Raw genomic sequence first — 57,671 nt, forward strand, 5'->3', positions numbered from 1 at the left:
CGATGATGTCAGTTGGCCCGTCGTCGCGACGCGGTTGGCGTGCGCGAGCTCCAGTTGTGTCTCACGGTATCGCCGCTCGCTGTCGCGTGCTTCTGCCTCCGCGAGCTTGCGCTCAGTCAAATCAAGCACGAAGGCGACACCATGATCTTGCTGTTCGTCGAACGCGGCCGAGCCGATCAGCACAGGCACCCGGCTGCCGTCCTTTCGCAAGTACTCCTTTTCATAAGGTTGAACTGCGCCAGTCGTGTCAATGCCCACCAGGGAGCGCGCGGCGCTGGCCGGCCATTCTGGCGGCGTCAAATCAGCCAAGCGCATGTTGCCCGCTGCGATATCCTCTCGGTCGAATCCTATCATCTTGAGAAACGCGTCGTTGGCTTCGATGATTTCACCCTTCCGACTCGATATGAAGATCCCGATAATGTTCGCATCGACCAGTCGCCTGATTTTCGCCTCGCGCTCTGCGACGTCGTGGTACAATCGGGCGTTTTCTAGCGCGATTGCCGCCTGTGAGGCGAGCAGCTTCAGCACCGCGATCCGCCCCGGCGTGAACACATGCGACGCCAGACTGTTTTCGAGGTACAGTACGCCGATCAGCTCAGCCTGTTTCAGCAACGGCAAACAAAGAAGCGACCGTGCCTGTTTGCGGCTAATATATTCATCTTGCGAAAATGCGTTCTGCCCGCGGGCGTCATCCAGTATCACTTGGCCCTCAGTGCGGATAACCTGTTCAAGGACCAGCACGGGCAATTCAGACGCCACTACCGGTGTCCCGAGAAGACGGACCCTGACACCATCGCGGCCGCTACTCGCGACCGCCTCGATCCGATTTTCGTTGCCGTGCGGAAGAATCAGAAGGCCACGGTCGGCCCCGGCATGCTCGACCGCAATAGCCATCAGCGTCTCGATTAACCTCTCAAGGACGATTTCGCCCGCCACGGCTTCCGACATCTTGATGACCGTTGCCAGATCCAACCGCTCGACAGACGTCTCGATGGTGGGCTTTGCCGCCAATGATGCCGATTGTCGGATCCGCGGGTGGGTCCTGTCGAGCTGAGCGACCTTAGCCCAAGCGCCCCAGCGGACGTAACAGTCGCGCGCTTCGTCCAAAAACGCATCTGCCACCTTTTCGAGACCGCGAAGGCGGTAGAATCGAGCTGCCAATTCGTTGGCGAGCGCGCGGTCCTGGAGAAAATCGCGCTCCGCCGCCAAGCGGATTGCCTTCTCGTACAGCCGCATGGCCTCGATGTCCCGTCCTTCGAGGCGCGCCCATTCCGCCGAAACCAAGGCGTGCTTATGCGCGAATGTCGCCGGGCAGCTCTCCGCCCATCGCTGAAATGACTCCAGGTGTCCAATGAGGTCCTCGCGAAGCTCCGCTCGTCTCTCCGGCGAAGACGCCGGAAAGACCGCGGCGATGGCAAGTGAATGATAAAAGCAGTAATCAATCGACTGAAGATTGAAACGAGCCGACCAGAGAACTGGCTTCGCCTTGGCGGCAAACTCAAGAGCTCTCTCCGCGTTGCCCAGGAAGGAGTGCCGCTGCAACTGCAGGATCCAATGAAAGCAGGCAACGATTGGAACGCCGCCTCGAAGCACCCGCGCTTCCAGCGCCGCCTCGTCGAGGGGAGCGCCGCTTCCCGCTGCTCCGCGAAGACTCTGGACGAAACCCTGAATGCTCAAGATGACCAACTGACCAAATTTATATTTGCGGACGAAATCCAGGGCATCTACCGACTCGAGCCACACTTGGTCGAGAGGATCGCCGCGCGCCATCAGATCGGTGACGCGGTGTTGACGGTTCCAGCAGGCGTAGACCATCTCGCCGGTCTCCGCGACAGCTCGAGCCGCGGCCTCAAGGCAGGTCAGAGCATCTTCAATTGGACGCGTCCACAGGACCGCCATTTGCATGAGGAAATGTGCGCCCGCTTTTTGTGCGGTAAACCCGTATCGTTCGGCGACTGCGACCGCCAACCGCGCAAATGCCTCCCCGTCTGCGAAGCGATGGAACACCGGACCAAGAGCTACGGAGATCCCAGCGTAGTTGATCGCAGAGTATCCGCTTATTCCGTGCCGACAGCTCAGCTTGACCATCCTTAAACAATTCATCTGGAACAGTTCGCCGTTGGCGTGATAGGCCAATTCGCCCATCGAGCTGCAGAGCTTCATAACGGCCAGCATCTCCGGATCATCCATTATCGGCAGGTCGATCAGGCGCTCGATCGGGCGCCCGCCGAGGGCCTGGCGCATCTCCTCATATTCTACTCGTACTTGTCCCGGGGTTGGCGAGTCCGGCAGGTCAACGCCGAACGTTCTAAGGCATTCGAGCGCCAAGTGGATCGCCGGGGCGTAGTTGCCTTGCCTCAACTGAAGCATGATACTCAGACGACAGATCTCGGCATGATCGATCTTGGACCGTGCCTTGATGAGTAGCACTTCCACGAGTCCGGTGGCCTGCTCCACGTTCGAGCCCAAGATCTCGCACTCCGCTCGTTCCAGGAACAGGCTCAACATCAAACCATAGGATCTTTGCCAGCCGTCCTCCGACAAAATGGCGATGCCTGCTGCGAGGTAGGTCGACGCCGCAGCATAGGCGGTCGAGGCTTTCGCCTTGCGACCTGCAACAAAATTGAGTTCGGCCGCGCGCACCTTCTCGGGCCATTCGAAAATCAGCGCCGAGCCCAGGTTGAGCTGGTTGACGAGGTCGTAGATCTTCTCCGCGACCCTATCCGTTGCGGTCTCCGCGACAAGGAGGCGCGCGATCCGCAGATGGAGTTCGGCGCGACCTTCTGTCGGAATTAGTGCATAGGCGGCCTCCTGGACCCGATCATGAAAGAGCCGGTAGCTTCCTTCGCGTGGGACAGCCACGCCGGCACGGACCGCATCGCGAAAGCTTGCATGCATCGCTTCGACCGATTCGCTTCGCAGCTCGGCCAAGGTCGCAAAGTCAGCGTGACTGCCGAGGCAAGCGAGTAGCTTCAATGCATCCTGGGCCTCCGGAGCGAGACGTCTCAACCGGCCTATCATCAGGTCCACGGGATTGTCGCTGAACCTCTTATCAACGATAGCGTCCAAATCCCATGTCCACGACCGCGAGTTCGCATCGAACTCGATCAGCCGTTCTTCGACGAGGCTGGCGAGGAACTGTCCGGCAAAAAACGGATTGCCGCCACCGCTTTGCCTGTGCACTAGTTCGGCGAACGGTCGCATCTCGTTGGGCGCACGCCGCAACGTGTCGCACACCATTTGGTTGATGTCGTCGACCGATAGCGGGCCGAGGACGATCCGATCGACTTTCGCGTCGGCCTGGCGCAGATCCTTCAGCTTGAGCATCAGTGGATCTGCCGGGTCGACCTCGTTGTCGCGATAGGCGCCAATCAGCAACAGGTGACGCGTATCCGGATGGAGGAGGAGATATTCGATCAGCGTCAACGTCGCCGGATCGAGCCATTGCAGATCATCGACGAAAATGACGAGCGGGTGCTCCGCCCTCGCAAATACGCCGACGAACCGCTGGAACACGGTCTGAAATCGCAGTTGGGCGTCGACCGGCGAGAGGATTGCCACAGTCGGCTGTGGGCCGATCAGTCGAACGAGGTTGGGAATGAGATCGGTCAGCAGACGGCCATGGTTTCCGACAGCTTCCTTGATCGCGTCTCGCCAGCGGGCGACGTTGCCCGTGTGGTCGCTCAGCAGTTGTTGAATCAGACCCTGAAACGCTTGAGCCAATGTCGAGTGGGGGGTGTCCCTGAGGCGCAGGTCGAATTTTCCCGAAATGAAGATGCCGCGAGGCAGCACGATGACCTTGTGCAGCTCGTTGACGACCGACGACTTGCCGATGCCAGAGTAGCCGGAGACCAGAACGAGCTCCGAACCGCCATGCTTCACGACACGATCGAAGGCAGCGAGCAGGGTGGCGATCTCGCTCTCGCGTCCGTACAGCTTCTCCGGGATCATCAGCCGGTCCGACGCATCCTGCAGACCGAGCGGGAACGGGCCGATCCGCCCGAACGACTCCCAAGCGGTGAGGCACTTGCGGAGATCCGCCTCGACTCCTGCTGCGGTCTGGTAGCGCTCCTCGGCGGTCTTCGCGAGAAGCCTCATGACGATCATCGAGAGTTGAGCCGGCAGCGCGCTTGCAAGCTCGTGCGGCGCGACAGGCTCTCGCGCGATGTGACAGTGGATCAACTCGATCGGATCAGCGGCGGTAAAAGGCAAGGCGCCGGTCAACAGCTCGTAAAAGGTGACCCCCAACGCGTAGAGGTCGCTTCGGGAGTCAACCGAGCGGTTCATCCGGCCAGTCTGCTCCGGCGCCATGTAGGCAAGTGTCCCGGTGATAGTCTCCGGCGGCTCTGGCGCCTGGCGCTCACGCGGCAAGCGTGATGCGATCCCGAACCCCGTCAACCACACGCCGCTGCCTTCCGATTCCGCCAGTATATTTGCCGGCTTGATGTCCTTATGGACGAGGCCACGCTCATGCACATGGCGCAGCACGCCGGTGAGCGGGATCGCGATGCGGAGAAAATGCGATACGTCCAGTGGCCGGCCAAGCAATTGATCGAGCGGCGCTCCGCCGGGATCCTCAAGCACCAGCGTCATACGGCCGCTATCGTATGTAAGCGCAACAGGTCGGGCTGCCCACTCGCGGTCAAGTTCGGACTTGAGCGCATATTCGTGCTCAAGTCGCTCGACGCAACCGGGCGAAGTTTCTTCTGCAGCAAAAAGCAGGATCGGAGTTAGGCCGCTGCCAGAGCCCCGCGATAGCGCGATGCTGCCTTCCCGCAGCGACGAGAATACATAGCCCGAGAGCCCGATCATGACGGCTCCTGATGGAAGCAGGTTAAGGCTTGCTCGGTAATCACTCGCGTTGCGGCCTGCACACTCGCGCGGTCACCAATTCGTGACACGCCTATCGGAAGCTTCAGCCATTTCGTTACCTCCATGACTGTTCCGGCTGGAGCGTTTTCCGGGTGGGGCTTTCACCTACTTGAAAGCGCCGCCCTGTTGACTGCCCATTCTCACCTGCCGCCGCAACGCATTTGCACCAGCTTTAGATGGGTAGGCGGCTCCCTGCTTGAAGGAGCGTGCTACGACTTGTCGGCTTCTGCACATTCAATTGCTAACAGCGCAACTCTTTGCGATTCCAGGTAGCCAGCGATGTATTCTCCATGCCGGCGGAGGACTACGTCGCCTTCGGCATGCTCCTCCAATTTTTCGAGTGCATATGCTCGCGTCGTGTCTAGCAACCGATACTGTGTCTGCGTTTCATCGGTCCGAGTTGCTATTAATGACTTCTCAACAAGGCCGGCGATCGCGTTGAATATTTCTCCGGTGCCTGCGCCGAGTTCGCCTACAACAGACCGCGCGTCCTCAAGCGTGAAATCACCGACGAAGGGGGCAATGCGTCGGAGAACCACCCTCTCTTCGTCGGAAAGCAGATTGTAGCTCCAATCCAATGTTGCCTTAAGGGTCCGGTGTCTGGGGGCAGCGGTCCGATGGCTTAGCCTCAGCAGTTCCAGCCGAGACACCAGGCGGGCAACCGTGTTCTTGATGCCGAGCACGGCCACCTGACCCGCCGCCAACTCGATTGCCAACGGCAAGCCATCCAGCTTTCGACACATGTCCACGACGAACGGCGCCTCTCCGTCGCTGAGAACGACGCTTCCCGCCCTCGCCGCCACACGCCGCATGAACAACTGCACTGCCGAATATCCAAGCGCGGCATTTGCCGTCTGCTCCGAGCCATCCGGTGGAACATCAAGGGGAAGAACCCGGCAACAATGCTCGCCCTCGACCTTCAGCGATTCGCGACTCGTAGTCAGGAGATAGACCTGTTCTGCTTCCTGGTACAGCTGCTCGGCAAGCAACGCGACCGTCTCGATCACGTGCTCGCAGCTATCGAGAATGATAAGGAGCTTTTGCGAACGAATGAGGTCAACCAGCTCCAGGCAAGGATCGTTCGACTTGAGTGTAAGTCCCAGGGACGTCGCGACAGCTCCGGCAACATGCCCCGGATCGGTAAGGCTCTCCAGGTCGACAAAATGGACTTTCCCGCCAAACTCCTCGACAGTGGCGCGGCCAACAGCCAAGGCAATGGTTGTCTTGCCAACACCCCCGGCGCCGAGCAGAGTTACGAACCGCTCATTTCGAAGCTTCTCGCTAACCTCGCTGACGACCGTTTCGCGCCCAATCATCATGATCGGTCGCATGGGGAGCCCGCTTTGGGGGGAGAACTTGGCGTTCCTGCTTTCCGTACCACCAGCCGGCGGGACGACGGTGCCGACGAACGAATAGCCCCGTCCCTTGATGTTTGCGATGTATCGATTGCCGAATTGCCCGTCGCCAAGCGCCTTGCGGATTGCGGCCACGTGGACCCGGAGGCTTCCCTCCTCAACAGTTACCTCCGACCAGACGTGATCCATCAGCTCCTGCTTCGCGATGACCTCACCAGGGCGGTCGGCAAGGTAGGTCAAAATGTCCAACGCCCGATCCCCGAGGGGAAGCACTCGACCGTCGCGCCGAAGCGTCCTCTCGCCAATCGACAGTTCAAAAGGGCCGAACCTCAGCTTCTTATGAACTATGGAGCCGTGCATACATGTCAGCCAAATGTTGGATCTCCCCATGCTTATCGTCGGTGGGCAAACGCCGCAATTGTGCACGGGTAAAGCTCGCCCCAACGAAGCTCGTAGTCTCTCCCTTACCCTTGGAAAGCACGAACTACACGTTGGTATAACTCAATCACCCTCAACACAGAGTTGGGCCGCCCCCGCGCCACCCGGCCACAACGATGAGCAGGAGCAGCGTTTGCCGGCACGGCCGTCCCGTGCTCCGCATATAGTCGCTGAAGCGCATCGCACGATGATCAGTCGACAGATAATGGACACGTCCAGCTCGCTCCCGCTGCGATATTGAGGTGAATGAGATACATCGCCGATGGCCAGCGGAGGCGACTGTCGCGTGCCTAGCAATCATTGATGCAACGTAGGCACGCTAACGCGAGCCTCTATTCCCTTTTGAGCGATCTAGCGCAGCTTGAATACAAGTCAGGAGGTCGCTCTCGTCGAACGGCTTGGGCAGATAGCAGATGACCCCAGCCTGAAGTGCGCGGGCACAACTATCATCACTCGGATACGCAGTTATCAGCACGGTGGGGATCTCTTTGCCCAATCGAGACAAATGGTCGTGCAAATCGAGGCCGCTCATCTTGGGCATGTTGAAGTCGACAACCAAGCAGCCGGTGCGGCTCAGTTCGGGCGAGCGCAAGAATTCCTCCCCCGACGAAAATGCCTTGGCGATCAATCCTACCGAACGCATTAAAACTTCGATTGCATTTCCAACCGCGCTGTCATCATCGACTATGGCAACTATTGGTCTGGTATTTGACACTTGGCACGACCGCTAACCGCGAGCAGTGTTGGGAGAAACGGATGTCGTCCATACACTCTTGCTCATCCAATCTAGGTGCAACCGCTACGTGCTTCGATTATACAATCGTATAGTAACTCGACCGGAAACTTTGTGGTCCATGGAGCACGCCGCCTCAAATGCATCTACCTTCATATCAATCTAGCCTTGATAGCTCCCAAAGCCCCCTCCAGCCTGGACCGGGCTGGAGGGGCAAGGAGAGGCCGCAGGAGTGATGGGCCTCGGGGGAGAAGAATTCACCGTAGTGGCAGGCTTTGGCGCTCACTATTGAACTAACGGAAAGATCGAGTACCAAATGGGAATCTGGGCACTATACGAAGGTTGCGCTCTGCCGCCGCCAGTCGGTTCAAGTTTGGTGGGCAGCTGGCTGCCTAACGCAGAACACTGGACCGACTTCAATCAGCCAGTTCGCCGAAGGCTGCAATCCGTCGGAGCCGAATTGGGCTGGTCGTTCCCTCTATCGCCCACGTCATAATCCCGCTATAATCTATGGTGGAGTGGCAAAGCTAATGCGCATGTCAACGAGGAACATGTGGTAGAGCAACAAGCCAAAGACCAACCGCCAACGGTGATGGTCATCGACGATGATCCGGGCGTGCGGGACTCACTAGGCAAGCTGCTTCAATCGGCCGGCTTTCGGATCAGCCTGCTCGGTTCGGTGAGCGAATTTCTCAAGGCAGATTGTCCAGAAGGACCCACTTGCTTGGTCCTTGACGTGCGGCTTCCCGGCCAGAGCGGACTCGAACTGCAGCGCGAACTAGCAGGTGCCAAAAGGCAGTTGCCCATCATCTTCATTACCGGACATGGTGACATTCCAATGTCGGTACAGGCGATGAAGGGGGGTGCGATCGAATTCCTGACAAAGCCATTCCGAGAGCAGGATTTGCTTGAAGCGATTCAGCTCGGTCACGCCCGTGATCGAGCGCAGCTTGAGCAGGAACAAGCTATGGCAGCGCTGAAAGCTCGTTTCGAGACCTTGACGCCGCGGGAGCGCGAGGTCATGGCCTTCGTGGTGACCGGGCGTTTAAACAAGCAGATCGCAGCCGACCTCGGCGTGAGCGAAATCACCGTAAAGGTTCATCGTGGCCAAGTAATGCGCAAGATGCGGGCATCGTCCTTGCCTGACCTGGCGCGCATGGCCGACCGATTGCAACTGACGCCGACAAAGCCGCATAGCCCAGGTCGCGTTGCCTAGCGCAGACGAATAAGCCTTCATCCTCCGCGATGTTAGCATCGCGTCTCACCACGGGTGATCAAGGTGCTTGCTGGACTCGACGTCTGCCACCCCATCGATCCGAAGCAGCATTCCACTCACGATGCGGCGGCCGGATCAACCGGCACAGTGAAACGAAAGATAGCGCCACGTGGCATGTTAGGCCTCGCCCACAATTGTCCGTTATGCGCTTCGATAATCGACCGGCAGATCGACAGTCCAAGCCCTAAACCGCTCGATTTGGTGCTGTAGAAAGCCTCGAACACGCGGTCGATATCCGCCGCCGTGAAGCCTGGACCTGAATCGCGCACCTCGACTGACACGCCATCCGGTTCGTGACGACTGCTGACCAGCAATTCCCTCTCCCCTTCACCGACGTCGCGCATCGCTTCGACTGCATTGATGATCAAGTTAAGCAGAATCTGTTGCAGCTGGACCCGATCTCCCCGGACACGCGGCAAGCCCTCCGCTAACTGCGTCCGCACCGAAACGCTATTGTTTGCGGCCTCCGCACGGGTGAGAGCAATAACTTCGAGGATGGCATCGTTGATCTCTACGGCGTCTTTTCGCGCGGGCGCCTTCTTAATGAGTGCGCGGATTCGCCCGACGACCTCGCCTGCGCGACTCCCCTCCCTCACAATAAGAGAGAGCGCGTCATCGACCTCCCGAAGGTTCGGTGACTCAGCGCTCAGGAAACGCCGAGCAGCTAACGCGTACGTGACTGCCGCTGTGATCGGCTGGTTCACTTCGTGGGTGATCGAGGCCGTCAACTGGCCCACCGTCGCGACGCGGTTGGCGTGCGCGAGCTCCAGTTGCACCTCGCGGAAGGCCTCTTCAGCGCGCTTGCGCTCGATGAACTGACCGATTTGGCTGCCGATGGTAGCCAGCATGTTCAGCAGCTCCTGATCGGGTTGCCTGATCTCGCGACTGAAAAACTCGATCACGCCCAGGACTTCCCCCCTGAGCAGGATAGGAAAGCCAAAGGCCGCGCGCAGTCCTTCCCGCTCAGCGATCGGTGCACGCGGAAAGTTTTCATCAGGAACGACATCGGCAATGTATTCGGGCTCAAGGCTGGACCATACCCTGCCCGGTAGTCCCGATCCCGGACCGAATGTGCACTCCCGGCTGACTCTTTCAAATTCCGGGACTTCTATCGACCCTTTATGCCAAAGCTCGACACAGCGCAGCGCCTCGGCCTCGCGGTCCACGCGCCAGAGCACGCCCACGTCCCATCCTAGACACTCGCCCATAGCCCACAGTATTCTCGGAGTGGCTTCTTCGATCGTGGCTACTTCCGTCAGAATCTGCGCGACCGTGTGCTGCACGCGGAGGCGTTCCTCGGCGCGCTTACGATCCTCGATGTCGAAGCCGATGCCGTACCACTTGATCACTTTTCCGTTCTCGTCACGAGCCGGCTCGCGGCGAACCCAATGCCATCGATATTGTCCATCGGCCCGCAGCAGCTGCTCTTCCTGCTCGAACGGCTCTTCGGTCTCGAGGCACCTCTGCCAATGGCTCGCACCGAGCCCGCGGTGATCCGGGTGAACCGGGATCATCTGCGTCGTGCCGCGCGCCTCCTCCTGCGAGATTCCGGTAAAACGCTGCCAGGCGAGATTCACGAAATCGCGCTCTCCGTTCGGCCAAAGGCTTGCGACCAGTGCCGGGATCTTGTCGATGGTCGCCTGCAATTCGCGCCGCGCTTCTGCAAGACGCGCTTCGCTCTCCCGCAAAGTTTCCTCGACCCGTTTGCGCTCCGTCACGTCGATCTGTGTAGCGACCACCTCGACCAGTTCCCCATCTGTTGAGAACACAGGTTGGCCGATTGATTCTAGGTGTTTCACGGTTCCATCGGGCAGTACGATTCTATACGCGGTCGAGTAACGCCTTTTCTCAGCCAACGCGAGCTCAACCTCTACGTTCAGCCGGTCACGGTCGTCAGGGTGAATTCGTTGCAGCACCGCTTTGCGGCTTGGAACACCCTGTGCCGGATCAAACCCCCAGATCCGGTAAATCTCTTCCGACCCATAGAAAACCGTCATGCCTTTGTAGGCCGTCACACCGCAATGGCTTAGCCTCTGTGCTTCCGCCAGATAGGCTTCGCTGCGGCGTAGTCGGTCTTCGTTTTTCTTGGCTTCATCGATGTCAACAGACAGGCCGTACCACTGGATGATGCGTCCTTGCTGATCGCGCAGAGGCTCGCCACGAGCATGGTGCCAACGAAACTCGCCGTCCGCCCGACGGAGACGGTGCACCACCTGGAAGTAAGTTCCGGTCTGAACCGCGTGAGAAATGGCCTTTGCAGTTTCTGGAAGGTCGTCCGGGTGCAGGAACGCCTCCCAACCACCCTCTTTGAAATCCTCAAATCGCCTACCAAGATAGTCCAAAAGGTGCTGATTGAGATGGGTTGGTTCGAAGGTGGGGCTGGCTGACCAAAGATGGCCTGGTACCGTTTCAATGATCTGACGAAGTTTGTATTCACTTTCCCGCAACGCTTGCTCGGCGCACTTGCGGTCCGTCAAATCGAGTACGAACGCGACGCCTTCGTTGCCGCCCTCTTCGAACAGTGCGCCTCCAATCAGTACGGGTACGCGGCGGCCATCTTTCCGGAAAAACTCCTTTTCGTACGGCTGAGCATTCGTATTTGAGCTCAGTTCTGCAAGGGCGCGCTTGTCGCGCTCGCGCCATTCCGGTGGGGTCAGATCCGTCCAGCGTACGCGACCTGAAACCAGATCGTTCCGGTCATGTCCTACGAGATGAAGAAACGCGTCATTGGCCTCGAGAACCCGACCTTCCAAACCAGTAATGAAAATTCCGATTATGTTGGAATCGACCAGGCGCCGAATCTTCGCTTCGCGGTCCCGCAGTGCCTCCTCGGCGCGTTTGCGTTCTGTTACGTCGGTCGCAGTGCCGATGAACTCGATAAGCTCTCCATTGCCGTCGAGAATCGGGTGCCCTGACGAAATGACGTGCTTGACCGTTCCGTCAGGCAGCAGAACTCTGTACTCGTCGAAACTGTCAACCTTTTCGTTGACCACCCTCAAGAATCTCGCGTCTGTCCTGTTGCGATCCTCCGGATGGACCCGCTGCCGAAAGTTCTTGCGGGTCGGTAAATCCTTCTGCGGATCCAGTCCGTAAATTCGGAACATTTCCTCGGAGCAATACAGCACCTTCTGGTTACGGGCGTCCCATGCCCAACTGCCGGTACGGGTCAGCTTCTGCGTTTCGGCCAGATAGCCTTCGCTCCGCAGTAGATTCGCGGTTCGCTCAACAACCCTCGCCTCGAGCTCCCGGCGGGTCTGGCGAAGCTCGTGCTCGGCCCGTCGTCGCACGGCGCTGACCCAGCTGACAGCCAAGGCGCAAACTATGCAAAAGGTTAAATAAATGAGATCGGCATAGCTAATTGGGCCGAAGGAAAAAGAGGAACGTAGGAAGAAGTAATTGAGACCGAGGACTGAGAGGACAATTGCGAGCACACCTGGCCCAGTTCCAGCGTACCAAACGGTCGCTGCGACGGCGAACAGGAACGGCGTTAAAATGGCTTCGAAGTGCCTAAGCACGAAGAAACCCAATCCGATTGCGATTGCGACAGACAGAACTGCAATGCCATAGCAGAGAAGCGTCCGTATGGGTGTTGGCGATGAAGGGGCCTGATTCGCCATGCTTGCCTCATTCGTGAGCCAGCCGACCGACAAGGCGCTATGCGCGAAAGTTGGTGACGGCATGAGGAGATAAGGCGTCGTATCGTGGGGGTGTTCGAAGCCTCTACTGATACGCCCAAGCCGACACTAACGTTTTCCAACTCTCCAAACCAAGAACTTTTTGCGGGCCGCTGACGAGGTCTTGCGCAACGCCGCGCCAGCTTGTGTGGAGCAGGCCGTCGAGGCCGAAGCGCAAGGAAGAATGCACCGACGAAGTGCGCCCGCTGGCATGCCCGACCTCATCGTGAGTGGCCCGCCTCGGACGTGCCCCGCATGGCAACACTCGCCGCTTCCGGGATAAGGCCGGTATAAGTCGGCGCGTGATCGTCTCAGCATCCATCACGATTGCTCGGGCCTGTGGGTGGGCAATGTGAATTGAAAGATGGCCCCGCAGGGCACGTTCGCCCTCGCCCACAATCGTCCACCGTGCACTTGGATGATAGAACGGCAGATGGCCAAACCTATGCCCATGCCTTGGACCTTGGTAGTGTAGAAGGCCTCGAACAGGCGGTCCACAGTCTCCAGATCCAGTCCCGGACCGGAATCTCGTACCGCCACCAGCGCGCCGTTATCCGATTTCTCGGTACAAATCAGCAATTCGCGTGATCCTTCACGCCTGCTGATCATTGCCTCGAAGGCGTTGATAATTAAATTGAGGGTTACTTGCTGCAGTTGCGCCGGATCTGCCTGGACGACAGGCGATGGCTCTGCGAACTGCGTCCGCACCGATATGCCGTTTTTCGTCGCCTCCCCACGCGTCAGCTCAAGCACGTCGCGGATCGCTCCGTTGATCTCCACACGCTCTCTCTTCGGCGGCGTCTCCTTGAAAAGCCCGCGGATCCGGTAGATCGCGTCGCTTGCTCGATAGGCCTCCGTCACGATGCAATCGAGGGCTTCTCGTACCTCGTCCAGGTCCGGCGGTCGACGATTCAGGAAGTGCCGAGCGGCCTGAGCGTTGGTGACTATTGCCGCAATGGGCTGAGTCACTTCAGGAGCGACCGAGGCCGTGAGCCGTCCTATCGTTGTGATGCGGTCCACATGCGCTAGATCGACCTGCGCCTCGTGCAAGGCGGCGTACATTCGCACTGGTGCGGCATCAAAGTCTTTCTTAGTATAGTCTGGCGCGGTGCCCACGTGTCGGATGTTGATCATAGTGCTCTCCTTCTTCGAAGCGGAGAAGACCGCGCGAAGACCTGTCCGGCGGCATAAGCATCTCCTGAATGATCACCCCGCTCTTGGAGGGGTTTGATCCGGCCCGGACGCCCTTGCTGTTTTTATGTGGAATTTGGCCTGTTGCCTCGAGAGACAGGTCGTGCTGAATCGTCCAAATCTGGTTACTTCGGGATCGGCAATTTGGACGCACTCTGCTAAAGCGGAAACAGCTCCGCAAATTGCCTTCGATGTGGAAGTATTAAGATACCGCATCGCATCGACAACGCCTTTTTTCGTTTCTGCGGTGCCGGCGTCGCTCGACGCAACTAGCGTGTTTCGCCCACGGCCGGAAATGAACGGCGCGCCGTCGCCAGGAGCGCGCCCATAGGAAGCCAGGTGCGGTGATGGGCCTCTCGGAACGGTCTGCAAGCTCGCTCGACACTATCGCAGGGCATGCCGAACGCGTTTGTTCGGTAGCCGAAGGGGCGACGCCTCCGCTGGGGATGCAAGCTGTATCAAACTCCTGGCAAAGATCGGCAAAAAAACACGGCCTCGATCCACTCGATAGCCAAGCTCCACGCATCCTCACGCCTACCGAATTGAAACATTTTCGCGAACCGCTGGATGAGCTCATCTTCACTGCCCAGCAGGAGATAGATGAATTGTATGAGGTGGTTCGTGAGGCTGCATACACCGTCTTGCTCTGTGACAGCTCGGGCGTAGCAGTCGCCCATCGTGGTGAAAATGCTCTAGCAAGCCAGTTCCAATATTGGGGAACCTGGCTCGGCGGGGTGTGGTCCGAGGAAGTGGAAGGCACAAACGGCATCGGCACCGTCATCGCCGAAGAGCGGTCCGTCACCGTTCACAGAAGCCAGCATTTCCGCTCCAGACACATTAACCTGAGCTGCTCTGGGGCGCCGGTGTTCGGGGTCGATGGGCGATTGATAGCAGTGCTGGATGTCTCTGCCATCGATCCTCGACTCTCCGAACGCGCGCACGCGCTGACTGGGGTGCTCGCAGTGCGATCGGCGCGCGCGATAGAGGAACGATATTTTCGTGAGCAGTTCCGTCGAGAGTGGATTGTCGCGGTAGCGCCGCCGGAAGCAGCCGCTTCAGGCATGCTGCTGGCGATTGACGGCAACCAACGCATCATCGGCGCAAACCGGGTGGCGCGCACCTCCCTTATGCTCGATGATCGCGGGCTCCAGGCTGGTACCAGTCTGTGGTCGATTTTCGGACGAAACATCGACCTATTCCGGCACCAGCACCGGGGCGATATCTCCGCGCGATTGCTGATCGCCGGCAGCGATGACAGTCGGCCCGCGCTTGTCACTCCGCCCGCCCCTGCCACGAGCCATCCAACGAACTCCAGCCTGCACACGCGTCCGCGCCAGATTGATATTTCAACGCTGCCGCGAACAACGCAGGCGTACGGCGGATTGTCGCCCGGCGCGATGCGTCGGGTGCGGGAATACGTGGAAGTGCATTTGGATGAAAATATCGATCTGTTGATGCTGGCTGGAGTCGCCGGACTATCAGTTCATCATTTTGCGCGCCAGTTTAAGCAATCTGCCGGGGTAACGCCGCATATCTACCTCACGCAAAAGCGCGTCGAACGCGCCCAGGAGATGTTGACTCGGACGGATCTCTCGTTGGCGGAAATTGCGTTCGCCGTGGGCTTTTTCGACCAAGGTCATCTGGCGCGTCATTTCCGACATATGCTCGGCACTACTCCTCGAGAGTTTCGGTGGTCGCAACGCTAGAAAGAATGGGTCTAGGATTCACACACTCCTCGAAGAACCATCAAATAAGTGAAATGCCAACAGCTGAGCGCGGCGACCGGATGAGCCGGCGCAAGGAAGGTGGCGCCGCGTGGCGTCACAAATTGCCTCGAAATGTCGCAGGAGGAAGAGATCCAACTCGATCGCGATTGCTGCGGACAGAAGTGGAGAATCGCCGGAATGGAGGTGGGCGATGACGAGTCCCCGCCTAATTCGTGAGCCAGCCGACCGACAAGGAGCTATGCGCGACAGTTGGTGACGGCATGAGAGCGGAAGTCGGCGTATCCTCGGGACACCCGCTGACCGAGATCTTCGCACAAACGGCGCGCGTGCTTCTGAAGCAGGGCGTCGAGGCCGAAGAGCAAAGAACAACGCACCGGCGAAGTGGTCGAGAAATCAACTGAGTTCCGGTGGTGGCACTTTTCGGCGCGGGATCCGACGGGGCTTCCGTTTTGACCCCAGCCCGGACATCTTCGGCTTCGACGGCCGTGAGAGTTATCGCGAACCACGGCTGGAGCTGTTATGCTATCCTCAGCGTCTAAGCTGAGGCTGCTCCGCATGACCGAGAGTATCCAGGCAGAAGGGATCGCTTCCGAGCTACAAGATCGGGTGACCGAACTCATCGAGCAACAGACAGCCATCTCGGAAGTGCTGCGTGCCATTGCGAGCTCGCCGCATGACTTGCAGCCCGTCTTCGACGCCATCCTCGACAGCGCCAAACGTTCTGTCGAGGAGACATGGGCAGCTTGCGTCGCTTCAAAGAAAGCGGCCTCCGTCTGGTGGCGGTGCGAGGGGACCCCTTTTTGGTTAGGTGCAGTCATCATTTCCAATGCTCGATAAGGAGAGTTTTCTGGGTCGATTAGCCACAACCAGATTACCCGCCCACATCCAGACTTGACAGCACTTGACGGCGACCATCGGGAGGATCTTTGGGTCACGGCGGCGAAGGCTCGTTATCGAACGGCCATGTTTCTGCCGCTGCTCAAAGACAATGAAATAGTCGGCGTAATTAGTCTTGGCCGCACACGGATACAACCGTTCACCGACAGACAGATTTGCCTATTCACGGACTTCGCTGCACAAGCCACCATTGCCTTCGAGAGCACCCGTCGCGAGCGGCAATATCGCGAGATGCAGGGCGAGCTGGCGCACGCCAACCGCGTCGCTACTATGGGCCAACTTACCACCTCGATTGTGCATGAAATCAAGCAGCCCATTACGACGGCACGCACATACGCTGCTGCTGCACTACGATTTTTAGACACAAACCCGCCCGATGTGGCGGAGGCGAGGATGGCGCTCACTTGCATTGTGAACGAAACCGGTCGAACCAACCAAGTCGTCGCCGGATCGGGTCTCTCATCAGAAAAGTGCCACCCCGAAAGGAGATCATCGACCTCAATTCAGCGCTACTGGAGGTACTCGCGCTAAGCCGCAGCGAGGCGATCAAGGCTGGCGTCACGGTGGACACGCAACTGGCGGACGAGTTGCCACGCATCCATTGCGATCAGGTGCAACTGCAACAAGTGATGTTGAACTTGATCGCCAATGCCATCCAGTCAATGAGTGGCGTTGAGGACGGCAACCGCGAAATAAATATCGCACCATGAGAATTGAGCCGGAGGGCGTGTGCGTTTCGGTGCGAGATACCGGTCATGGGCTGCGCCCGGAGAGCCTACCGCGCCTCTTTGAACCCTTCTACACGATGAAGCCCAATGGCATGGGCATCGGCCTTTCGATCTGCCGCTCGATCATCGAAGCCCATGGTGGGCGGCTGTGGGCGACTGGGTGCGAGCCGCGCGGAGCTCTCTTTCAGTTTACGATCCCCCTTGACTGAACGGCAGCACGGCCGCTCGCGCCAAGTTCGCATTCTTAGACGCTTCGCCGGAGTTGTGCTCCGGAAGAGTCCTGCGATCCTTGCAAGCCGTCATTGCGCAGCAACCTGATTTCCGATGTCGATCGGCCTCAAGAGCGGCTCATCGTCATCCACAAAGGTGAATGTGCCAGCCGTGTTGCGATAGCGCGTGGCTTGGTCGTGCAATCGTGAATAAAGTACAGCAACACTGACAAACTGGTCGTGCCCGAGATCGTCGTGCTTTGCGAGCCTCGAAATGTCGACGATTTGCACTTTTTCCTTCAGGGCAGCCTCCCGCACAATGGGATCGTCAACGTTGATATCGCCAGCACGCGCGATGCCACCGTCAAGAAAACTGGACACTCGAAGCGCACCATCCTCCTTGGAAACTAGAACCAGCAAAGGTGGTTTGAGCGGACCGATGGCTTCTACCTGAGCACGGAACGTCTCCGCGTTGATGTCGGGGGCCGCCAGCACGACACGGCCTAGCCGGGCGATCACTCGATCTTTGCCTGCGATACGAAGCTGGCGCAGAGCGTCAACGGTCAACATAGCACCCATGCTGTGGGCGACCACTACTATGTCGCTGACCTCGGAGCTGTTGCTTAACAGGGTTAGTAACGCCATCAGATAGTCGCGAGAATAGCCCGCCGATTGTTTGTCCATTTCATAGGCAGCTATCTGACCTTGCGATGGCCAGGAGAACAGGATCGGAATCCCGTCGATTTGGATGTCCGCCTGCAATTGAGCGAGCCGGAACAGCGACTCTTGGAAGTTGCTGTTAAACCCGTGCACGAAAACGAAGGCTTTGTGCTTTTTTCGCCGAGTATCGCCCTGCGGAGCAACGGCTTTACGAAATTCGGCTTCGCTCATCACGGACTGAGCCACCACAGCAAAGCTGCTCCGCGGATCCGGCGTAGCGGTCGGCATTTCGACATTGCCGGACTTGTGGGTGGGCGGCACCGAGACGACAAACTTTGCAAAGTTGAGCACACTGGCGCGGTTCGCGGTGAATACATTCCCCGACGAAGTCTCTCGCTCACGCGTGGTCGCCACATAAATCTGCAGCGCCTTCTCACCAGACGAGGCAGCCACGGGCGTCAGCACCTCTGGGCCGGGTCTCGCGGCGCAACTCACCAAAACGAGGGAGAATAGAACAGCGACCGCCCAATCTAGCCTGCGACAACGACTCCACATGGCAACTGACTCCCCGCCAAGTCCACACGCACTGGTCACTCGGTTTCTATTCCTTGAGCGCCGGCGCCCGACACCAGGCGCCCGGACTTACGCCAACGATCCGGTTGAACATGCGCGTGAAATGACCTCGATCGGTGAAGCCGCACGAAACGCTGATATATCCGCCACAGAGCGCAATACCCCGGTAACCACCGCGCGTGCGTTTTTCGACTCGCAATCGCTCGCCAACCCGCTGTCCATAGCCCTCAGCCGTCACTCCTTCCATCGGAGGTCATCCTGCTCCATGCCGCCCATTGCGTCGCTGTAACGCTTCCTCGCTGCCTACGCTAGTTTGAGGCAGGCATCATTCTCAAACAATGGAGCCGTTTTCTTCAAAGTTCAGCATTTGCATGCTCTTCCCCTGCCGACGCGCAGATTTGCCTCTTGGAATTCACGGGTCTGTTGCCGATGCGTCAGCCGAGCGCGCAGCGTGCCCGATGGTTGTGGACGGAAAAGGTACTGAAAGCCGACATCCGGCTTCCGTCAGAGTGGACTGATCCTTGACATCAATGCTGCTTGGAACGAGGCGGACGCACTTGTAGGTTGTTGGAGCCGGGCGGCTCGAGCATGACCTGCTTAAGGCTGGTGCCGGACAGAACCACGGTCACAAAGATCAACTTGCCAGCTTCGTTCATCACTCCGCCGCTGAGCGCCTTTCCTGACGCATTGTCCTCAGCTACGAAACAGCATCTGCAAGCCCTTGCCTGACAGATTGCATGGCGATTAGGTTGTGTCGATCTTCAGGTTTTACTCGCTCATGGATGACACTGTGGCGTTACCCGCAACCTGCCCCTGTTTCGGCGTCGATCGTATCTGCCGAGATGCGATCCTGCCAAAACGTCTGCACGCGATGCACGAACGAACCAGAGCCGCCATTAAAACTCACATCGACGATCGTCAGACCGGGGTGGGGACTGCCGGCTATCTTCAGCGCCTGGCGCAGTGATACCTCCGCGCCTCGGAACAACTCAAACTCACGGCTTATCGCCTCGTCGGCAAGTCCATTCCCGTCTGCGTCCTGCTCCTGAACCGCACTGATTTCGCCGCGCAACGTGCTGCCGGCATACGGGTGCGCAGATCAGCAACTATGATAGGCTGTGAATGATTGTTGCTTTGACATCCGGCCACTCATTTAGATCGACCAACAGCGGTTAAGACGAGGCACGCTGGCCAGCAGGATGGCGTCGTTCTCGCCGTGAGCCATCGGCGGACACAAATCCGCTTCGCAAACCTTTCAATCGATGGCGTTGCGGGGGACCCAGGTCATGAGCCAAGGTTATAGGCACCGACGCTGCCAACATCGCGCGAACAGACGGATGAACGGACCCCGTACCAACGATTCAATTCAATCAGACGAGTTCCTTCCAGTACTCGCTGACATCATACCTCCGTACCTCCTCTACGCAGGTGGTCTCCACGCCTTGTCGAGGAATTAAACGATTATAGAAGTCGGGAATGTCTTCGCGTTGATAAAGAATGCCGCAGGGGATGCGATCCTGAACCTCAGTAGCCAGCGCTTTCGCGCGCAGCAGATTCCTTGGGTCGTGACCATCGGCGTTTGCATCGAAGTATCGATCCAATAGATGTTCGTGTGTTGCGAAATGATTGTACGTCGGACAAGCTTGGAGCATCTCGACAAACGCGAAGCCGCGGTGCTGAATCGCGGCCTTCAGAATGCGGGTCATCAGTTTGATGTCACCACTAAAGCCACGGGCAACGAAGGTGGGATTGAGCGCGAAGATCAGGTCCATGCTCGCCAGCGTGTGCTCGGGAATCCCGTTGGGGCTGGTGTTCATTGGCTGCCCCTGTGGCGTGATCGAACTCGCCTGCCCTGTCGTCAGTCCGTAGTTTGTATTGTTGTGCAGGACGAACGTGATCGGATAATTGCTCCTCATGCCATGAATCAAATGCCCGATACCTTCCGAGAACGTCGCGCCATCCCCGCCGAACGCAATAACCGGAACCTTCATGTTTGCAAGCTTCGCGCCCGCCGCAAACGGGATGACGCGACCATGGAGCCCGTGGAACCGGTAGCCCTCAATTTTGTCTGAGCCGTTGCCGTGACAGCCGACATCGTAGCAAAGGCAAATCTGCCAAGGCTGCAAATTCAGTTGTACCAGCGCATGCTTCACGGCAGTCCATATGCCATAGTTGCCGCAGCCTTCGCACCAGATGCACTTGGTTTCCGAATAGTAGTCGGCAAGGGCGGCAGGGCGGATATGTGGAGCGATATTCATGATCGAGTGCCTGCGCAGTCTAAAGCGGAACGACTCTCTTTGCCTCCAGAAGCGTCCCCACATCGTTCCAACACGGAGGAAAGAAGCTCATCGTAGAAAAACGGTCGACCGTCGTACTTGAGAATTTTATCCGGGATATCCATGCCGCAATCCATTCTGATCAGCATGCCCAACTGCCCCTGATAGTTCTGCTCCACCAGGACAATTCGTTTCGCCCGCATTGCCACTTTTCGCAATTCCTCGGTGCGAAGTGGCCACAGATAGGTGTAATGCAAATACGCGATCTTCCGCGCTCGCAGCTCATCGCTGCACATGACGTCGTGAAATACGTCACCGGTACTTCCCCAGCCGATCGCGAGCAACTCGATCTGGTCGCCTACTTTCGTCCAATCGGCCATCGTTGCGCTACGACCTGCGACACTCAATTGAGGTGCGGGAAGCCTTGCTTTTAGTGTCTGAAGCTTCCGCAATCGCTTTTCCATTTGCAACTTGGCATTGAGGCTGGACTCGTTAACGGCACCCATCGAGTTGTGTTCGTCGCCCTGCGCGCAATAAGTCGCCGCCTCGCTGCCGGGAAGCCATCGCGACGAAATGCCGCCGTTGGCGTCCGGGTCAAATCGATCGGAAGTTTTCAAAAACTTCAGCTTTTCGGGGTCGACAACGAGCCGTCCGCGATCGATATCGGTCTTTTCCAGATCGTAAGGGTGTTGCGTGTATAGCGCCTCGGCGATCTGCCTGTCGGTGAGGACAATGACACTGATTTGATATTGCTCGGCCAGTTCGAATGCGACCGGCATCAACTCGAAGGCATCCTGGCTATTGCTGACCGAGATCACACAGCGCGTGAATTCGCCGGCCGAGCAGTGCGCGGCCTGCAGAAGGCCCCCTTGAGCCGTCCAGGTCGGCAGGCCGGTGGCTGGCCCAGGGCGTTGCGCCAGCACAAACACCGTCGGGTTCTCGATCATGGCATTCAGTGACAGTGTCTCGCTCATAAGATCAAACCCGACACCGGAGGTGGCGGTGAGCGCACGGGTTCCCATGTACATCGCCCCGCTCACGATCTGCGCGGCGGTAATTTCGTCTTCCGCCTGCTTGACAACCATATGAGTCTTGTTTTCGAACTCGGCGATGAATGACAGCAGCGGGCTGGAGGGTGTCATCGGATAGCCGGCATAGAGCCGCACCCCCGCATGAACCGCGCCGAGCCCCATCGCTTGACTACCGGTAATCAAAAGGTGGCCCGCGAACTCCTTGTCAGGCGGCGGCAGCGTGATGGTGATCCTCTCCTGCTCTGGGTTGACAAAGGAATATCCCTCATCGATACATCGCATGTTGAGTTCGAGAAGCGCTCTCTTGGTCGCAAACTTCTCACCGACGAGGGACTTGAGAGCTTCGAGATCCTGGTCCAGCATGCACCAGACAAAGGCGGTCAGCAGCACGTTCGACAGAATTGCCCCCGCGCCGAGGCGACTGAGCATGTCATCAACTGGGAAATAGATGACGCGAAGGCTTCGCTCCGCGATCAGCTTGTGATGATCCTCCGGAAACTGCCACCCGGGCGCCACGTGCAGCACGACCCCTCCGGGTTTCAAGTCCTCAATATTAAGCTCGAGACCGTGATGGTTAAGGGCGACAAGGACGTTCACCTTGGTTTCGGTGCTGCAGATGCGCTCATTCGAAACGTCGAGTTGATAACTCGCGTGTCCGCCTTTTATGAGGGATGGATATTCGCGGTAGCCAAAAACGCAATATCCGGATCGCTTGAGACCCTTCGCGATGATCGCGCCAATTGAGTTAATCCCCTGTCCGGAAGCACCTACGATTTTGAGAGAGATCCGGGACATGGTTTAATACCGATCTACCAGCTTCGACGCATCTACCAACTGTTTGCCCCAAACTCTTACTGCCTCCTCCTGGCCGTAGGGCTCGTCCACGATTCTTAGCGTTGGAACAATCAGCCGACCGTGATGGACCTCGATGTACTGCTGCAAATGATCCGCCGCTCGCGCCGTGTAAAAATATCGATGATCCCCGAGCCCGATACACGCACACGGTTTTCCAGCCAGATCCAGAGCCTTCGCCTTGTCATGGAGCAGCACCCACATGTGTGGATTCAATTGTCCCTCCATGCCCCCCGTATTCCAAGTCGAGGAGGCCAGCAGGAGAACATCTCCGCTCAGCAAATCCTCTGGATGCGTCTTCTCGGCCATCGTTTCCACGATATCCCAACCTGCTTTAATGCGCTTCAATGAAGAAATCAGCTCATCCACCACATACGCTGTGTGGCCGCTGGTCGAGGCAAAGACGATTTGGAGGACTTGGCGCTGAATGAACTGCGGGACGGCCTCGGCGGCGTCGGCAACGTTGTTCACGAGTTATCTCGCTTTCCGCCACTGACTGGCTTCATCTACTGAGCTTGCTGGTGGGACGGTCTGACGCGGACTCCGTCATCGTTCAGCCGCGACTGTGCCGCCAATACTTGTCGCGATATTGAATGAGAATGTCGTCGGTGGAAGGCTTCTGCTTCTAACCCGCTTCGGAAAGCGCACAACGGCCTCGGCTCTTGTTGAGAACGATCGCGAACCGGTTCGAGCGAGAAAACCTCCGGTTCAATCGCTGTCGGAACTTTAGCCCCGCGGTCCAGCAATCCTGAGCTTCCGGTCAGCGTTCAGTAGCGGCGCGACAATCGGCCGATTTGCCGTAGAAACGGTCCAATTCAGCCGGGCATCGCTATGACCGTCACCGCGGCTCTTCGTTAGAGGCGAAAAGACCGCTCGCCAATGGTCATGAACGTGTATCGCGCCAAAGATGGGGGATTTTCGCCCCGACTATGTGCCCCCCATCGCGTTGCCGCGCCTCGGCGGCCACAAGCTTGCGCCTCCGTTTTTTCGAATAGCAACGCCATTTCCAAACAAGCACGAGCGAAACAAAAACGCGGCTATGCGCCCGCTTATCGCCTGTTGTCGTCAAGAGAGGACAGCGAGATGCACAAGGCTAGGCTTGGCGCGATGGTCGCGATTCCACTCGCGCTCGTCGCGAGCGTGATCTATTCCGCCCGTTGTTCCGGATCGACGCCCCCAGTCGTCGGTGTCGTGCGCACGACCGAGGTGACGATGGAGCCGGAGGTGACCGGACAGCTCCAGTCGATTGCGGTCGAGGAGGGCGCCCACCTGCGCGAAGGCGATATTCTAGCGCGACTCTCCGCGGTGGAGTTTGGCACAGTCTGATCAGGCGCGGGCCGCGCTGGCATCAGTAACCGCTAACCGCAACAACATCTATGCCGGCGTCCGCCGCGAGCAGGTCGAGTCACTGAAAGCCGCCAACGCCAAGGCCAGCGCCCGCCTCGACTATGTGCAGGCCCAGCTCACCAGGAGCAGCACGCTGGCGCGCCAGAGCTTCGAGTCCCAGCAATCACTCGATCAGGCCGAGAACGACGTCGCCAGCGCGTGCGCCGACGTGACGGAAGCCCAGGCTAATTACGATGCCGCCGTGGCGGGACCGGGAAGCGCGCGCGATCGCCGACGCGCAGGTGCAGGCCGCGGCCGTTACTGTGCTCGAGCGCCATCTCAACAAGATGATGTTGCGGGCGCCGGCCGACGGCGTGGTCAGCGTCATCGCAGCCGAGGTCGGCGAAAACGTTCGTGCGGGTCAACCAATCCTGATGGTCGAGGCGGCGGGCAGGCAATGGCTCTCGTTCAATTTGCGCGAGGATCGGCTCAATCGCCTCTCGATCGGAAAAGCGGCGAGCGTGATGCGAAACGGCGCCGGTGTCGCGACCAAGGCGGTCATTACCGAGTTGCGGCCGCTCGGCGTCTTCGCCACCTGGCAAGCCGAGCGGGTGATTGGCGATCGCGACCGCAAAACGCGGCGTCTGGGGCTCGACCCGCCGGGAGAGGTGGCAGGCCTTAAGCCGGGCATGACTGTGTAAATTGAGCACTCGATTCCGCGGTCACAATGAACCTTCAGCAGCCGAATAAAGCTGCCTGCGGGCTTCTGATCAGCCTGGTTGCGGGGGATTTGGATCTGGGAGCATTCGAATTCGGCCTAGCCAGCGACGGCGGCGCTGCCATAAGTCGCACCGTGCGCTGCGCGCGGTTGCCGACGCTGAGAGCGCCCGCACCGAAAGCCGCGATCTGCAACAGTCCGCCGGCCATCAAATGAACCATCCGGTTCTGGTCGGCAAAGCGCGGCCTGTTTTTGTCAAACGGGAATTCGGTCAGATCCGAACCGTTCGGGACCGAACGCTAATACCATGGTGGCAGAACGCTATCGCCGAGATCAACTCCGGCGCGCCCTCGTCGAACGTGGCGCTGACGGCGCAGGTTCAGCTTTCGTCCACTTCGTTCCGCGAGTTACGGGTCAGTGTCGCCACGATTCAGCTGAACTTAAGATCACGCTGTCTCGCAATTTAATTGGGAGAAGTTGAACGTCCTGTTTATCAGCGACAGCGGGCATCACGGCGGCTGAAGCGCTCTTCAGCTTAGGGCCAGAAGCTAACGGTGCGAGAGATGGACGGACCTGTCCCCGAGCAAACGCTCAAGAACGCTCTTCCCGCTTGCGATCTGTTCGTCGAATTGCCTCACGGAGTAGTCCTCACCTCGCGGCTTATCCGAAGAATAGAACGCAATCCAAGCGGTAAGCCCGTCGCGACATGCCCGCGTCGAACATCCTCCGTTGAAACCGCAGTGAACCATATCGGGCCTTTTTCAACGGAATCGGCCAATAAGCGACATCGATTAAGGATCGCAGCTCAGTCAGCGGGGATTGTAAACTGAAAGAGAGCACCTTGCGGGTCGCACGGGGTCGCCCATAGCCGCCCACCATGGGCTTCGATAATCGAGCGGCAGATCGAGAGGCCCATGCCCATGCCCTCGGGCTTGGTCGTGTAGAATGGCTCGAATAGACGCGGAAGGCTCTCCGGGCTCAGCCCCGGGCCGGTGTCCCGCACCCCGACGCGCACGGCACCTTCGGACGGGACGGCTTCGATGCCGATCCGTAACTCGCGCGGGCCTTCCCCAACACCCCTCATCGCCTGAAAGGCATTGGCGGTTAAGTTCAGCATCACTTGTTGCAGTTGGACCCGATCGCCTTGGACACGCGGCAAACCCGCCGCAAAATGCGTCCGCACCAACACGCTATTGTTCGCGGCCTCTGCACGGGTGAGAGCAACAACCTCAAGGATGGCATCGTCAATCGCTACGGCGTCCATTCGTGCGGGCATTTTTTTAATGAGCGCACGAACTCGCTCGACGACCTCGCCTGCGCGATTCCCCTCCTTGGCAATCCGAAGGAGCGCGTCATCTACCTCATGAAGGTTTGGCGGCTCCGCGTTTAGGAAACGCCGAGCGGCTAACGCGTATGTGATTGCCGCTGTGATCGGCTGGTTCACTTCATGGGTGATCGTGGCCGTCAACTGGCCCATCGTCGTGACGCGGTGGGCATGTGCCAGCGCCATTTGGGCCTCGCGATATTGCCGCTCGCGACGCGTGCTCTCCAAGGCAATAGTGGCTTGCGCAGCGAAGTCCGTGAACAAGGAAATCTGTCGGTCGGTGAACGGCTGCACCTGTTTGCGGGCCAGACTAATTATCCCGACTATCTCATTGTCGTTGAGCAAGTGCACAATCAGGCCCGTTCGAAGACCTATTTTCACCGCCGTGATCCAATGATCATCCGGATGATCGCCTTCAAGAAGTGCTGGAATGTCGGGGATGTGGGTGGGTAACCTGCTTGCGGGAAATAAACTCGGGAGGCTCCCATTTTGTGTGACCACCGGGAATGATGCCGACAGCCGACTAGTCAAAAGGGGATCGCCTCGCAGCGCCACGCGACGAAAGCCGCTTTCTTCGGAGAGACGTAGGCTGCCTAGGTCTGCACGACAGAGACGCGTGGCGCTGTCGAGGATGGCGTCGAAGATTGGCTGCATGTCGTGCGGCGAGTTCGCAATGGCGCGTAACACTTCCGAGATGGCCGTCTGTTGCTCGATGAGTTCCGTCACCCGATCTTGCAGATCAGAGATGGTGTTTTCGTGGATACTCTCGTTCATGTGGAGCGGTTCCTCGGCTTAACCCGTGAGGGCAGCATAACGGTTCCAGCCGCAGTTTGCGATAGCAATGACGGCCGTCAAAACCGAGGCGCGGCCAACCCATCCAGCGTCTGCTTTGTGGGATGGTCCGGCCGTGCGCTAGGGGCGCCAAAGACAAGGAGCACGCCATGTCCCGGACACCCAATACCGCGATCGCCGTGATCGGCATCGATATTGGCAAGAACTCGTTCCACGTCGTGGGCCACGATGCACGCGGCGCCATCGTGCTGCGGCAAAAGTGGTCGCGTGGCCAGGTGGAAGTGCTGCTCGGATCGCAATCTGGCTGACGCTCATGAGATGATGGGCTAGGCTAGACGTTGATGGAGACAAACGCTTGGCATACTTTCGCTCGCAAGTGACGGAAGTCTTACCGGAGAAAATGTTGCAGGCACCGGAAAATACGAGGACATAAAGGCAAGCGGCATAGTCCACCCCTTGGGCCTTTTCCGGTCGTGAAAACGGGAACGTTTCACGACTGCAATCACCAGACCGGCACATACAGGCTGAAGTGAGCCAAGGCCGAGATATCCCCGCTGGCCGAGCATGTTGAAGCCCTCTCTCAGCACCAGGATCCAGTTTTATAAAGCCGCTGATACGCTTGCAGTGTTGAGATGCGGGGGATCGCTTCGATCTGAGCGGATGCATCGACTAGCCTTTTCCCATACTCCGAAACGACATGGCCATTCGAAGTCGGCGATCAGCTCGCTTTAGCGATGATACTGACGCGAGCACTCGCACGAGTGATGGCCGATAGGATGTGGCGTTTTGGGTCATTCGCCTTGCTGTGACGGTGCGGATTAAGTCAGCCTCGGAGTGACTGATAGGAGCAATTCGCGAGCCCGATTGCGGCGGGCGGGCGCCACAACGAGCAGCATGAGTCCGGCATTAGCCGATCGCTTCCGTGACCTGGTGCAGCTACATGTGGGTTCATAAGGCAGACCGGACGTTTTCCACCGTCAACATAGGTGAGCCGCGCCGAATACAGCAGAGTCCTCCAAGTTTTACCCGCGCCTACCAATCTTCTTTGTCATCATCCGAGCAAGGTTCCAAAGAAGACGAACGGGTCGCGTGGTGCATCGCGAGATAAAGCGTGGAGACAATTGCTGTTGCCTTGTTTTTCTTGGTCGCCGTCGTCATCAGCGGCGGACTCGCGCGCATGTCTCCGGTGCCCCTGCCACTTCCTCTCGTTCAGATCGCAATCGGTGCAGTCATCGCCTCCGTGATCAATCTCGGCGTCGTGCTGAAGCCGGATATCTTCTTCCTGCTCTTTCTGCCACCTCTTCTCTTTTTGGACGGCTGGCGCATCTCTAAGGAAGGTCTGTTCCGCGATAGGTGGACGATCCTGGAACTGGCACTTGGCCTCGTCGTCTTTACGGTTCTTGGAGTCGGCCTCTTTATCAATTGGATGATCCCGGCGATACCTCTCGCCGTCGCCTTTGCGCTTGCGGCGATCCTTTCGCCGACCGATCCCATCGCCGTATCCGCGATCGGTGCCCGCGTGCCGATCCCCAAGAGATTGATGCACATCCTTGAGGGCGAGTCCCTGCTTAACGACGCTTCCGGTCTGGTCTGCATGCGTTTTGCTGTAACCGCGGCTTTGACCGGCACGTTCTCCCTCGTTGATGCCGTGGGCACGTTCCTGTGGGTCGCGATCGGCGGGATAATGATTGGAGTCTGCGTCACCCGGATTGCATATCTCGCAAAAAATTGGGTATGGCTACGTTTCGGCGAGGAGACCGGTTCGCAGATTTTGATCAGTTTGCTGATGCCCTTCGGGGCGTACCTTTTGGCCGAGCATCTCAATTGTTCCGGCATTCTCGCCGCCGTCGCAGCCGGAGTCACCATGAGTTACGTCGAGCAGAGCGGTCAGGCACTCGCCGTTACTCGGATTCGTCGCAACGCGGTCTGGGAAACGGTTCAATTTACCGCCAACGGCATAATTTTCGTGCTGCTCGGTGAGCAACTTCCAAGGATCGTCACCGGCGCGGCGCAGGTAGTGCGCGAGGCCAGGCACCATGATCCGGCTTGGCTATTGCTCTATGTCATCGCCCTCAGCTGCGCTCTTGCAGTGCTTCGGTTCCTGTGGGTTTGGACCGCGCTTCGGCTTATGCTGCTACGCGCCACGCTGGAAAAACAAAAGCCCACGGCGCCAAGCTGGCGCCTAATCGCAGCCACCTCCTTGGCCGGAGTCCGCGGAGCTATCACGCTTGCGGGCATTATGACACTGCCGCTGACATTGAACGATGGATCGGCATTTCCCGCCCGTGACCTTGCTATTTTTCTGGCAGCCGGGGGCATTATCGTGTCGTTGATTGCCGCGAGCCTCTGCTTGCCGCATCTTCTAAGGGGGCTACAACTACCTTCCGAATCGTCATATCAGGAAGACGAGGACCGAGCGCGCATCGCGGCGGCGGAGGCTGCGATTCAAGCGGTGCGGCGAGCACAGCACGACATGGGCGGAGGCCGTAGCGATGCGGATCTTTATGCAAATGCCGGCGCGCGGATCATGGAACTCTATCGCCAGCGTATCGACGGGCGTTCGAAGATCGGGGAGGAACGTGCGCTCGCGCGACGGCTGGACGACATCGAGCGCCAGCTTCGTCTCGCCGCGCTTCGCGCCGAGCGAGCTGAACTCTATCGGATCGCGCGGTCCCGCAGGCTCTCAGACGAGATCGCTCGCAAACTGGTCAGAGAAGTCGATTTGCTCGAGGCGCGCTTTGCTACGAGGTGACGAAGTTATTTCTGTCTCGCGGACACGCCCCACCAAGGACGGCACACGCACGCCATTAAGGAGGGCGCGTCGATCGTCCTGAGTCCCGCGCTAATCAATCTGATCAGCCTTACCATAGCCTAAGCGCTTGATCAGACGAAGTCGAAGCTGCTGGTAGGGGGCTGACGAGATGAGCGAATGGAGCATCGAGAGAAGGCAATGTCTGAGTCCGACGGTGGGCCCTTAGCCGACATATTTCAACGTTGGCCCCGGTGCCGATTTCTGCCCACAAGCGACATTCACGCTCGCTGCGCGCCCACGATCAGTCTGCCGTTGCCGGGTGCTTCATCCTCTAATGCCCTAAGTTGAACTTTGTATGCCCAGTTTCGGTTCTGATATCCATTGAAAACTGCGCCACAGCAAGCTCTTCAACACGCAAGCCGCCGTCTCGACATTTGAGCTTCAACGGGACATTCAGGCTTTCGAGACGGCCTATCAGCCAAATAACGCGGTCCACATCGTGCACGTCCGCCTCCGCAACGGGGCCTTCACGGTCACCTCTCGCAGCTGATCTGCCATGCGCATCGCGGCATCCGACGCAGACGGCGGGCTTGATCGGCGAGCGGCTCCCAGGTCAGCCATCGGTTTCGCTCTGGAAGATTGTTCGATCCCGCCCTACTCGTCGACCAAGCCGGATCGCTTCTGGGATTGCCGAGGCTTCTTTGATAACAATACGGCTCTCCTACCCTCTCGCTAGGCCGACTTTCGTTGCGGCTTGGCCGGCCGCTTCTTCGCCGCTTGTTCGGCTTCTTGCCGATGATCGGCATCAGCATCTCCTTGTGCGCGCAGCAGCCTTTCGCGGCTGCTTGGCGCCCTTGCTCGCATTCACCGCGCGGCCTCCTGACCAACGCTCCGGCGCAGCGGCTCCATCAGGTTGACCACGTTGGGCGCCGCGCGCCTACCTTTCCGCGTGATCGGCATAGATAATGGCGTGTCGGAGGCGGCCTGCCGCAATATGAGGCGTTACTCACCTTCGGCCCGCATCAATGTCTGCCGATGGACCCGCCGCGAACGGAATCAGCAATAGCCCGACGAATGCCGCGGAGGCGAGGAGCGCCCAGGCTTCGTTGGCACTGAGTGCGAATGCGGCCGTTTCGACCATGGGACGCAGATAGGCTTGTATCGTAGCATCGGATACCCCTGGAGGAGGGTACCTAAACAAGGTCAGGTCAAGTCCGATCGCTTGAGCCGCCGTCACATCGCCTGCAATCAGGCGCTCGCGCAAAGCGTCGGCATGCCCGCCGGTGCGCCCATAAAGGACCGTATCGATCAGCGCGATACCGACTGCGCCCCCGACGTTTCGCATCAGATTGAACACGCCGCTTGCGTCGGGTACCTGCGATGCAGTCAGCGAACCCAACGCCAGCCGTGTCGGGGGCAGCAGGCAGACCATGATCGCACCGCCGCGCAAGACTTGCGGCCAGAACATTTCCTGGAAGTCGGCGACGCGGCTCTCGAATGCACTCCAACCCAGTCCGATCGCGAACAGACCAAACCCCGCCGCCGACAACCAACGGGGATCGAACCTGCTTTCCAACAGGCCCGCGATCGGCGCGGTGGCAAGTTGCGAAATGCCGGTGACGAGCATGATCGGGCCGATTTCAAATGCGTCATGGTGTCGAACATAGGCGAGGAAGACCGGCATGAGATAGACCGAGCCGAACAATCCAATTCCGAGGAGGAAGCTCAATGCGCAACCGATCGCAAACGAGCGAGATCCAAATGTCGACAGATCGACCACCGGGTGCGCGGCCCTGAGGGTTCGGATGGTGAAGACAGTTGCCGCAGCAGCACTCAAGACAATCAGGATAGAGCAGAATGGCGAAAGCCACCCGTGTTGCGGGCCTTCCTTCAGGCCAATCTCCAAGCAGGCAAGCGAACCCGCAAGAAGTCCGAGAGACGGCACGTCGAGTGTGGCCAGATCAGAAAGCCGGGGTCGTTCGCGCGGCAGCAGCATTGGCGTGGCGAATGCGGCGACCACGCCGGGGGCGACATTGATCAGAAACAGCCAATGCCAGGACCATGTGTCGGTGATCCAGCCACCGACCACCGGCCCGACCGTGGGCGCCAGCACGGCCATAATGCCGGCCATGGTGGTGGCAATGGGATGCAAGCGGATCGGAAACAGCAGGAAGACAGCGGAAAAAACCGCCGGAATCAGCACGCCGCCAGCGAAGCCCTGAAGCACGCGGAAGCTGACAAGCGTTGTAAAACTGCTGCTGAACGCGCAACCGATGGAGGCGAGAGTAAAGAGGCTGATCGCAACAACGAACAGCCATCGCAGCGTCAGAGCGCGCGTAAGCCACCCGGTCAGTGGGATGGCGATGATCTCGGCGATTAGATACGCGGTTTGGATCCAGCTCATCGCCTCTCGCGATATGGCGAGTGTACTCTGGATCGTGGGTAGCGAAGTGGCGACGACCTGAATGTCGAGGATCGCCATGAACATGCCCAGGCACATCAGGACGAAGCCAAGCCACGTCGCCGCACTGGGCTCGATAACCCGTTCAGTGCCCATGCGCCGCACGCATTGTCTTACGGGATGCGGCGAGAGCGCGGTTTTCTGCCCGGATACGGATCGCGAGAACCGTAGCGTTGAGGATGCTGAAGACGACGGCCAGCAGCGGCAGAGCCAGAACCAAAGGGAGCACGGCGATCTCGCCGGCGACCACGGCATAGTTGGGATGCGGCAGAAATCGATAGGGTCCCGCTGACACGAGCGGTTGTCCGGGCAGAACAACAATCCGCGTCGTCCATCGTGAGCCGAGCGTCCAGATGACCCAGAAGCGAAGGCACTGAAGGACAAGATAGCCGGCCAGGGCGACGACATTCACCGGTTGATCGCGTCCGAACACCCACAGCGACAACAGCCAGGCGGCATGAACCGTGATGATCAACGGATAATGCCGGGGTGCCACCTCAACGGCGCCGCGGGCCAGGAGCTTTCGAGTGTTGGCGCGCGAAATGACGAGTTCGCCCCCGCGCTGCAGCGTGATGGCGCCGAGAATCAGTTCAGCAAACGTCACGCAGTGTGCCGTAGCGCGACACAGCTCGCGGTGAAGCCGGGTCCGAGCGCCGTCAACAGCGACCGCGCCGGCAGCCCCTTCGCGCGGGCCTGCTCGAGCACGAACAATACAGTGGGTGACGACATGTTGCCAAAGTCGGCGATAATCTGTCGTTCATGGGAAAGCGTTCCCTGGTCGAGCGCGAGTGCGCTTTCCAGTGCACTGACAACCTTCGTGCCGCCGGGATGGCAGATGAACCGGTCAATGTCTTGCATCGAGAGGCGCATTCTGGAGAGAATTTCCGTCACGGCGGAGTTGAGATGCCTCGTGACGAAGTCAGGTATGGTGCGGCGAAAGATGACGCCGAATCCTTCCGGGTCGACACTCCATCCCATGATCCCGAGCGTATCCGGCCAAAGGTGCTCGCCGGTCGCCTCGATCTGCGTCTCACCACCATCGCCGGCGCGCAATACGATTGCGGCAGCGCCGTCGCCGAACAGGCTGACGGCGACGATGTTGGCTTTGGTAAGTTCGTCCAGGCGAAGCGCGAGTGAGCAAAGCTCGATCGTGACCAGCAGCACGTTGGTGCCAGGCCGCGCTTCGGCGAGGCGCGATGCAATCGATAAACCCGAAACCCCGCCCGCACAGCCAAGACCAAACACCGGTACACGCATCGCATCGGACCGGAACCCCATCCGGCGCGCAACGCGCGCCTCGAGACTTGGTGTCGCGATTCCCGTGGAAGAGACGGTCACGACAGCGTCGACGTCGCCGCCAGCAAGTTGCGCGCTCGCCAGCGCCTTCTCAGCGACGTCGACAAAGAGCGCTTCAGCTCCCTCGAGAAACGCCTCGGTGCGTTCCGGCCAGCCTCGTCGTTGGAGGTACCAGTCGAACGGCTTGACGCCGTGACGCTTGACGATTCCGGTATTCGAGAAAATGCTTGAGAACCGTTCGAATTCGGGAAAGCGGGCGCCGAAGACATCCCATGCCGCCGTCAGCACGTCCTCTTGCAAAAACACGTGGGGAGGCACCGACGTCGCTAGGGAGACCAGGGCAGCTGGGGACATCGGCGATCTTAACACTTCTGTCATCATCATAAGAAACATCGGCGTGGCGCGAATATTTCCACGCTTGTGGGAAATGAACTGGTCGGAGAGGTCACTAAAACTTGAGTGCGCCACCATTTCGAAGAGGCGACGCGTGAATTGCCGTCAGTACGGCCTGATCCTGACGTCAATGCTGCTTTGAACGATGCGGAAGCGTTCCTAGATTGTTGGCGCTGGGCGGTTCGAGGATGACCTGCTTGAGGTTGGTGCCGGACAGAACCACGATCACAAAAATCAACTTTCCGGCTTCGTTCATCAGTCCGCCGCTGAGCGCCTTTCCTGAGGTGCTGTCCTCGGCTACGAAGACTGCATCTGCAAGCTCTTGTCGCACAGATCGCATGGCAATCAAGTTGAGCCGATCCTCTGGGTTCAACTCGCTTATGGATGACACTGCAGCATTGCCCGCAACCTGCCCTGTTTTGGCGTCGATCGTATCCGCCCAGATGCGATCCTGCCGAAACGTCTTCACGCGATAGACGGATGGGCTGGAGCCGCCATCAAAACTGACATCCACGATCCTCGAACCGGGGTGGAGGCTGCCGGCTATCTTCAGAGCCTGGCGCAGTGTTACTTCGGCGCCTCGGAACAACTCAAGTTCACGGCCTACCGCCTCGTCGGTAAGTCCATTGTCGTTTGCATCCTGTTCCTGGGCCCCGCTGATTTCGACATCCAACGGGGCGCCGGCATAGGAGGGTGCGGAGAACAGCAATAATAGTGCTACGAATAGTTGCTTCTTTGACATTGGCTCACTCGATGCACCACAGCACGATCGCACTCGGCTATGCTGCTCTGGCCAGACCAACGTCCGCCCATATCTCCACCAGCGCCTGTACCAGATGTTCGATATCCGCGTCGGTATGATACGGGGACGGAGTAATCCGAAGCCGCTCTGTGCCTCGCGGCACCGTCGGATAGTTGATCGGCTGGACATAAATGCCATACCGGTCGACCAACCGGTCGCTGATCTGCTTGCATAGCACGGGATCACAAACCAGCACTGGTACGATATGGCTGGGATTATCGAGATGCGCAACGCCGGCCTCATCGAGTCGGCAACGCAGCCGCGCCACCCGGTCCTGATGCCGCGCCCGTTCTTCTGAGCTCGATTTCAGATGGCGAACGCTGGCAAGCGCACCAGCAGCTACCGCAGGCGGCAGAGACGTGGTGAAGATAAATCCGGAGCCAAAGCTGCGGATGAAATCGCAGATCGTGGCAGACGCCGACACATAGCCGCCGACCACACCAAAAGCCTTTGCGAGCGTGCCCTCGATCACTGTGAGACGATGGCTCAAGCCCTCCCGATCGGCGATCCCGCCACCCTTCGGGCCATACAGCCCCACGCCATGTACTTCGTCGAGATAGGTCATAGCATTGTGGGCGTCCGCCACGTCACAGAGCTCCGCTATCGGAGCGATGTCGCCGTCCATGGAGTACACCGACTCGAAAGCCACCAGCTTCGGTGCATGCGGATCGAGATCGGACAGTCTGCGTTCGAGGTCACGCGGATCGTTGTGGGAAAATATGCGTGCTTCGCTGCGGCTGTGCCGGATCCCCTCGATCATCGACGCGTGATTGAGTTCGTCAGACAAGATCGTGCAGCCCGCCATGTGCGAGGCCAACGTGCTGAGCGTGGTCATGTTCGACACATAGCCGGACGTAAACAAAAGCGCGGCTTCCTTGCTGTGCAAATCGGCCAGCTCGCGCTCCAGCAGCACATGAAGGTGGTTAGTGCCAGCAATGTTGCGCGTCCCACCAGCACCTGCGCCGCAATTGTCCAGTGCCTCGTGCATCGCCGCGAGCACCACCGGATTTTGACCCATCCCGAGATAATCGTTGGAGCACCACACGGTCACTTCGCCTATTCCATGGAATTGGTGATGCCTAGCACGGGGAAACGCGCCAACCTTTCGCTCCAGATCGGCGAATACACGATAGCGCCCCTCGCGACGAAGACCATCAAGTTGACGCTGAAAATGGACTTCGTAGTTCATAACATTCTACCGTTTAACCGTTGCAAATCGGTTTGAGGGTCGCCGGTTGATCCCTTTTGCGCGTCCGGTGAAGATCGCACTGAGCAGACCATCGTACTAACATCTACCTGACGGGAAGATTGCGTTGGAGCTACGGGGCGGTCTTGTTGAAACGCGTCATGACTTGGACGATCACGTCAACAAGTGGAGATACTTCTTTGCAACCTTGCGCAGGCCTCACCCCTTTGTAGGATGGTTGTCGAATTCGGTTACGAGAACCTTTCTTTCCCTAGGTCAGCTCGAAGTGAGCTGTGAGTAAATAGCCTCCACTCGCCCGCCCAAGGGAACGGAATACCCCTTAGCTTCTGTGAGAGCAGGCGCCGCGGAACGAACGGTCATGCTGTGCCATGAATCGTGCGCAATTTAGCGGAATCAGGTTGCTGGGCTTGCTGATCGGTTAGCACTTTGCGCTGCCGGAATTTTAACGTAGCCGATGACATCGCAGTGAAGGCTCCCAGGCCACTCGACAGCGAGGATTGAATGGACGTTCGCTTCCGGACATTCGGGAAGTGCTTACGAAGACTTGGTCCTGGGACGTAGAGCTGCGCCGAATATACGACGGTCTGCCAGCCGACAGTTATCCTGTCCTCGTGAACGCGGCCGAGACTCATTCCAAAGGCGAACGGAGTCAGGATTTCGGAGGCCGCGATCTAACTCGCATCTTGTTTCCGTGCGCTCGCCGGCGACCTGCCCGCGATCGATCAAGGCGCTGTTGCTTCAACTGCAGCTCGCAGGGCTACTCATGCAGTTGCGGTTCACCGCGGCGGCCGAGCGCGCCGCCTTCTCACTTGGTCGGCTAAGTCGTAATCTTTGGCTCGCGCGACACGCACCCTGTCCTGCTTGCGTCCTCCGGCCAGCTTCTCCGTCGCCATCTTTAACTGCTCCTCAACTGCTTCTCAATTCCGGTGCTGCAAGCGGAGAAGGAAGACCGCGTTCTTGCGGCCTGACAGCTCAGCGATTTTCGCACTCCTTCAGCTTCTCCACAACAGCCGGAACTGTCGGCGACCTTGTCATCGCGGCTGAGCGGCACAACACGGCCTTCAGCCCGTCGGCGTTGCTCATCTCAATAACCTGGGGCATAGTGTCCGGTATTCGCGGACGAAACGATCCAGATGAAGGAAATGCTCGAGCTATCGAGCGAGGTCCCGGACGCCGGTACCGCGGTGGTCTCCTTGCCCCTGGCCGGCGTCGACGCCGAACTGCGTGAAGTGACCGAGCATCTTCCGGACATCCGAAACACTACGGTCGGCGGTAAGGACGAGCCGCTTGCGGCACCCGCGATTCTAAAGGACCTCATCCTGACCCTGCGCCGCATCCTTCTCGATGTCGCAGCCGGCCTATCGACCACGAGATCGCCGAAAGCGCCCAGCTGGTCACTTGAACGTTCCCGTCCCGTGAAAAGCTCGAACCCTGGTCGCTGGCCAAGCAGCGTGCTGCGCTCGGCCCGAACTTGCCGATGACAAGCCGGCAGCCGCAGTAGCGCAAAGGCGCGAACTCCCACCGGCCTATTGCGAGGCCGGCGGCGCAACCAATATGTCGCTCTGCTGAATCCTGCGGATCAGTGCTTGCGGGTCAAACTTGCGCAAGTTCGCGGGAATCTCGAAGGCTTGCGCCGGTTGGGCCTCGTCGCGGATATGATCGACAGCGATCACCGTGCCATCCGAGATTTTGATTTGCACCGGGAATTTCCGCTTTCGGTCGATCCACCCAGCGAAGCCGAAACTGGACGACGCCGTAATTCGATATACATCGGTGTTGCGCCCAGCAATTGTTTCCTCTCCATACCGCTGACAGCGCCACCTCGCGAGATCGATGGACGAGGCCTGCTCTGCGAGAGCCTGCCATTGCCGGCAGGGATCGTCTGGATCGACCGGGACGAACATCCGGGTCAGCGCGCTTGATTGCCTCGCGTCCATGAAGACGTGCGCGCGCGGGCGGACGAAATAGGCGGCGGGTTTGGCCGTATCGATCAGGAAGAAACCATTGGGCAACGCGGTCGCCTCGATCCGCGCTTTCCCGTCCAAGACCCGCAAGGTTCCCATTGCAGTTGCGGTGTCGTCTTTCCTAGCAATCAGGTCGGCGGAAAACTGCTGCGCCCTGGCCGACTTCGGAGCGTGAACCAGAGTGGCAACCGCGAGCAGGAAGGCTGCGGCGCTCTTCCTTGCCGAATACGTCTTCTCGTTGCGCTTCATCGCTTTTCCCCGTTGACCGGATAGTGGGCAGGCAAAAGATGACGGCGCCGACCGAAGCATTGGTTTGATCGGCGCCGGCTTTGGAAGGACTCAAGACCTAGTCGTGGACGAGAGCTCGATCACTCGGTGTAGGACAACGTGACCGGCTTGCTGAAGTCGAACGCGTCGAACAGGTCGGAAAGTGCCGGGCTGTTGGTTGGGGCATAGTCGTTGTTCTTCGAGTAGGTCGGGTTCGGCAGGTTGTCGCGGCTGCGGTTCGTGAGCGGCTGAAGAGCCCAGTTGCGCTCGATGAACTTCAGAAGCGAAACGTGGTCGGCGTAGTTGTGGTTGATCTTGCCGCCCGTCGAATAAGGCGAAAGGATCAGGGTCGGGATGCGCGGACCGTCGCCAAAGAAGTCGATAGATTGCTGGTAGCCGGAGTCCCAGTAGCCTCCGGCCTCGTCCCAAGTGATGAAGACAGCCGTTTCGGCCTTCAGCTCAGGATTGTTGTCCAGCGCGTTGAGCACATTCAGGGTATAGGCCTCGAACAGATCGACTTTCGAGCTTTGCGGGTGACCGTCGAGCAGACCGTCCGGCTTGCCGAACGACACCGCAGGCAGCGTGTTGTTCTGGATCGCCGTGATCAGATCGGCAGTGTCCTTCATGTGAGCCTGGCGCACGGCCGGATTGGCCATGATCGAGGTCGCATACTGGAACGGATTGCAGATCTGGCAGTAGGCAACACCGAGCGCGTGCGCCGGATCGGCGACCGCAGCGGCGCTGAGGTTCGGGTTCGACGGATTGGCCGCAACTGCAGCGTTGGAAAGCGCCACGGCGTCGTTAAACGCACCGCCATAGAACGCCCAGGAGATGTTCTTCTCCATGAGCGCATCGCCGATCGTGCGAACGGACGAGGGCGGGACGTTGTTGCCACCCGACAGCGCGCCGTTCGGCAGATAGCCTGGATTGACGTTGTTGAGCATGTAGTAGTGGTTGGGCTTGCAGTTCGGCTCCGCCGCGTACGGCAGATTGTTGAGGTAGGTAACGATCGGCTTCACGCCGGGCTGGAACACGTCCGAGCAATTGCTCCAATTACCATCGACGGTGTAGCGGTTGACCGAACCCGCCGCTGGGTTCGGGTTGGCGATGAGGTTCGCCGGCGGCGTCACCGGGTTGCCCCTGCCGTCGCTCCAGAACGCCGCGTCGCCGGTACCGAGCATGAAGTGGTTCGCGCCGGTGCCGCCGTGGAACGACTGGTGGAAGTTGTCGCTCAGGGTGAAGCGGTCGGCGAGCATCTTCAGGACCGGGGCCTGACCCTGCTGGGCGTTGTAGAAGCCCATCGAATTGGCCATGCTCTTGTTCGACGCCGAATAGGTTGCCATCACGAACGGGAACAAGTCATTCAGGCAGCCCGAATTGTTCTTCTTGGTGGCGCTGGCGGCGCTGCAGTCTTCCTGCTGCCAGTCCTGATAGAAGCGATGCGTAGAATCGCCGGTGTAGTCGTCGTCGCTGATCTGCTCGCCCTGCAGCGGAAACGGTCCGTTCAGACCGCCGGCACCGGGAACGCGGGTATCCAGCACGCCGGTCGGCAGGCCGCTGAAGCCGGTCGTGAGGACGTCGAGATCGCTCGCATCCGCGTCCTTCTCAACGCTGGCCTCGGCGACCGTCTTGAACGGAGGCGAAGTGTCGCTCTGCGCGGTCGGCGTCCCGTTGGTGTTCGGCTGCGGCATCTGGTTGGTCGCGTTGTAGGGCGACTTCGAGATCGTCGGCGCGCCGATAAAAAAGGATGTCTGGCCGCCGACCGAGTACTGCTGCGCTTGCGCAAAGTTAGGTCCAGGCGTTCCGTCCTCGTTGACGATGCCCTTCGACAGCAGGTTGGAGATCGTCTGGCCCTTGCCCTTCGGCTTGTACACCCCGAAGGTGTGATCAAGGCCACGGTTCTCGCCGATCAGGACGATGACGTGCTTGATCGGCGAAGCGGTCTTCCCCTTGTCGCCGTGATCGCCATCCCCGTGATTTCCAGGGTTCTCATGGTTCGCACGATCGCCATCCTCATGCGCCTGGTGATTGTGATGCGGACGCTTGTCCCAATCACTGCGGCCGCCCGGATAGTGAGCCGCATATGCGGCTGTTGCGGCGAGCACCGTTGACGCGATGCAGAGCGCGCTGCTCGTTCGCCAGTGCCTTTTGTAATTCAAACTCATTGTCGACCTCAGGTGTTTCGTGGTTGGAACGCACTCTGCTTAGTGTGGCAATGTGACGCAGACTTTTCGCTACTGTGAACGCACAAAAGAAATATGGAGACAGTTTCAAAGATTTCTGCGGAGACTTCTTGCAACGGCGAGCTGCGGATCCGCGATTCAAGAAGTCACCGACCAATAGAAAATTGGTTCAGCGATCGACGCGGCGGCGAAGATCCGAAATGCACCCGGAATGCAGATCGCTTAATGCGCGATGTGCTTGGAGCGCATCACGTTTCGAAGCGCGGCATAATGCTGGTCATGCACGGTTTGATTGAACAGTGACCACGGCTCGGCGCTGGCCAGCAACGCGGGCACCGCCGCCGCCATCAGATAGCGATAATTCCTCAACTCGGTGGCCGCATCGCTATTGCGTCCTGCTGCAACGGCATCGTCGATTCGCCTTAGCGTGAGCACGAGCTCCTTGAGACTGTTGCGCGCGAGCACCCGTTGCTGCTCGCCGCCGGATACGCTGGTGTTCTTCCTGTCGGGATATTGCTCGGTCAACTCGCGCAGCTCCCGGCCGATCGTGTCGACCGCGAGTGCGACCGTGTCCTTGTCGCCGGCGGGAACGGCAATCGCAAGCACGGAGGAGAAGTCATTGATCTCCTTCAGCGTCGCGCCGGCGCCGTCGCGCTCATAGGGCTGCGTGCCATCGCCGACCGCCGTCAGATAGGCGACGAGATCGCCCTTGTCCTGGTCCGAAAGGCCAAGCTGGAAGGTGCTGTCGAAATAACCGACGATCTGGTTGAAATCGTCGAAGCGGCCGTCGTGAAAATACGGCGCGTTGAAATCGGCGTTGCGCAGCGTCGGGGTCTTGAACAAACCCCCGGAGCCGATGTCGTGCTGCTGATGATCAACGAAACCGGCTGACGGAACATGGCATGTCGCGCAGCTCAGCGTCGGATCGTGCGGGAACGGCTTGGAGAAGAGCACTTCGCCGCGGCGCTCGGACTCGCTGATCTTGCCGACCAGCCGTCCCCCAGGACCGAGGCTCGGATTGGGCAGGAAGTCGACGTCTTGAATATAGGCCACGATCGCATCGAGTATCGCCGGCGACGGCTCGGCTCCGCCGAACTCATTGATGATGACGTTGTGCACGAAATCGCGCAGCGAGGCGAAGCGGCCGTCGGCGCCATAGGGCGCAAGATAGCGAGCGCCGCGCAGGCTCGGAATCCTCACCGGATCGAACGCCAGATTGTTCGCCTTTGGATTGAACAATGGGCCGGTGGTGTCGAACGTGCCGGGCCGGCTCGACATCTTCGGCATGAAGAACTTGGCGTTGTTCGCACCGTTGACGTGGCAGGTGCCGCAGCTCACGCCAGCCTGCCGTGCTACTTCGCCGAGCAGCCCCGGCGAGTTGAACGCGAGATCGCCGAGGTTCGCCAGGTAAGACTTGCTGCCGGTCCGCTCGGACTGGAACACCTCGCGCGGCTTATCGAGCGCATCCTCGTTCAGTTCGGTTGCAATAGGCAACACGGTCTTGTCGCCGTCGACCGGAAACGCCATCGCGCGCCCGAGCAGTGCCAGTGCCATGACAGTGGAGAGCAGCGCGGCCAGACGCAGGTGAAGCAACGTCATCGCTCCTGGGCCTCCAAGGTCGGCCGCTGCAGTTCGAGCCTTATCGACGCGCTCTGCAGGGCAACGACCAGTTCCTCGCTAGTCTGGCGCAGATCGGCAATGTTGACGCGCGGCAGGTCGGGCGTGGCGGCGATCGCCTGGAGTTGCTCGATCCGGTTCGTCACCACCTCGTCGAGTTTGCCGTCCACTGTTTTGAGCGCGACAGAGAAAATGGTGCGATAGGCGAAATCGAGGCCGGCGATGTTGTTGCGCATATCGTCTAACGACGTGCCACTGATGCGCGACTCGCCACCATCGGCCTTACTCTCCCCGACTTCGTAGGCGAGCCGCACCGTGCCATCCAGCAGGCCCTGAGGCGTGAGCTTGATGTCCTTGAGCCTGCCCTGCAGATCATTCAGATCCTCGACGAGACTTGCCGCATCGTCGGCAACATCAGTGCTGGCCGCTCCAAACAATTTCGCCTCGATCGCGTGAAATCCGCGACTCGCGTTCGGCCAGGCGTCGATCTGCGCATCGAGTTCGGGGACGAAGCCGGCGGTGAACACTTCCGAGCGCTCCCAGCCGGCACGGGCGGAAAGCCAGGCCTTCTTTGCACCGGGCAAATCCGCCGCCGCAGCGCGCTCGCCCAGCGCACGGGCACCGACCAGTGCACTGGCGACACCCTCGATCAGGTACGGCCGATAGCGCTCGGCGCCTTCCTCGATAGCGCCAGCGTTCGCGGCACGCGCGCCTGCTGAGGCTGCCAGCAAAGCCAGGCACGCCGCCACTCGCATTTTGTGCATAGTCAACCCAGTCATCTGCCACGAAGGGCTCGCGGCACGTAGTAGTGCGGACTATTGTCAGTATCGTATGCGGATTTGTGACAGCACAGACGTTTGGTCGCCCTTTTCTGCTTCGCCGCCGTGCATCGCGATCACAATTACGCAAACCCGTGGCGCGGCGGCGGACCGATTGAAATTAAACTTTCCAACGCACGCAAGTTGTTGCACACAATGAGCACGCATCACACTGTCCCGTCACCATGCATATCGATCGTGAAGTTCTTTATTTTATCGAGTCGTACGGGGCGCTTTGCATGCTCTGCTGCGCGGTCGCGCTGATCGATCTTCGCCACGGCATCATTCCCAATCGGCTGAACCTTGCGATGGCGGCGCTCGGTCTCGCAAACGTCATCGTTACCGAAGGTGCGACAGCCGCCTTCACTGCAATGACGAGCGCCGTGCTCGTCGGCGTCCTGTTCTGGTTATTGCAGCGCCTTTACTTCGCGTTGCGGCATGTCGACGGACTGGGACTTGGCGACGTCAAGTTTCTTGCGGCCGCCACGATCTGGGTCGGAGCGACAGGGGTTCCGACCTTGCTGCTGATTTCAGCACTCGCGGCACTTGCTGTTACCGGCGGCCTGCAACTCGCAGGACGCGAGATGAAACGCCAGACGTCGATCCCGTTCGGTCCCTTTCTTGCGCTCGGGCTTCTCCTGACGTCGGCACTTCAGAGCTGGCTCGCGTTGATCTGAGTTTCGCTGGACGCCGGCAATCACATCGGGCGCCGCGCGGCCACGGGCCTCCTCTCTGTGCTGACCGGGACGAGACGAACGTCGCCGCTTCCTTCGCCGCCAGGCTGCGGCAATGTGAGCACGACCTCCTGCTCGTCCTTCTGCATCCTGACTTCACGTCCGTTGATGGATCGCAGCTTCCATCCCTGGAAATCGTCGCCGATCTTCAGTCGCAGCGCGGTCTTGTTCGATCGATCGAGGAAGATTCCGAAGCTTTCATCGTCTCCCGCGATCGTGCCGACCAGCGAGAGCGGCGGGGGCTCGATTGCCGCGTTGCGCGGCAGCGGCGGCAATGGCTTGCTGACTTCCGGCTCCGCGGCGATCGCGGGCGGAGGTCGCCGCGACCGCGAGAACACCGGCCGGTCGCGTGTGTTGGACAGCGTCTTGAGCGGGATGGCCCACAACGGATTCGCGCTGAGTGGCCGCGGCGTCGGCGTCGGCGAAGGAGCCACCCGGACCGATGTCATCGGTTCGAAAGGCGGCGGCGATCTCAGGACCGGTCCGCCGAGGCGGGCATCGTCGAGCAGCCCGGCATCGAGCGCGTCGCCACCGCGGTCAGGCACGGCAGCCGGCGCGGCATGAACTGACGCCACCCACAGCAGGATGATCGCCGCGAAGCATCGCATCATTTTGCTCCTCGCCATTGTCCGGATACGCCGAGCAGCACGCGCATCTTGCCGGGATCGGCACCCTTGGCGTCATCGGCGACCGGCTGCACGACCAGCTGATCGATGAACAGGAACGGCATGCCGGCTTCCAGATCATAGAGCACCTGCTGCAATTGCGCCTGTTCGATCTCGCAGCTCGCGATCATGCTCAGGAAGCCGGCCTTGGCCGGCGCGTTCAGATCCTCGAGCTGCGTCGACAGCACGTCGCCGCCGACTTTGATCACGGCACCCGACACACGTTGCAGCAAGGTGGCGCCAGCAACCGTGACGGTCGCCCCCTCGAGATAGGCGGACCCGGTCGGCATCGCAGGCTGGCCGGGCGCTGTGTTCGCCCGGGATCGCCCCTCAAGCTGCTCGAGCAGCCCGGCCGAGGCCGCAACATCGCTGCGCAGGCCAGCGATATCAGACAGCGACGAGATGACGATAAACAGCAATAGCACTAACAGGCCGAAATAGCTTGCGGTCGCGACCAGCGGGGAGGTGCTAACGACCGCCAGCGATCGGGATGCTGCGCTCATGTGCCACCCCCAAATTCGGCGGTGATATTGGCCTCGACGTGGAACCGCTCGGCCGATTCATTCGCCGCGTGGGTCGTCGGCGCAAAGAACGTGGCGCGGGTGAATTGCGGCGACTGCTCCAGCAGCCGGATCAGGGATGGTGCATCCTGAGTCATTCCGACCACCTGCACCTTATTGCCCTCAATGCGGAGCTCGGTCACGTAGGTGGTATCGGGCAGCACACGCGAGATCGCTTCGAGGACCATGATGCTCGACGGCGTCGTCTGCTTGCGCTTGGCCAGGAGGCCGAGGCCGGACGAGTCGCCATCGGCCTCGAGGCGCAGCGTGGCGCGGCGCTGCGAGATTTGGTGTAGCAAGTCTTTCTGCTCCGATTGCAGCCAGCCGCCGAGATAGATGTTCAGCAGCAGGGATACCGCGGCCGCGGCCGCCGTCGAGAGCAGGCCGAAGCGTAGGTGGCGCGTAACCGCTGGTCCGGCAAGGCCGCGCAGCGACCGATCTAGCAGCATCACCTGCTGCGGGGCGCCGTCGCCGACAACCGCGGGCGCCAAGACCGCAACGGAGGCGGCGCGGAGCATTCTGGCCAAGCGTATCAGGGGATCGACCTCCGCCGCCGAGGTCGCACTGAACGCCACCTCGATCCGGTCTTTCGAGGTGGGCTGCGGCGGGCCCCAGCCAAAGACCGCATCGGCGGCGGCCCATGGGGTCAACCGGTCGACCTGCGCGCGGATCATGCCGTCGAGGAAATCGCCTGCCTGGCTCGGGAAATCGAGCACGCGGCTGACGACGTGATCCGATCGCAAGCGCACCTCGATGTGGCTGCCGTCGAAGGCTGCCCTCCAGTCCGCTGACAGCGGCGGCTGTGGCGCATCGTGATCGAGCCGGAACGAGATCGGAGTTGAAGGCGAGCCATCCTTGGGCACGGCGAGGCGGGCTGTGAACGTGCCGTCGATATTTTCGTCGAGCTCGACGCTGTGCCGGCGCATGAACTTGCCCGCGACGCCATCAACCGTGGTCGCAACAGCGCCGATCCATTGCTCAAACCATTGTCGTGCCTCGGCAAGTATTGCCATCATTCTCTCCCGCGAACCAGAACCGGATTTCGCGGTTCGATATCGTTCTGCCAGGACAACACACGATAGGGATCGAGCTTGTCACCGAGTGCGATCACCGCCTCCGACTTGGTGCGGCGGCCATTGCGGAATTGGATCGAAATGGCGATCCGGTAGCAGGGGCTCTGCGGGGTCGATGCCGCATCTTCCGAATTTGGGCCCTGTGTGCTGCCGGCAATGCCGTTTGGGGAAGCCGCACGCGACCCGAATCCGTCCTGTTCGTTCCCGGATGCCTTGTTCATGGCCGCGATGATCTCGGGTGCGGCGATTTTCGGATCGACATCCGGGCCGCCGTTGAACACCGTGACGAACGGCAGCGCCCGATTGACCAGGGCTTCGGGAAGACCGGCGACCAGCGCCAGCTCATTGACATGGGTGAACAGCCCCTGGCGCGGCGAATAGCCGAGCGGTTTGTAGCGCGCGGCCTCCACATTCTCGCTGCTCGGCGCCGGACGGGTTCGCCAGCCGACGATTCGGTCGGCGTATTCGGCGGCTGCGTCCTTCCCGGCGCCGAGCACGACGAAGAGGCCGACCAGCATCTGCTTCGACGCGTAGTTCAGGTCAAGACGGGCAGCCTCCGACCTGAACGTCACGCCGACGCTGGCCTCGTTGAGAACGAAATCAAACACTCCGCGCTGCGGCCTGACCTTCTCGTCCACCTGCGTCACTTGATAGGCGGCGAGTTCAACCCCGGCCGACACCAGCGCCTCGGTCTCCAACGACATGTCATTGGCCGCCAACGCCCGCGCCGATGCGGCGAGATAGGCTGAAAAGATGATCGCCAGCGACGACAGCGCCAGTAGAATCCAGAGGACAGCGACGATGACGAAGCCGCGATTGGCCGACGGTCGGCCGATATTGCCGGTCGCACCCATCACGTTTTCCCCTTATCCTTGGCACTTTCGGCACTGCGCTTGTCGCCGCATTTACCTTCGGGCTTGGTGCAGTCGTTCGGAATTTGCACATGAACTGGCGCTATGGTCGACACCGACAGGACACGCTCGCTGGCTGCGTCACGCACCGTCAGCCGGATCATCGCCGGCAGTCTGTCGGCATCCCTCCAGGCGCCCTTCCATGCCCGGTCGGCGCCGGCATAGGCGAAAGACAGGCGATAGGGCGCGCGCAGCAGCACGACCGGGCTACCGAATTGCACCTGTTCTGATAACGACACCCCGTCGGCCAGCGGAGTAAATCGCGTCTGCGCGCGAACCGTGACGAACTCGCCGCGATCCGTGGTCTCCCCGAGGCGCACCACGTCGAGCCCCGGCCCTGCATTCGGCCCTACTGAGGTTCGCACGAACATCACGGACAATTCCGATCCATCGAACAGCGGCCTTTGGCTGTCGCGGTTGGCGGCGACGAACTCCGCCGCGGCAAGATCCGCGCCGATCCGCTCCAGTGCGATTCCGATCAGCTCGCTGCGCTGGATCCGGTCGAGCCCCCTGTTCCAACTCGGCAGCCATTGCGCCGTGATGCTGGCGAGCGCCGACAGCAACAGCCCCATCAGCGCCAGCGCGACGATGGTCTCGATCAGCGTGAATCCGCGCTCGTGCGTGCGCTGGTCTGTCCTTGTCGGGATCATTGCGAAGGCCTTGGCATCAGGCGCACGGTGCGGATATCGGACAATGCGCCGCTCGGAGATTTGACACGAATTCTCACCAGCTCCGGGGCCCAAGGCGCATTGCCCTCTTTGACCGTCCAGCCGCCACCGAGCGGGCTGACGTCGATCGTCCAGCGGTAGCCCGCCGCCTGCCCGGTCGATGTACCCGGCTGCAACTGCGCGCGCGGTGGAATGCCGACGGTCATCAATGTACGCACGGCCTGCATCAGTGCCACGTGCTGCTCCAGCGCCCGCACGCCGCGCGTCTTGACGCCCATGACGGCGCCGATTGCGATGATCGAGACAGACACCAGCGCCAGCGCCACCAGCACCTCGATGATGGTGAACCCCGCATCAGTGCGGTCATTTGGCGGCGATGTCACGAGCAACGATTTCAACCCGTCCGGTAAGCCAGTTGACGCGAACCTCGTATCCCGCATCGAGCCGCGTCAGCGCGATGGAGCCGCCGCAGGAACCGCCATTGGCGAAGAAACGGATGGTCGACACTGCGGCCTGCCGCTGACAGCTCTGAGGCAGCACCGCATCGAACCGCACGTCATCGGGAACTCGCACCGTCATGCGAGACGCACCCGAGTGGATCACGCGGCTCGCCGCATCGACCAGCGTCGCAACGCTGATGCTGCGCTCGATGGCGGCATTTCGATCGGCGTTCAAGAGCGTGGCGGTCTGCAACGCATAGGCCTGCAAGCGCGACCGCGACGTCTGGTGCGGAATGAACGGGAGGAGCACGGCCGCCAGCAGCGCGATGATGGCGAGCACGCACACCATCTCGAGCAAGGTGAAACCGCTCTGCGTGGCGTCATTCATCGCTGGTCATTCGTCCTTGGCAGCCGTGGTCTTTTCGAGCGAAATGTCGGCGGAGGTGCCGCTGCCGCCCTCCTGACCGTCAGATCCATAGGAGACGATGTCATAAGGCCCGTGCTCGCCGGGCGACCGATAGAGATAGGCGTGATTCCAGGGATCGTTCGGGACGTTGCCGCCCTTCAGGTACGGGCCGTTCCAGGCGGCGACCCCGGGCGTCCGCCGGACCAGCGCAGCAAGACCCTCCGCCGTGGACGGGAAGTGTCCTGCGTCGAGATAGAACAGGTCGAGCGCGCTGGAAAAGCTCTGCAACTGAATGCGCGCGGTCTTGACCTTGGATTCGCTGAGATAGTTGAGAACGCGCGGCCCGATCAGGCCCATGATGAGGCCGATGATCGCGATCACCACCAGCATCTCGACCAGCGTGAAACCTTCCTGTCCCGCACGCCCTGACCTTTGCGATCGCGCTCTATCGCGCGCTGCCTGCGTGGAAAATGCTCCAATGATGGTGTTGCGCGACATCATGATCGATGACCCTCATTAACCAACTAGCTGCGTGACCGAGAGCAGCGCCGTCATGACTGACACGATTAGTCCGCCCACGACGGTGCTGATCGTGACGATCGCCAACGGACCGACGATCCCAACGACACGGTCCAGGCTGCGCTGCAATTTTGCTTCGTAGAATTCCGCGACCCGCCCGGCGAGCACCGGCAGCTGTCCGGTTTCTTCACCAAGCCGCAGCATACGGACCGCCATCGGCGGCAGGCTGTCCGCCGCGGCAAGGGCGTCCGACAATTTTCCGCCGTGACGGACGCGGTCGGCGGCGGCGGTCCAGTTCGCCTCGCTCCCGGTCACCGCCATGATGTCGACGAGAATGCGAAGCGCGGCGGTGAGGTTGACGCCGCTGCCAAGCAGGACGCCCAGATTGCGGCAGAACAGGCTGGCCCGATAGAACTGGAAGGCGCTGCTGATGCCCGGAAGCCGCGAGATCGCATTGACCAGCGCGGCGCGCACGCGCGCTTGCCGCAACAGCCACCATGACAGCGCGATCGCGGCGGCCGCGATCAGGCTTGCCGCCGTCGCATTGGCGCGGAGGAAATCCGAAACCGCAATGAAGCTGGCGAGCGCCGTATCCGATTTGGCGTTGGAATCGCCGAGCACGGTCGAGAATTGCGGCAGCACGAACAGCAGGAAGAACAGCATCACGCCGGATGCTGCGACCAGCACGAAGGCCGGATACTGCATCGCCTCGGTCAGCTTCCGCCGCATCTGCTCGGAACGCGCCCGCTCGGTCCCCAGCATCTCCAGCACGGAATCGAGCGTACCGGAAATTTCACCGACTCGAACCAGCGCAATATACATCGGCGGGAAAAAAGTGGGGTGATCCGATAGGGCATTGGCAAAGCTCTCGCCGGTGAGCAGGGCTGCGCGAATTTTGGCCACCATCGGGCGCATCCGGCCTACATCGGCATCGCCAGACAGAAGTTCCAGCGCATCGTCGAGACGCGCACCCGCCTTGAGCAGAAGCGCGAGATCGCGCGTGAAGGTGGTGACCTCGGCCGCGCTCGGCCCGCCGAACAGGTTGCGGCCCCCCACTGCGCCGGTTCCGCGCTTGTCCTCGGCGGTTTCGATCGGCAGAAGCTTGAGATATTCAATCCGCCGCGCCACCTCGGCCGCGGTGGGGGCGGAGATCGTGCCGTTCACGATCTCGCCGGCCTGGGTCAGGGCTCGATAGCGGTAATTCGGCACGGCCTCACCGCACCGTCGCAACGCGGAGGATCTCGGCGGGCGAGGTCAATCCGGCACGGCATTTCGCGACCCCGTCGTCGAGCATGGTGGTCATGCCCGCCTGGATCGCCATCCTATCGATGCTCAGTCCGTCCGTTCGCTCCCCGATCAGTTCACGCAGTTCATTCGACAGCTCGAGCAGCTCGAACGCGCCGAGGCGACCGCGATATCCGGTTCCGGCGCAGCGCCCGCAGCCGCATGGCTCCTGAATGATTTCGCCAACCCGAAACCCGAGTGCGGCGAGCCGAGGATCCTCGGTGAAATCAGCCGTTGCAAGCGGCCGCGCCGTCTTGCAGCGCTCGCACAATTGCCGGACCAGACGCTGCGCGATCACGCCGCGCAACACCGAGCGGAGCAAATAGCCCTCGACCCCGAGGTCGAGCAGGCGTGGCACCGCAGCAGCCGCTGTCTCGGTGTGCAGCGTCGTCAGCACCAGATGTCCGGTCAGCGCTGCATGCACCGCGACATGGGCGGTCTCTGAATCTCTGACTTCGCCGACCATGATGACGTCAGGGTCCTGCCGGACGAAGGACCGCAAGGCAGTAGCAAAGGTCAGGCCGATCGCCGGTTTGATCTGGGACTGGTTGACGCCGGGGAGCTCGTATTCGACCGGGTCCTCGATCGTGAGAATCTTGCGGCCCGGTTCGTTGAGGATCGATAGGATCGTCGCCAGCGTCGTAGTCTTGCCGCTGCCGGTCGGTCCCGTGATTACGACCATGCCATGCGGCAGCTTGAGTAGCCGCCGCAGCTTGGCTTCGTCCGGCTGCGAAAATCCGAGTTTTTCTACCACCAGCAGGCCGCGATCCTTGGGCAGGATACGGATGACGGCGGCTTCGCCATGTTGCGTCGGCATGATCGCGACGCGGATATCGATGTCGGTACGGCCGGCCCGCAGCCGCGCCGCGCCGTCCTGCGGCAGGCGGCGCTCGGCGATGTTGAGATTGGCGATGATCTTGATGCGGGAGACTACCGCCTGCGGAAGCACGCCCGACAGCGCCGCAACCGGCCGCAGCAGGCCATCGATCCGCAGCCGGACCATGAGACCGGCGGCAAACGGCTCGATGTGGATGTCGCTGGCGCGAAGCTCGACGGCCTTCTCGATCAGATCGTTGACCGCGCGCACCACCGGTGCGCCGCTGGCGAGGTCGCGCAGGCTCTCAATATCGTCTTCGCGAGGCAGGGCCGCCGCCAGTTCAGTGGCCTCGGTCTCCTCGGCACTGGAGCTCTTGTTCAGCGCGATGGCGACGTCTTCCGACGACGCTACTTTGACCGTAATGCCGGCGCCGAGCACGATCTGCGCCGCCCGCTGCGTCGCCCGATCGGTCGGATCAGCTACCGCGAGCGTCGCGCTTCCATCGGAGGCTCTGCACGGATAGACCATCGTCTCGCGCAGAAAACGCTGCGAGAACGACCCGACCAGCGGTTCGGCCGCCATCATCTCCTGGAGCGCCAAGCGCCCCAGCCCGAAGAAGCGCGCGGCTTGGTCGGCGAATTCGGCAGGCGAGAGACTGGTGACCTCCCACAGCTTCAACTGCCTGTTGTCGGCGCCCTGCCTGCAGTCGACTGGCCCATGGATCGGCGCAAGATGATTATTCTGACGGAGATAGTCCACGAACCGAACGGACAAATCGTTCGCCATTCTTTATATCCCGCCACGCTATCCTGGATCAGTTCGCGCCGAGGCGCTGGTGCCGTTCGGCTCCGGTCAACTTGACGGTTATCGACCCGGACTGTGACAGCTGTGCGAAGTGACATCGCCGACCTCGCTCAAGAAAGTTTGAGGCGGAAACGCGCGGACGCTCCGGCCGCTGCACAAATTTTCGTGCGATGCGACACTCAGATGGCGAACGATCAATCAGGTGTCCAAATTTATTTCTGTCATGTTGGCTCGCTAAGAGTCCCTCGGGGTAGATTGTCGCAAGCAACCGAAAATATCAGCCAGCCAGAGCGAAGGGCCTTCATGCAACGCGTAGGCACAGTGGGCCGCTGCCCGACGATCCGTGGCGGCCTTGCAGCCATTTTTCTCTTGACCTCGCTCTTGTTGGCGTCCTGCAATTCCGCGACCGTCGGCGAGAGCGTGGACGCGTCCCAACTCGACGTCACCGACAAGGTGCGCTCGCTGGATCTGCTGCCGCGCCAGCCACAAGCGGTGAGCACGGTGGCGACAACGCCCGGCACCCAGGGCGGCGGCCTCCGCCCGGCGATGTATGAGGGAAGCGACCTGACGGCGGTGGCGGACGCACGGGTGCAGCCGACACCCAACGGCAATGGCTTCGACCTGAATTTCGAGAACACGCCGGTCGCGACCGTCGCGAAGGTCGTGCTCGGCGATATCCTGCATGTCGGATACACGATCGACCCGCGGGTGCAGGGCACGGTGAGCCTGGTTTCGGTCCGCCCGGTCCCGAAATCCGACATGGTCTTCGTGCTTGAAAACGCACTCCGGCTCAGCGGTGTGGTGCTGCTGCGCGATACGGCGGGCTACCGCCTGACGCCGCTCGGCGACGCCGTCGGCGGCGGCCGCGTCGATGCCGCGGCAGCCAATCCGGAGCCCGGATTCGGCATCTCGGTGGTTCCGCTGCAATATGTGTCGGCACAGACCCTGCTGAAGCTCACCGATAGCTTCGCCACCAGGGCCGGCGCGATCCGCGCCGACACGACCCGAAATTTGCTTTTGATCCAGGGCACGGGCGCCGAGCGCCGCGCAGCCGTGGACACCGTGCTGAGCTTCGACGTCGACTGGATGCGTGGCCAATCGGTTGGCATCTTCCCGATTTCGAGCGGCTCGCCCGCGCCCCTTATTGCCGAGTTGGAGAAGATCGTCGATTCCGGCGAGAACGGCCTCAGCCAGAACATCATCAAGTTCATGCCGATGGCACGCCTAAATGCGGTGCTGGTGGTGACCAAGAAGCCGGACCTGCTGCACACGGCGGCGACCTGGATAAAGCGCCTTGACCGCAACGACACCGCGCGCACCACGGTCCACGTCTACCGCGTCAAGTACGGTGATGCACGCCAGATCGCGCGGGTTCTGACTGACATGTTCCTCGGCGGATCGTCCGGCAATTTGCTCGACAGCGCCGACAGCCAACTCGCGCCCGGCTCCGGCACCTCGTCGACCTCAAGCGTCGCCGATCGTCTGTCGCTCAACAACGGGAACTCGAATTCGAGCATGGGGGGCTTCGCGTCGCGCGGAGCGCCGGCGACAGGCGCGACCGGCCAAGGGCTGAGTCAAGGATTTGGCGCTGGAGGGCAACCGAACAATTCCATCAATCAAGGTCAGGGCAACAATGCCGCGCTGGATGCCGGGCGCGGCTCCGGCGGCGGCGATGGCCAAGCCGTGATGCAGGACGTGCGCATTACACCCGACGTCGTGAACAACAACCTCTTGATCTATGCCGACCAGGCTAAGTACCGTATCATCGAAACGACGCTGCTGCAGATTGACGAGCCGCAGCTTCAGGTCGCCATCGACGCGACGATCGCCGAAGTCACTCTCAACAATACCCTGTCCTATGGTGTGCAGACCTATCTGACCAGCCAGAACCTAGGCCTGAAGCCGAACACCGGCTCGATCCTCGGCACCCAAGCCACTACAGCGCCCGCGACCACCACCGACGCGACCACCGGCGCCGTCTCGGTCGCGGGCTCGCTCACCAACGCTTTCATCAACCAGACCTTCCCGGGCTTCAATTTCCTGATCGGGTCCGCAACGCAGCCGAGCCTCATCCTGGATGCGCTGCATACCGTCACCAGCGTCAAGGTGCTCTCCAATCCCTCGCTGGTCGTGATCAACAACCAGGTCGCTACGCTGCAGGTCGGCGACGTCGTTCCGGTCTCGACAGGCAGCGCAACGGTGCTGACCACGAGCAACACCGTGGTCAACACCATCGACTATCGCAACACCGGCATCATCCTGAAGGTCTCGCCACGCGTGAGCGTGAACGGCACCGTACGGCTCGATATCGAGCAGGAGATCAGCAACGTTCCTCAAAGCGGGACGGTAAACCTGACGCCGACCGTGTCGGAGCGACGGGTCAAAAGCCAGATTGCGGTGGCCAATGGCCAAACCGTCCTGCTGGCTGGCCTGATCAGCGAGCAACAGAGCGGCAACCGCAATGCGCTTCCCGTGCTCGATCAAATTCCCGGCCTCGGCGACGCCTTCGGGCATCAGAGCAACGGCACCCAGCGCACCGAGCTGATCATCTTCATCCGCCCGCAAATCATCCGCAGCGGTTCTGACGCCCAAGTTGTTGCCGAGGAGCTTCGATCAAAATTGCGCGGCACCATCGCCACGACATCGACCAATGCGGCCATCACCACCAGCTTCCACTGAGCCGAACCGCGCACAGATCCGCGTGCTTGCGACGCGGACGCTTCTCTGCGCCTTGTTTGCCGTTGCGCTGTTGGCGACGTCGATGTCCATCGCGCGTGCCGATAGTGTCTCGCGTGGATCCGCCGCTTTCCATCGAGGCGATTATGCCCGCGCGTTTCAGGAACTCTCCCCGCCGGCCGAACGCGGCAACGCGGGCGCTCTCGGCCTGCTCGGCTTCATGTACGAGCATGGCTTCGGCGTCCCCCAAGCCTACGCCGCCGCCGCTGATCTCTACTATCGGGGGGCGGCGCGAGGAGACCCCTTCGCACAAGCCATGCTCGGCCTGATGTACGACAAGGGTCACGGCGTTTCCAAGGATTTTGTACTCGCCTACAAATGGCTCAACTTGGCGGCGTCCCACACGGGCGGGCGAGAGCGAAACACTTATGCCAGGCTCCGGAATGCGGTGGCGTCGAAGCTGTCCGGCAACGAGATCGTCGCCGGCCAGTATCTTGCGTTGAGCTGGGTACTTGCCCCGCCCGTGCCAGAGCTACACCCGACCAACCGATAGCGGCCTCCCCGGAGCCACCGTGTTCGTGGACAATCCCGGCAGCCACAACAGCAAAGTGGTGCACCAGCTCATCCGCTCCGCCGGAGCCAAGCGGTTCTTCCTGCCCAAAATACTGACCCGACCTGACTCCGATCGAACAGGTCTTTGTCAAGCTCAAACATCTGCTCCGCAAGGCTGCCGCACCAACCATCAATGCGGCCTGCGCTGCTGTCGGCAGGCTCCTTTACGCCTTCGCGCTCGAAGAATGCCACTATCGCAAAAAACACAGCTGTCGAAGCTAAATGCCATCAGCTTTACCGCAATCGCTACTCGTCAGCATCCAAGCGCATTCCATGAGGCCGCCACGTCTTACGATCACGTGCGGCAGCGTTTGAAAGCACGCCACTGCCGGACATCACGCGATGGATCCGCCATGGGCGGCATAGGGGGTGTTCCGAACAGAGCATGGGCGAAGGAGACCCCGGTCATCCGCGATTGCGCGGGCTTCCTCGTAACCAGTACTGATGTCCAGCAAGACCGCGGTTGGCGGAAGGCCTGGCCGTTGAAGCGTCAGCCCCTACCATCTGGAGACCAGCGTCCCTAGCTCATTCGCGGCCGGAGACGTCAGGCACAATTCGGTGAAGCGCGTCGCGAACGACGTAGGGAGAGGCGGGATGGCGGTCAATTTCGTGCGTCGCAAGGAGGCATCGTTTCCAAGACACACGCGTGGTTCGGGGCCGCGCGCTGGCCCCAGCTTGATCGACTTGCATCTAGAACTGGGATCGCACGGATAGCCCGCATCAAAAGAGTTGACGAGGTCCGCTTGTCGCTCTCACGCCTCGCAGCGAAGTTCATTTAAACTTTGGATTTCGCAACACCTGGGCGCCTCCTAACGCACTGAGGCCTCCCCGTATCGTATTCTGGCCCTTAGCCCCAAAGGACGGCCAGGCCATCGCAACGTCGCCGCTCGGGCATAGATCGGACATGAGAGGGTTCGTCTAGAATCGCCAGTTGTGACCGAGCGACGTCACTGCTCCGGTACCCCAGCCAAGCTCAGCCCCTCATACATTGCGCGCGTCCGGCGAGGTAGATTGGGCTGTCGCTGGGCAAGTGGGAGCGCACGCGGCGTATGGAGACACTTGGACTGAGGGCAAGTGCCGCCCCCGCTGCTCGCCTCGCCTCCTCGACAGCACCGAGCCGTGCCAACGCAGCACCCAGCCAAAAATGCGCCAGGGGATAATTTCGATTGGCCTGAATGCTACGGCGCAACCAAACTACCGCCTCTCCATATGCGCCAAGGTGAAACTTGGCCATTCCGACGATCATCAGCCAAATATAGGAACGGGTATCGCCAGGAGACAAACGAAGTGCCTCCTGCACATCGGCTTCGGTCTCCACTGCACGGCCGATGTAAACCTCGGCGAGACCGATCCAAGCGTGAGCATGGGCCACGTTGCGATCCAAAGCCAAGGCCCGTTCGCATTCAGCAATACCCTGAGGCACTCGGTTCGTAAGAACTTGAACGACGCCCAATCGCAAGTGCGCCAGCGCATGCTGAGGAGCCAGCGACAGAACCTCGTTTATAGTCGCCTCGGCCATCGCGAGGCGCGGAGCAGGGTCGTCAGTTAACAATGCGGCGACGGCTGCTTCATCCAGACCTGCGCGGCCCACCAGCGCTTCGATGCAGCCCGGGTCCACCCCCAAAGCGCCTTCGAAAAAGTTGCGCGCTTGCGTCAGGTGTTCTGGGGTAGTTCCTCTGTTCGCGATAGGACACATTGAAAATAAAGATCCATTGCGTCCGGATTTACGGAGCGCTGGGCTCGCCGCGCCTCTGCCGCAATGAGCTCAGCATTTAGTTCACTAGCCAGCCGAGCGACGATCTCGTCCTGCATATCGAACAGATCAGCAACCGGTTTATCAAACCGTTCGGCCCAAAGGTGACTGCCACTTTCACTATCGACAAGTTGAGCGTTCGCTCGAAGCCGATTGCCACTTCGCTGGACAGATCCTTGAAGCAGGTAGCGCACGTTCAATTCTCGCCCGATTTTCTTTAGGTTGATCGTTGCGCGTTTGTATGTAAATGCGGTGTGTCGGCCGATTACAAATGCACCGGATATGCGCGACATGTCCGTGGTCAGGGCCTCTGTGACGCCATCCATAAAATAGTCTTGCTCCAGACCGCCCCCGAGGTTGGCAAAAGGCAACACAACAATGGAAAGACGAGGTGGTGAGGATGACCGCAGGGTTGCCCGCTGTGTCCGCGACGACGAGGTCAAATGATCCCAGATTACAGCGTAGGATCGCACTGCGCGATCAATATTCTTGAGAGCTCGCTCGCCTAGAAGAACTCATCGCCATCAATTATGATCCTGCATGCGCATTTCGTCGACAGGTCGGCGGCCGCGGACTGCCGGCCGGCGCTTGCCGCCTCGGTCGCGGGATTTTGGCAGGTTCGAGCGATTGAGCGCCGAGTGTTCGCCACGGGCAAGTTTAGGCGATGAGCAAGCGCGAACTCAGGGAGATCGCCTGGCTGGATACGTGTCTAGTCGAAGCCACTCTTATCGTTCAGCTGGCTGTGCTTCGCTAAGTGATATCGAGCGGTCTCAGTCAGTAGTCGCAGCGTTTGCACTTAAGCGCGTCAACACATCCGGGGAGGTGGCTTTGGACCCTAAGCTCCCCTGCCGTTCTGTTTTCCGATCACGCAGCGCCAGCCCGCCAGGCGCTCTGCCGGATGCAACTTCATCCACTCGGCAAGCTGCGGCGCGCCCATGAGGCAGGACTGCATCGAGACGTCCACGAAGTCCGAGGTGGTGACGGTCTGCTCGTGGCAATTTGGCGGAGAGGAGAGATTGCAGAGCACAGCGATGATCGTGATCACGAGTGGAGCGCCCCCTTGCTGCGATGGGCATTTGCCCGGATGATCTTGATGGCCTTGGCCACTGTGCGCGGATTTAGGCCTAGCGCGTGGATCACTTCCTTCTTCTTGCAACCGAGATTGCACTCGAGGTAGCCGCGCACCCGCTCGACATTGAATGCCTCTAGCTCCTTGGACCCGGGGCGCAGGTTCAGTGCTTCGATGGTGCAGAATTCGAGGATCATACTTGAAGCTGCCCACCCGGTTATGCACGCCATTCGCGTTTGCTTGCAGCCGATTGGGCCAATGCTTTGAC

At 60.2% G+C, this 57,671-nt stretch carries 51 protein-coding genes and 1 pseudogene (2 of these 52 cut by a window edge); 16 read left to right on the top strand and 36 right to left on the bottom strand.

The window, feature by feature from the left end:
• The 3 genes from ABIB66_RS35565 to ABIB66_RS35575 all read right to left on the bottom strand — a co-directional run.
• A protein-coding gene (locus tag ABIB66_RS35565) for a trifunctional serine/threonine-protein kinase/ATP-binding protein/sensor histidine kinase (RefSeq protein ID WP_354257865.1) crosses the window boundary here: on the bottom strand, positions 1 to 4,812 show its 5' portion. It extends 660 nt beyond the left edge of the window; 4,812 of the gene's 5,472 nt are visible here — the first part of the coding sequence; it begins with the start codon at positions 4,810 to 4,812; the stop codon falls past the left edge of the window.
• Positions 4,813 to 5,081: 269 nt separating this feature from the next.
• Positions 5,082 to 6,617, bottom strand: a complete 1,536-nt coding sequence (locus ABIB66_RS35570) for an ATP-binding protein (protein WP_354210818.1) — start codon at positions 6,615 to 6,617, stop codon at positions 5,082 to 5,084.
• 367 nt (positions 6,618 to 6,984) lie between these two features.
• Positions 6,985 to 7,380: a response regulator transcription factor gene (locus ABIB66_RS35575; protein WP_354210819.1), complete on the bottom strand. Its 396-nt coding sequence runs from the start codon at positions 7,378 to 7,380 to the stop codon at positions 6,985 to 6,987.
• A gap of 610 nt (positions 7,381 to 7,990) precedes the next feature.
• Between ABIB66_RS35575 and ABIB66_RS35580 the strand changes: the two genes are divergently transcribed.
• Entirely contained in the window at positions 7,991 to 8,614 is a 624-nt protein-coding gene (locus tag ABIB66_RS35580) for a response regulator transcription factor (RefSeq protein WP_354210848.1), read from the top strand.
• Positions 8,615 to 8,730: 116 nt separating this feature from the next.
• Here the strand turns inward: ABIB66_RS35580 and ABIB66_RS35585 are convergent, their stop codons facing one another.
• The gene (locus ABIB66_RS35585) at positions 8,731 to 12,291 is read right to left on the bottom strand and encodes a PAS domain-containing protein (protein ID WP_354210820.1); all 3,561 of its coding nucleotides are present in this window, start codon (positions 12,289 to 12,291) and stop codon (positions 8,731 to 8,733) included.
• A gap of 378 nt (positions 12,292 to 12,669) precedes the next feature.
• Entirely contained in the window at positions 12,670 to 13,482 is an 813-nt protein-coding gene (locus ABIB66_RS35590; protein ID WP_354257868.1) for a sensor histidine kinase, read from the bottom strand.
• 404 nt (positions 13,483 to 13,886) lie between these two features.
• Between ABIB66_RS35590 and ABIB66_RS35595 the strand changes: the two genes are divergently transcribed.
• The 6 genes from ABIB66_RS35595 (at position 13,887) to ABIB66_RS35620 (ending at position 17,100) form a co-directional block, all read left to right on the top strand.
• Complete coding sequence (locus ABIB66_RS35595; RefSeq protein ID WP_354257927.1) at positions 13,887 to 15,245, top strand: helix-turn-helix domain-containing protein; 1,359 nt, start codon at positions 13,887 to 13,889, stop codon at positions 15,243 to 15,245.
• A gap of 233 nt (positions 15,246 to 15,478) precedes the next feature.
• Entirely contained in the window at positions 15,479 to 15,667 is a 189-nt protein-coding gene (locus ABIB66_RS35600) for a hypothetical protein (protein ID WP_354210824.1), read from the top strand.
• 154 nt (positions 15,668 to 15,821) lie between these two features.
• Positions 15,822 to 16,103, top strand: a complete 282-nt coding sequence (locus ABIB66_RS35605) for a hypothetical protein (RefSeq protein WP_354210825.1) — start codon at positions 15,822 to 15,824, stop codon at positions 16,101 to 16,103.
• Positions 16,104 to 16,157: 54 nt separating this feature from the next.
• A complete protein-coding gene (locus ABIB66_RS35610; RefSeq protein WP_354210826.1) occupies positions 16,158 to 16,694 on the top strand; it encodes a GAF domain-containing protein in 537 nt (178 codons plus the stop codon).
• Positions 16,695 to 16,726: 32 nt separating this feature from the next.
• Positions 16,727 to 16,873, top strand: a complete 147-nt coding sequence (locus ABIB66_RS35615) for a hypothetical protein (RefSeq protein ID WP_354210827.1) — start codon at positions 16,727 to 16,729, stop codon at positions 16,871 to 16,873.
• Positions 16,870 to 17,100 carry an ATP-binding protein gene (locus tag ABIB66_RS35620; RefSeq protein WP_354210828.1) on the top strand — a complete coding sequence of 77 codons (231 nt, stop codon included), beginning with the start codon at positions 16,870 to 16,872 and terminating at the stop codon, positions 17,098 to 17,100. The genes ABIB66_RS35615 and ABIB66_RS35620 overlap by 4 nt, the downstream gene beginning before the upstream one ends.
• Positions 17,101 to 17,190: 90 nt before the next feature.
• Here the strand turns inward: ABIB66_RS35620 and ABIB66_RS35625 are convergent, their stop codons facing one another.
• The 5 genes from ABIB66_RS35625 to ABIB66_RS35645 form a co-directional block, all read right to left on the bottom strand.
• Positions 17,191 to 18,213 carry an alpha/beta hydrolase gene (locus ABIB66_RS35625; RefSeq protein ID WP_354257871.1) on the bottom strand — a complete coding sequence of 341 codons (1,023 nt, stop codon included), beginning with the start codon at positions 18,211 to 18,213 and terminating at the stop codon, positions 17,191 to 17,193.
• A 916-nt stretch (positions 18,214 to 19,129) separates the two neighbouring features.
• Complete coding sequence (locus ABIB66_RS35630) at positions 19,130 to 19,405, bottom strand: PepSY domain-containing protein (RefSeq protein WP_354210831.1); 276 nt, start codon at positions 19,403 to 19,405, stop codon at positions 19,130 to 19,132.
• Between the two features lie 298 nt (positions 19,406 to 19,703).
• Positions 19,704 to 20,591, bottom strand: coding sequence for a thiamine pyrophosphate-dependent enzyme (locus ABIB66_RS35635; protein ID WP_354210832.1), 888 nt, complete (start codon positions 20,589 to 20,591; stop codon positions 19,704 to 19,706).
• Positions 20,588 to 22,435 (bottom strand): 2-oxoacid:acceptor oxidoreductase subunit alpha, encoded by a 1,848-nt coding sequence (locus ABIB66_RS35640; RefSeq protein WP_354210833.1) that lies wholly within the window; start codon positions 22,433 to 22,435, stop codon positions 20,588 to 20,590. The genes ABIB66_RS35635 and ABIB66_RS35640 overlap by 4 nt, the downstream gene beginning before the upstream one ends.
• 3 nt (positions 22,436 to 22,438) lie before the next feature.
• Positions 22,439 to 22,963, bottom strand: coding sequence for a flavodoxin family protein (locus ABIB66_RS35645; RefSeq protein ID WP_354210834.1), 525 nt, complete (start codon positions 22,961 to 22,963; stop codon positions 22,439 to 22,441).
• A 612-nt stretch (positions 22,964 to 23,575) separates the two neighbouring features.
• Here ABIB66_RS35645 and ABIB66_RS35650 point away from each other — a divergent pair.
• From ABIB66_RS35650 to ABIB66_RS43710, 3 genes are all read left to right on the top strand, one after another.
• Positions 23,576 to 23,818, top strand: a complete 243-nt coding sequence (locus ABIB66_RS35650) for an HlyD family secretion protein (protein WP_354210835.1) — start codon at positions 23,576 to 23,578, stop codon at positions 23,816 to 23,818.
• 254 nt (positions 23,819 to 24,072) lie between these two features.
• Positions 24,073 to 24,519 (top strand): HlyD family secretion protein, encoded by a 447-nt coding sequence (locus ABIB66_RS35655; RefSeq protein WP_354257874.1) that lies wholly within the window; start codon positions 24,073 to 24,075, stop codon positions 24,517 to 24,519.
• Positions 24,520 to 24,545: 26 nt separating this feature from the next.
• Positions 24,546 to 24,752 (top strand): hypothetical protein, encoded by a 207-nt coding sequence (locus ABIB66_RS43710; RefSeq protein ID WP_502917417.1) that lies wholly within the window; start codon positions 24,546 to 24,548, stop codon positions 24,750 to 24,752.
• Positions 24,753 to 25,341: 589 nt separating this feature from the next.
• On the opposite strand, the gene ABIB66_RS35665 is transcribed toward ABIB66_RS43710, so the two are convergent.
• Positions 25,342 to 26,634: a sensor histidine kinase gene (locus ABIB66_RS35665; protein ID WP_354210837.1), complete on the bottom strand. Its 1,293-nt coding sequence runs from the start codon at positions 26,632 to 26,634 to the stop codon at positions 25,342 to 25,344.
• Between the two features lie 167 nt (positions 26,635 to 26,801).
• Between ABIB66_RS35665 and ABIB66_RS35670 the strand changes: the two are divergent.
• Together ABIB66_RS35670 and ABIB66_RS35675 are read left to right on the top strand one after the other, a co-directional pair.
• Positions 26,802 to 26,948, top strand: a pseudogene (locus tag ABIB66_RS35670) (IS110 family transposase); the annotation flags it as partial.
• Positions 26,949 to 27,763: 815 nt separating this feature from the next.
• Positions 27,764 to 29,404, top strand: a complete 1,641-nt coding sequence (locus ABIB66_RS35675; protein WP_354210838.1) for a Na+/H+ antiporter — start codon at positions 27,764 to 27,766, stop codon at positions 29,402 to 29,404.
• 331 nt (positions 29,405 to 29,735) lie between these two features.
• Here ABIB66_RS35675 and ABIB66_RS35680 read toward each other — a convergent pair whose 3' ends face one another.
• The 6 genes from ABIB66_RS35680 to hemA form a co-directional block, all read right to left on the bottom strand.
• Positions 29,736 to 29,909: a hypothetical protein gene (locus ABIB66_RS35680; RefSeq protein ID WP_354210839.1), complete on the bottom strand. Its 174-nt coding sequence runs from the start codon at positions 29,907 to 29,909 to the stop codon at positions 29,736 to 29,738.
• 501 nt (positions 29,910 to 30,410) lie between these two features.
• On the bottom strand, positions 30,411 to 31,961 hold the full coding sequence (locus tag ABIB66_RS35685) for a DHA2 family efflux MFS transporter permease subunit (protein ID WP_354257877.1): 1,551 nt from the start codon (positions 31,959 to 31,961) through the stop codon (positions 30,411 to 30,413).
• Entirely contained in the window at positions 31,951 to 32,469 is a 519-nt protein-coding gene (locus ABIB66_RS35690; RefSeq protein WP_354210841.1) for an isoprenylcysteine carboxyl methyltransferase family protein, read from the bottom strand. The genes ABIB66_RS35685 and ABIB66_RS35690 overlap by 11 nt, the downstream gene beginning before the upstream one ends.
• A complete protein-coding gene (locus ABIB66_RS35695; RefSeq protein WP_502917418.1) occupies positions 32,466 to 33,545 on the bottom strand; it encodes a type III polyketide synthase in 1,080 nt (359 codons plus the stop codon). Before ABIB66_RS35695 ends, ABIB66_RS35690 begins: the two co-directional genes overlap by 4 nt.
• A gap of 136 nt (positions 33,546 to 33,681) precedes the next feature.
• The gene (locus ABIB66_RS35700; protein WP_354210842.1) at positions 33,682 to 34,296 is read right to left on the bottom strand and encodes a PepSY domain-containing protein; all 615 of its coding nucleotides are present in this window, start codon (positions 34,294 to 34,296) and stop codon (positions 33,682 to 33,684) included.
• Between the two features lie 37 nt (positions 34,297 to 34,333).
• Positions 34,334 to 35,545, bottom strand: coding sequence for a 5-aminolevulinate synthase (gene hemA / locus ABIB66_RS35705; protein ID WP_354210843.1), 1,212 nt, complete (start codon positions 35,543 to 35,545; stop codon positions 34,334 to 34,336).
• 1,151 nt (positions 35,546 to 36,696) lie between these two features.
• Between hemA and ABIB66_RS35710 the strand changes: the two genes are divergently transcribed.
• A complete protein-coding gene (locus tag ABIB66_RS35710) occupies positions 36,697 to 37,044 on the top strand; it encodes a hypothetical protein (protein WP_354211321.1) in 348 nt (115 codons plus the stop codon).
• A gap of 45 nt (positions 37,045 to 37,089) precedes the next feature.
• On the opposite strand, the gene ABIB66_RS35715 is transcribed toward ABIB66_RS35710, so the two are convergent.
• From ABIB66_RS35715 to ABIB66_RS35730, 4 genes are all read right to left on the bottom strand, one after another.
• The gene (locus tag ABIB66_RS35715) at positions 37,090 to 37,776 is read right to left on the bottom strand and encodes a hypothetical protein (RefSeq protein ID WP_354211319.1); all 687 of its coding nucleotides are present in this window, start codon (positions 37,774 to 37,776) and stop codon (positions 37,090 to 37,092) included.
• Positions 37,777 to 37,895: 119 nt separating this feature from the next.
• Positions 37,896 to 39,959 carry a phospholipase C gene (locus tag ABIB66_RS35720; RefSeq protein WP_354211317.1) on the bottom strand — a complete coding sequence of 688 codons (2,064 nt, stop codon included), beginning with the start codon at positions 39,957 to 39,959 and terminating at the stop codon, positions 37,896 to 37,898.
• 240 nt (positions 39,960 to 40,199) lie between these two features.
• Positions 40,200 to 41,576, bottom strand: coding sequence for a cytochrome c peroxidase (locus ABIB66_RS35725; RefSeq protein WP_354211315.1), 1,377 nt, complete (start codon positions 41,574 to 41,576; stop codon positions 40,200 to 40,202).
• Complete coding sequence (locus ABIB66_RS35730; RefSeq protein ID WP_354211323.1) at positions 41,573 to 42,358, bottom strand: EfeM/EfeO family lipoprotein; 786 nt, start codon at positions 42,356 to 42,358, stop codon at positions 41,573 to 41,575. The genes ABIB66_RS35725 and ABIB66_RS35730 overlap by 4 nt, the downstream gene beginning before the upstream one ends.
• A gap of 293 nt (positions 42,359 to 42,651) precedes the next feature.
• Here ABIB66_RS35730 and ABIB66_RS35735 point away from each other — a divergent pair, with 293 nt between their 5' ends.
• Complete coding sequence (locus tag ABIB66_RS35735; RefSeq protein ID WP_354211313.1) at positions 42,652 to 43,089, top strand: prepilin peptidase; 438 nt, start codon at positions 42,652 to 42,654, stop codon at positions 43,087 to 43,089.
• A gap of 20 nt (positions 43,090 to 43,109) precedes the next feature.
• Here ABIB66_RS35735 and ABIB66_RS35740 read toward each other — a convergent pair whose 3' ends face one another.
• The 10 genes from ABIB66_RS35740 to ABIB66_RS35785 are packed head-to-tail and all read right to left on the bottom strand — an operon-like array spanning position 43,110 to position 51,275.
• Positions 43,110 to 43,757, bottom strand: coding sequence for a hypothetical protein (locus tag ABIB66_RS35740; protein ID WP_354211311.1), 648 nt, complete (start codon positions 43,755 to 43,757; stop codon positions 43,110 to 43,112).
• Positions 43,754 to 44,314 (bottom strand): type II secretion system protein GspM, encoded by a 561-nt coding sequence (gene gspM, locus ABIB66_RS35745; protein ID WP_354211309.1) that lies wholly within the window; start codon positions 44,312 to 44,314, stop codon positions 43,754 to 43,756. The genes ABIB66_RS35740 and gspM overlap by 4 nt, the downstream gene beginning before the upstream one ends.
• Positions 44,311 to 45,384 carry a PilN domain-containing protein gene (locus ABIB66_RS35750; protein WP_354257880.1) on the bottom strand — a complete coding sequence of 358 codons (1,074 nt, stop codon included), beginning with the start codon at positions 45,382 to 45,384 and terminating at the stop codon, positions 44,311 to 44,313. Before ABIB66_RS35750 ends, gspM begins: the two co-directional genes overlap by 4 nt.
• Positions 45,384 to 46,298: a type II secretion system minor pseudopilin gene (locus tag ABIB66_RS35755; RefSeq protein ID WP_354257883.1), complete on the bottom strand. Its 915-nt coding sequence runs from the start codon at positions 46,296 to 46,298 to the stop codon at positions 45,384 to 45,386. The genes ABIB66_RS35750 and ABIB66_RS35755 overlap by 1 nt, the downstream gene beginning before the upstream one ends.
• Positions 46,298 to 47,005 carry a PulJ/GspJ family protein gene (locus tag ABIB66_RS35760; protein ID WP_354211303.1) on the bottom strand — a complete coding sequence of 236 codons (708 nt, stop codon included), beginning with the start codon at positions 47,003 to 47,005 and terminating at the stop codon, positions 46,298 to 46,300. The genes ABIB66_RS35755 and ABIB66_RS35760 overlap by 1 nt, the downstream gene beginning before the upstream one ends.
• Complete coding sequence (locus tag ABIB66_RS35765; protein ID WP_354211302.1) at positions 47,002 to 47,406, bottom strand: prepilin-type N-terminal cleavage/methylation domain-containing protein; 405 nt, start codon at positions 47,404 to 47,406, stop codon at positions 47,002 to 47,004. Before ABIB66_RS35765 ends, ABIB66_RS35760 begins: the two co-directional genes overlap by 4 nt.
• Positions 47,387 to 47,851: a prepilin-type N-terminal cleavage/methylation domain-containing protein gene (locus tag ABIB66_RS35770; protein WP_354211301.1), complete on the bottom strand. Its 465-nt coding sequence runs from the start codon at positions 47,849 to 47,851 to the stop codon at positions 47,387 to 47,389. The genes ABIB66_RS35765 and ABIB66_RS35770 overlap by 20 nt, the downstream gene beginning before the upstream one ends.
• 6 nt (positions 47,852 to 47,857) lie before the next feature.
• A complete protein-coding gene (gspG, locus tag ABIB66_RS35775; RefSeq protein WP_354211299.1) occupies positions 47,858 to 48,370 on the bottom strand; it encodes a type II secretion system major pseudopilin GspG in 513 nt (170 codons plus the stop codon).
• A 15-nt stretch (positions 48,371 to 48,385) separates the two neighbouring features.
• Positions 48,386 to 49,597: a type II secretion system F family protein gene (locus tag ABIB66_RS35780; RefSeq protein ID WP_354211297.1), complete on the bottom strand. Its 1,212-nt coding sequence runs from the start codon at positions 49,595 to 49,597 to the stop codon at positions 48,386 to 48,388.
• A 4-nt stretch (positions 49,598 to 49,601) separates the two neighbouring features.
• A complete protein-coding gene (locus ABIB66_RS35785; RefSeq protein ID WP_354257886.1) occupies positions 49,602 to 51,275 on the bottom strand; it encodes a GspE/PulE family protein in 1,674 nt (557 codons plus the stop codon).
• A 321-nt stretch (positions 51,276 to 51,596) separates the two neighbouring features.
• On the opposite strand from ABIB66_RS35785, the gene gspD reads away from it, so the two are divergent.
• Entirely contained in the window at positions 51,597 to 53,972 is a 2,376-nt protein-coding gene (gene gspD, locus ABIB66_RS35790; RefSeq protein WP_354257889.1) for a type II secretion system secretin GspD, read from the top strand.
• Positions 53,973 to 54,054: 82 nt separating this feature from the next.
• Positions 54,055 to 54,522 carry a tetratricopeptide repeat protein gene (locus ABIB66_RS35795; protein WP_354257893.1) on the top strand — a complete coding sequence of 156 codons (468 nt, stop codon included), beginning with the start codon at positions 54,055 to 54,057 and terminating at the stop codon, positions 54,520 to 54,522.
• 1,032 nt (positions 54,523 to 55,554) lie between these two features.
• Here ABIB66_RS35795 and ABIB66_RS35805 read toward each other — a convergent pair.
• The 5 genes from ABIB66_RS35805 to ABIB66_RS35825 all read right to left on the bottom strand — a co-directional run.
• Entirely contained in the window at positions 55,555 to 56,277 is a 723-nt protein-coding gene (locus ABIB66_RS35805; protein WP_354257896.1) for a tetratricopeptide repeat protein, read from the bottom strand.
• A complete protein-coding gene (locus tag ABIB66_RS35810) occupies positions 56,235 to 56,660 on the bottom strand; it encodes a hypothetical protein (protein ID WP_354211287.1) in 426 nt (141 codons plus the stop codon). Before ABIB66_RS35810 ends, ABIB66_RS35805 begins: the two co-directional genes overlap by 43 nt.
• Before the next feature lie 509 nt (positions 56,661 to 57,169).
• Positions 57,170 to 57,379: a hypothetical protein gene (locus ABIB66_RS35815; protein WP_354211285.1), complete on the bottom strand. Its 210-nt coding sequence runs from the start codon at positions 57,377 to 57,379 to the stop codon at positions 57,170 to 57,172.
• Positions 57,376 to 57,600 carry a hypothetical protein gene (locus tag ABIB66_RS35820; RefSeq protein ID WP_354211283.1) on the bottom strand — a complete coding sequence of 75 codons (225 nt, stop codon included), beginning with the start codon at positions 57,598 to 57,600 and terminating at the stop codon, positions 57,376 to 57,378. Before ABIB66_RS35820 ends, ABIB66_RS35815 begins: the two co-directional genes overlap by 4 nt.
• Positions 57,601 to 57,620: 20 nt before the next feature.
• A protein-coding gene (locus ABIB66_RS35825; protein WP_354211282.1) for a hypothetical protein crosses the window boundary here: on the bottom strand, positions 57,621 to 57,671 show its 3' end. Its footprint extends 159 nt past the window's final position; only the last 51 of its 210 coding nucleotides appear in the window; its start codon lies beyond the right edge, outside the window; its stop codon occupies positions 57,621 to 57,623.

This window comes from Bradyrhizobium sp. F1.13.3 (genome assembly GCF_040548265.1).
Classification (GTDB): Bacteria; Pseudomonadota; Alphaproteobacteria; order Rhizobiales; family Xanthobacteraceae; genus Bradyrhizobium.

Excerpts from the sequence above, each read along its gene's own strand:
- ABIB66_RS35570 (WP_354210818.1), bottom strand. The coding sequence starts at position 6,617 with ATGGGGAGATCCAACATTTGGCTGACATGTATGCACGGCTCCATAGTT.
- ABIB66_RS35580 (WP_354210848.1), top strand. The coding sequence starts at position 7,991 with ATGGTCATCGACGATGATCCGGGCGTGCGGGACTCACTAGGCAAGCTG.
- ABIB66_RS35585 (WP_354210820.1), bottom strand. The coding sequence starts at position 12,291 with ATGGCGAATCAGGCCCCTTCATCGCCAACACCCATACGGACGCTTCTC.
- ABIB66_RS35590 (WP_354257868.1), bottom strand. The coding sequence starts at position 13,482 with ATGATCAACATCCGACACGTGGGCACCGCGCCAGACTATACTAAGAAA.
- ABIB66_RS35595 (WP_354257927.1), top strand. The coding sequence starts at position 13,887 with ATGGGCCTCTCGGAACGGTCTGCAAGCTCGCTCGACACTATCGCAGGG.
- ABIB66_RS35605 (WP_354210825.1), top strand. The coding sequence starts at position 15,822 with ATGACCGAGAGTATCCAGGCAGAAGGGATCGCTTCCGAGCTACAAGAT.
- ABIB66_RS35620 (WP_354210828.1), top strand. The coding sequence starts at position 16,870 with ATGAGAATTGAGCCGGAGGGCGTGTGCGTTTCGGTGCGAGATACCGGT.
- ABIB66_RS35635 (WP_354210832.1), bottom strand. The coding sequence starts at position 20,591 with ATGAATATCGCTCCACATATCCGCCCTGCCGCCCTTGCCGACTACTAT.
- ABIB66_RS35640 (WP_354210833.1), bottom strand. The coding sequence starts at position 22,435 with ATGTCCCGGATCTCTCTCAAAATCGTAGGTGCTTCCGGACAGGGGATT.
- ABIB66_RS35650 (WP_354210835.1), top strand. The coding sequence starts at position 23,576 with ATGCACAAGGCTAGGCTTGGCGCGATGGTCGCGATTCCACTCGCGCTC.
- ABIB66_RS35655 (WP_354257874.1), top strand. The coding sequence starts at position 24,073 with ATGCCGCCGTGGCGGGACCGGGAAGCGCGCGCGATCGCCGACGCGCAG.
- ABIB66_RS43710 (WP_502917417.1), top strand. The coding sequence starts at position 24,546 with ATGAACCTTCAGCAGCCGAATAAAGCTGCCTGCGGGCTTCTGATCAGC.
- ABIB66_RS35665 (WP_354210837.1), bottom strand. The coding sequence starts at position 26,634 with ATGAACGAGAGTATCCACGAAAACACCATCTCTGATCTGCAAGATCGG.
- ABIB66_RS35685 (WP_354257877.1), bottom strand. The coding sequence starts at position 31,961 with ATGGGCACTGAACGGGTTATCGAGCCCAGTGCGGCGACGTGGCTTGGC.
- ABIB66_RS35695 (WP_502917418.1), bottom strand. The coding sequence starts at position 33,545 with ATGATGATGACAGAAGTGTTAAGATCGCCGATGTCCCCAGCTGCCCTG.
- ABIB66_RS35700 (WP_354210842.1), bottom strand. The coding sequence starts at position 34,296 with ATGTCAAAGAAGCAACTATTCGTAGCACTATTATTGCTGTTCTCCGCA.
- hemA (WP_354210843.1), bottom strand. The coding sequence starts at position 35,545 with ATGAACTACGAAGTCCATTTTCAGCGTCAACTTGATGGTCTTCGTCGC.
- ABIB66_RS35710 (WP_354211321.1), top strand. The coding sequence starts at position 36,697 with ATGAAGGAAATGCTCGAGCTATCGAGCGAGGTCCCGGACGCCGGTACC.
- ABIB66_RS35715 (WP_354211319.1), bottom strand. The coding sequence starts at position 37,776 with ATGAAGCGCAACGAGAAGACGTATTCGGCAAGGAAGAGCGCCGCAGCC.
- ABIB66_RS35720 (WP_354211317.1), bottom strand. The coding sequence starts at position 39,959 with ATGAGTTTGAATTACAAAAGGCACTGGCGAACGAGCAGCGCGCTCTGC.
- ABIB66_RS35725 (WP_354211315.1), bottom strand. The coding sequence starts at position 41,576 with ATGACGTTGCTTCACCTGCGTCTGGCCGCGCTGCTCTCCACTGTCATG.
- ABIB66_RS35730 (WP_354211323.1), bottom strand. The coding sequence starts at position 42,358 with ATGCACAAAATGCGAGTGGCGGCGTGCCTGGCTTTGCTGGCAGCCTCA.
- ABIB66_RS35735 (WP_354211313.1), top strand. The coding sequence starts at position 42,652 with ATGCTCTGCTGCGCGGTCGCGCTGATCGATCTTCGCCACGGCATCATT.
- ABIB66_RS35740 (WP_354211311.1), bottom strand. The coding sequence starts at position 43,757 with ATGATGCGATGCTTCGCGGCGATCATCCTGCTGTGGGTGGCGTCAGTT.
- gspM (WP_354211309.1), bottom strand. The coding sequence starts at position 44,314 with ATGAGCGCAGCATCCCGATCGCTGGCGGTCGTTAGCACCTCCCCGCTG.
- ABIB66_RS35750 (WP_354257880.1), bottom strand. The coding sequence starts at position 45,384 with ATGGCAATACTTGCCGAGGCACGACAATGGTTTGAGCAATGGATCGGC.
- ABIB66_RS35755 (WP_354257883.1), bottom strand. The coding sequence starts at position 46,298 with ATGGGTGCGACCGGCAATATCGGCCGACCGTCGGCCAATCGCGGCTTC.
- ABIB66_RS35760 (WP_354211303.1), bottom strand. The coding sequence starts at position 47,005 with ATGATCCCGACAAGGACAGACCAGCGCACGCACGAGCGCGGATTCACG.
- ABIB66_RS35770 (WP_354211301.1), bottom strand. The coding sequence starts at position 47,851 with ATGAATGACGCCACGCAGAGCGGTTTCACCTTGCTCGAGATGGTGTGC.
- gspG (WP_354211299.1), bottom strand. The coding sequence starts at position 48,370 with ATGATGTCGCGCAACACCATCATTGGAGCATTTTCCACGCAGGCAGCG.
- ABIB66_RS35785 (WP_354257886.1), bottom strand. The coding sequence starts at position 51,275 with ATGGCGAACGATTTGTCCGTTCGGTTCGTGGACTATCTCCGTCAGAAT.
- gspD (WP_354257889.1), top strand. The coding sequence starts at position 51,597 with ATGCAACGCGTAGGCACAGTGGGCCGCTGCCCGACGATCCGTGGCGGC.
- ABIB66_RS35795 (WP_354257893.1), top strand. The coding sequence starts at position 54,055 with ATGTCCATCGCGCGTGCCGATAGTGTCTCGCGTGGATCCGCCGCTTTC.
- ABIB66_RS35805 (WP_354257896.1), bottom strand. The coding sequence starts at position 56,277 with ATGTGTCCTATCGCGAACAGAGGAACTACCCCAGAACACCTGACGCAA.
- ABIB66_RS35810 (WP_354211287.1), bottom strand. The coding sequence starts at position 56,660 with ATGGATGGCGTCACAGAGGCCCTGACCACGGACATGTCGCGCATATCC.
- ABIB66_RS35820 (WP_354211283.1), bottom strand. The coding sequence starts at position 57,600 with ATGATCCTCGAATTCTGCACCATCGAAGCACTGAACCTGCGCCCCGGG.